This window comes from Pseudarthrobacter sp. LMD1-1-1.1 (assembly GCF_040676255.1).
GTDB lineage: Bacteria > Actinomycetota > Actinomycetes > Actinomycetales > Micrococcaceae > Arthrobacter.
In genome coordinates this window covers 1-57,671 of sequence record NZ_JBEGHP010000026.1, presented here as the reverse complement: position 1 = coordinate 57,671, position 57,671 = coordinate 1, and the positions used below count along the sequence as shown (strand labels likewise).

Sequence of the window (57,671 nt, the reverse complement as noted above, 5' to 3'; positions counted from 1 at the left end):
CCCGGCATCTCACAGCGCATGTTGACCCACACCCTTCGCCAACTGCAACGCGATGGTCTCATCACCAGAACTGCCTACGCCGAGGTGCCTCCGCGAGTCGAGTATGCGTTGACCGAGCTCGGTGCCACCCTGCTCACCGCCATCACAACATTGATCGACTGGGCCGGCAGCCACCACGATGAGATTCAAGAAAACCGCACCCGATTCGACAATTCAGGCACACCCAGTGAGGCCGCGGTACAAACGCGATAAAGAACGCCTACCGAGGGCTTACGGCGCCGACCGTCACGAGGCGCCAGTCTCGACGTACCTCTTCGGCAGTCAGAATAGCGCCGAACCCGACTTGTTGGCAGTCGGCTCGGCTCACGATGTTCTCAGATCTCATCCTGACAGAGGGAGGAACGGGAAACCGGGTCCGAGAGCTCGATAACCACCGCAATAGACCGGCGACCTGGATTTAATTAGGACACATATGGCGCAAGGGGCCGAGATGACCTGTTTGCTACTCTCCATGCCTTTTAGCACAAGCCGAGCTCCGTCGGCGGGTAGAACCCTCCGTGACCAGGCGCCCGGAAGTCAGGTTAGGGTGTAGTTCTCCCGCACATTGGTTGTGTCGCTTCGGGCAGTGGCGCCAGAACGGTTCGACGGCGTTCGTCTATTCGCGCCGCGGTGCGTCCAAGCCACATTGCAGGCGGGCTTTGGCGCTGGACAGGTCCGTCGTCCCGTGCAATCCGCCCGACGGGTTAACTCCGCTGTTGATCAGGGCCTCAAAGCAGGCCACGCGGTTCCGAAAGCACGACAGGTTTGGACGTCTGGCGGCAACGTTCAACGAAGTCGGTGCTATCGCGCAAAGAGCCGGAATCTCCTTCGGCTTGCACACTGAATCTCATTCCATGATGTGGCTTGAACGCGATATCGAGCTGTTCATGCTCGCAACTGATCCGTTCTACGTCGGGCTGTGCCTTGATGCCGCGCACATCACGCTTGGTGGGGGAGACCCGGTAGCCGTCGCCGAGAAGTACATCGGCCGTCTGGTCTCATCCCACTGGAAGGATGCGACCGCAACTATGCCCTGGTCCGTGCCGATTGATAAATCGGTCCACGTGGCGCACCGGGAATTCTGCCGTGTTCCCGGCCAGGGCATTGTCGATTGGAAGGCCTGGGCGTCCGTTATGGACCGGGCTGGGTTGACGTACCCGGCCTTGATCGAAGTGGACGCCATAGCTACTCCCGTAACGCAGATCCAGAAAGCGGTTGCTTTTCTGAGCCCTATCCTCGATCAGCTTGACCTCACGCCCGCTCGCACCCCGCACGACTGATTCAAAGGAAAGACAATGTCAACACTCAAACCTCGAAGGACACTCTCCGCCGCCGCCGTCATCCTTTCCGTGGCGATGCTTGCCACCGGATGCGCTGACGACCAAGGAGGCAGTTCCGCATCCCCTTCGCTGGGGCTTAGCCTCACCACCGCGGCATTCAACAAGGCCAAGGAGATCGCTGGCGACCAGAAGTTGACCGGCTCCATCACGTTCATTTCGACTCTGGGCGGCGATGAGCGAAACAGGTATCTTGCAACCCTCAAACCCTTTGAAGAGGCGACAGGCGTCAAGATTGAATACACGGGTTCTGAGGACTATCAGGCTCTGGTCCAGTCCAGCATTGATGCCGGCAAACCCATCGATGTGGTCCAGGCGGGCAATACCTCTATCGTCCGAAAATACGCTGGGTCCGGGAAAATGGTCGACCTCAACAAACTAGTGGGCAAGGATCAGCTGGCCAGCGCGTTCAATCCGTCCATGCTGGCATCCACGACCAAAGACGGCGCCAACTACGGCCTCTGGTCAATGCTGAGTAATTACGAAATCTGGTACAACCCTGCTTCCTATAGTGGCCCTAAGGGCACCGACGTTACCTGGGATCAACTGAGTGCTTGGACAGACGAGCAATCGAAGTCCGGCCATGCCCCCTGGTGCATGGGCTTGAGTGCCGGTGCTTCAACAGGGTGGCCTGGCGCCTACTTCGTCCTCAACATCCTGCTAAAACAAGCCGGTACGGACTTCGTTGCCGCCCTGGGCCGGGGTCAGGCCTCTTGGGATTCACCCGAGGTTCGGGCAGCATTTGCGACGTTTGCCAAGGTAGTCGCCTCCGACAAGACTGTCGCCGGAGGCCCGAGCGGTGTAATTACGACCGATCCTGGTGAGGCGGGTCTCGGTATGTATGCCGATCCCTCTCAATGCTCGCTGATGCACTGGGGCACCTTCACAGCCTCAATTCTTCAGGCAGCGGAACCTAAGGCAGAACCAGTCAAGGGGCTCGATTTCATGCCGATGCCGACCATAAATCCGGCGTACGCGAAAGCTGAAGGCTACGGAGGCAACGTGATGTCCGCTTTCTCGGATCGTCCCGAAGTTGCCGCACTGATGAAGTATTTGGCATCAGTTGAGGAGTCCAACCTAATTGCCGCCACAGGAAACTGGACCGGTACGAATGTAAAGACCAACAATTCGGACTACCCCAACGAGCTGTTGGGCAAGATTTCCAAGGAGATCCTCGAGGGCACTGACCTCGTTCCATTCCCGACAGCAGTAGCGCCAGCCGCCGTCAACAGCGCACTTTACAAAGCTGTCTCCGAATTTGTGCAAAAACCGTCGTCGCTCGATGCCAACCTCGCTGCCGTCCAAACAGCTGCCAAAGCGTCCAGCTGACCCTTCTTAAGAGAGTCGGGTGGCGGCCCTCGGGTCGCCTCCCGGCGCCGTCCCTAAGGTAAGAATCATGACCCCCCACCGCGATATTCACTCTCTTTGTTGGCGTGCTGGCCATACCGATTGGCATCCTCTTATGGCTGTTCCTAGGCGAACGGCTGGTACATCTGTTCCCCATGAAGCGCCAGGTGGGCGCCCGCGCAGTAGTCTGGCTTGTGATTCCGGTGCTGCTGGGGGGCGGCATCCTTCTCTTTCCGCTCATCCAAACCGTCATCATGGCGTTCCAAAATTCCAGTGGCTCCGCTTTCGCTGGCGTGGAGAACTTTGCGTGGGCGTTTAGTCCCGACGTCGTTCCTGTCTTGGTGAACAACGCGATCTGGATCGTTCTGCTGCCCCTGACAACCCTGGCGGGTGGGCTGATCCTGGCTGCTCTTGCTCAGATGACATCTCCCCTTAGTGTGCGTCCCTTGCGCGTGGCCGCCATCGGTTACGCCTTCATGGGAAAGGCCCACTCAAATGCGTGGCGGAACGTGGCCAGTTTCTTCGACGTCCCGGCCTTCGAACAGAAAGTGCTCGTAGGACGGGATGCTACGGAAGTCGCCTTCGCAGCCGGAAAGTACGGCTGGACTGAATGGGCCACCGACTGGCGTGACGTCATCGACGGGGATGACATCGACATCATCGACATCTGCGCGCCCGGGTGGATGCACGCCGAAATCGCCATCGCAGCCCTCGAAGCGGGCAAGCACGTGCTCGTGGAAAAACCCCTCGCCAACACCCTCGCCGAAGCCGAACTCATGACAGCGGCAGCGGCCAAAGCCCGCGCCCGGGGAGTGCAGTCCATGATCGGCTTCAACTACCGCCGCGTCCCCGCCCTGGTCCTGGCCCGCGAGTTGATAGCCGAGGGCCGGCTGGGCACTATCCGCCACATCCGCGCTCCGGGCAAAGCGTCATCGAGGTCACCGGAACGCTCAAGACCTTCGTCGCCGAACGACCCGGACCTCGCGGCCCGGAAGAAGTAACGGTCGACGACGCGGCCTGGGCGACGCTCGGGCTAACAGGCAACCTCAGCGCCTCCGTCGAGGCATCACGCGTTGCCACCGGCCAGAAAAACAGCCTCCGCATCGAAATCTACGGCTCCGCCGGGTCACTGACCTTTGACCTGGAGAACCTGAACGAGCTCGGCTTCCTGGACGCCACCGTCCCGGTCCGGGAGCAGGGCTTCCGCCGGATCCTGGTCAACGAACCCGAACACCCCTACCTCGAAGCCTGGTGGCCGCAAGGGCACATCATCGGCTGGGAACACACCTTCACCCACCAGATCCGCGACTTCCTCACAGCTATCTGTGAAGGAAGCCAGCCGTCGCCGTCGTTCGAAGAAGGCCTGCAAATCCAGCGGGTACTCGCCGCGATCGAAGACTCAGCGAACAACCGAAGCGTCCTCACACCCGTGGCGTCACCCACCCCGGAAGCACTGACAGTAGGAGCCTGACCATGCCCCGCCCGTACACCCTGTTCACCGGCCAGTGGGCCGACCTCCCCCTCGAGGAAGTCGCCAAGCTCGCCTCGGGCTGGGGCTACGACGGCCTGGAAATCGCCGTCTCCGGCGACCACCTAGACGCCTGGCGCTGGGACGAACCCGGCTACGTCGACTCCAAGCTCGCAATCCTGGACAAGTACAACCTGAAGGTCTGGGCCATCTCCAACCACCTCAAAGGCCAGGCCGTCTGCGATGACCCCATCGACTTCCGCCACCAGGCCATCGTCCGCGCCAAAGTTTGGGGCGACGGCGACCCCGAAGGAGTCCGCACCCGCGCCGCCGAGGAAATGAAGCACACCGCCCGGCTCGCCAAGGCACTGGGCGTGGACACCGTGGTCGGGTTCACCGGCTCCTCCATCTGGCAGTACGTGGCCATGTTCCCGCCCGTCCCGGAAAAAGTCATCGACGCCGGCTACCAGGACTTCGCCGACCGCTGGAACCCCATCCTGGACGTCTTCGACGAAAACGGCGTCCGGTTCGCCCACGAAGTCCACCCGTCCGAAATCGCCTACGACTACTGGACCACCGTCCGCACCCTAGAAGCGATCGGCCACCGCGAAGCGTTCGGCCTGAACTGGGACCCCTCCCACATGATGTGGCAGGGCATCGACCCCGTCTCCTTCATCTGGGACTTCAAGGACCGGATCTATCACGTGGACTGCAAAGACACCAAGATCCGCCAAACCGGACGCAACACCGTCCTGGGCTCCCACCTGCCCTGGGGCGACCCCCGCCGCGGCTGGGACTTCGTCTCCGCCGGCCGGGGCGATGTCCCCTGGGAAGCCTCCTTCCGCGCGCTGTCCGCGATCGGCTACACCGGCCCCATCAGCGTCGAATGGGAAGACGCCGGCATGGACCGCCTCCACGGCGCCCCCGAAGCCCTCGCAGCCCTCAAAAAATACGACTTCCCCGCCTCCCAAACCAGCTTCGACGCCGCCTTCAGCAGCAAAGACTAAAACTGGCTCCCTGCGGGCACGAAGAGTATTGATAACTCCGCGGGAATCGCTCAAGAAATGACTTCCCAATAGGTGCGGTTATACAGCCATTGACGGTCGGCTGGCCATTTTCGCTGCCTATTGGAGTGCCCCACCTTCGAGCGCAAATCTGCGATCGTCTTTCCCGGGAGATCGAAGGCCGTGCCATGGTCCACTGATACGCCGATGTCGGACAGGACCACAGTGATGTTCACGCCGGCCTCCATGCGGCACCCTTCGCTGGACCGTGTCAGGCCTTGGCCGTGGCACATCACGTTCACCCCGCCCGACCTCAAGCCGCCGTCTTACCCGTACTGGATCACCGTACGTCCGCGTCAACGCCGAGGGTGTGTGAGGCCTGGCGAGCCGCACCACGATCACCGCCAGGTTATCTCGGCCGCTCCGAGCTATATGCAGCCGTACGGAAAGCTCCTTGGGTTATGGTCGCGTTCTGTGCTCCATGAAAGCCCAGGGAAGCCGCGGCAGACGCAGCGTCATGAAGGTCCCTCCCGCCCCGGGGGCCTCAAAGAGCCACTGCCCATGCTTAGAAGCGGATCACAGCCCGTCCACGAATTCCCCTGGCCTGGAGCAGGTGGAGTGCCTCTGCTGTCTGTTCTAGCGGAAACTCGGTGTATTCGACACGGATAGTTCCTTCGGCGATCTTGGGTAGCAATCCCGCGATCACTTCCTTGGCCCGCATTTGCATGCTTATGAGGCTCAGCGGCAAGATGGCTACGCCCGTGGCCAACCAGGTCGGTAGATCGATCGTAAATTTCGCGCCAGCTGTGTATCCGACGCAGATTGCCTTTCCTCCAGGCCTAACGCATTTGATTCGTTGTCCTAGGCTGGGCCCGCCGATGGTGTCCACGAGCAGGTCGGCGGGTCGTTCCGCTGCAAGAAAGGCCAGTGCTGACGCATCCTCGACCGCGATGCCACGAACGCCGTCAGGCAGGTTACCCAGGCGTGAGCGCCGCGAGACGAGTGCGATCACGTGTGCTCCCGCTTGGAGCGCGAGCTGGACTGCCATTGAACCCACTGCTCCGGTAGCGCCCGAAACAGCGACGGTCTGTCCACTTCTAAGCTCCCCAAGATCGTGCAGAGCGATGTAAGCAGTTGCAGTCGGGACAAAGAAGGTCGCCGCGACGCTCGGATCTACACGAATCCTCAGTGGAGTCAGCGCAGCATCGGGAATTGAGGCGCGTTCGCGCCAGGTGCCGTCGCGATCCACGCCTATCGCTCCGTCGCGGACAATCACCTGGGTGCCCGGTTCGAAGGTGTCCGATTGAAGCACAGTCCCAGATCCCTCCACGCCCGGGATGTAGGGCAGGGGCGGGTGCAGGGCGAACTCGCCGGTCGCTACAGTGATGTCCAGATGGCCTACTGCGGCCGCATCAATTCGCACCAGAGTCTCGCCCTGAAGTCGGTGCGGTTCGGCAAGGTCGCCGATAAGGGGAGGAGTGTTCCACTCGTGAATCAGGGCCGCGCGCATGATGAAGCCTCTCAATCTAAGAGTCGGGATTGTCATAGCCTGCACCCCTGGATTGAAGGATTGGAGGCTTGGGTTCACTGATTGGACCAACGCGTCCCTGTGACTGCCACGATTCACGCCGGCGCGGTTATCCACGTCACAAAAGGACCCGGACCGGCTGTCTGGTCTGTTCAGCGAACCTCCGGGTTGAACACATCCGGGGTCGAGGAGGACCTTGAGTCCTACGCCCCGCTGAGGTCAGTGCCGGGCTGGCCTAAACAAAGGAAATCAATTCATGCATGGATCTCATCGCAGGACGCTAAAGATGCTTTTTTGTGCTCTTGCCGTAGTGATGGTTGCTGGCTGCGCCAGTAGCGCGGATGGGGCTAACAACGGCACGTCCGGATCAAACAATCAAGTTGTCATCGGTGTAGCAGCAGATGCAACCTACGGGGAATTTTTTGTAGCCGATGCGCAGGGGCTCTTTAAGGAGGCAGGCCTGAACGTCAAGATCAGGAAATTCGCCGCTGGCGGTGATGCCGTCCAAGCAATTGCCGGAAAAGAGGTACAACTCGCGGGCGCGAGCCCGACGACACTCCTTACTGTTGCTGCGGAAAACCCGGCTTTGCGTGCCCCCTTTGTATACATGGAATCGCAGTCATTCATCAAGGTAGTAGCGCGTCCGAACATCAAGACGGCCGCTGATATCAAAACAATAGGCGTAGTCCCAGGCTTAAGTACTTTCCTCGGCCACGCATACCTGAAATCTGAGGGCATCGATTCCACGAACGTGAAATTCGTTTCGAGTGACCCGGCCACCCTTCCCAGTCTCGCTCAGAAGGGCGACGTGGACGCCTTCGTACTTTGGGAGCCGTGGCCTAGTCGAGGAGCAGCATTGGGACTGACGGTCCTGAAAGACAGCGGATCCTTCGATCAGCCCATCATGCAGGCCTTGGCAGGTAACCAGGACTGGATTGATCAGAATGCAGCCGAAGTGGCCAAGATTGGAAAAGTTCTGCAGCAAGCGTCGGACTTCATCAAGAGTGACCCTGAGAAGGCGTCTACGGCTATCGCTAAAGCCACCGGAGGGGACCACGACCAGAGCCTGAAGGACATGGCCCTTGTGAACTACGGCGTGCGGGCTTACAAAGAGTCAGATTACAGTGCGTTGGCACAGCAGTCAGACTTCTTCGTCAAGGCTGGGACCTTGAAGAAGGCGCCCGAATTGAAGGCGATTTTTCTCCAGTCCTGGTATTCCGAGAATGTCAAGTGATTGGAGATCAGTATGATGCTTGAAACAGAAACCGTGCAAACAAAGGCCGGAGCAAGCCTTTCCTCCGAAGGAGTTCGAATAGGCTTCGGAGACTTCACGGTGGTCGATGGAGCTGATTTTGCCGCAGGCCCTGGTGAGTTTGTCTGCCTCCTCGGACCCAGTGGATGTGGGAAGTCCACCCTCATTACTGCTATTGCAGGCTTTGAAAAGATCAAGGGCGGTTCTCTTCTCATCGACGGCCACCCAGTTGATGGCCCGAGCTCAGAAACCGGCATGGTCTTTCAGGGGACCGAGGCGCTATTCGACTGGCTGACTATACGACAGAATGTTGAGTACGGTTCCAAAATGCGAGGAATGGGTTCCTCGGAACGACGTCAAATATCTGATCGTCATCTCGAATTAGTCGGTTTGACAGGGGCTGCAGATAAGTTTCCCTCGCAACTTTCCGGAGGGATGCGGCAAAGAGCGCAGATCGCCCGGGTACTCGCCAATGAACCACGAGTGGTTCTTATGGACGAACCTTTCGGTGCCTTGGATGCGCAGACGCGTCACATCATGCAGACGGAGTTGGACAGAATATGGCAAAAAAGCGGCTGTACCATAGTTTTTGTTACCCACGATATTGATGAGGCGATTTTACTCGCCGACCGGATCTTGGTCATGACTGCTGGACCTAAGGCGCGAATTAAGTCGAGTTATGAGGTAGATCTTCCCCGCCCCAGGGATGAAACTTCCGCTGGCGCCATCGAGTTGCACAGGAAGCTGCGCTCTGATATCGGCGAAGAAGTACGAGCAGCGCTCCGTAACCAAGGGCTCGCTAAGGAGAATTCATGACACAGGTACATTTGGCCCAGCGAGTTAAGCCGGTCGCACGCCCGAGAAGGCGTTACGGTTCTCAAATCCGCAAGGTTGCCATCCTAATAATATCTGTCTTGGCTGGGTTGGTCATTTGGCAGGTGTTGTCTTGGCAGTTCGGGCCGGCTCTGGTTGCTTCGCCTGCGGAGACGGCTGAAGCGGCTTTCGCACTCCTGATTGATGGGACGCTCTGGGAGGCAATCACGGCTTCAAGTTATAGGATTCTGCTCGGATGGTTGCTGGGTGTCGCTGTGGGCGCACCGCTGGGACTGCTTATGGGGCGAATAGCGGTAATTCGCGAGCTTGCGGAGCCCTACATCGAGTTCTTTCGCTTCATTCCTCCGATCGCATTCGTGACACTTGCTGTCGTCTGGTTCGGCCTCGGCGACATGTCCCAAATTGTTCTCATCTTTTATACTTCGGTATTTGTTGTGGTTATAAACACAATGGCCGGGGCGGTGGCAACGGATGAGACGAAGCTTCGGGCGGCAGCAAGTCTGGGTGCCAGCCGTTTTCAGACGCTTTATTCGATTGTCCTCCCATCCGCTGTTCCCCATATCGTCACGGGTGCACGTCTGGCCCTAGGAAACAGCTTTCTGACCATCGTCTCCGCTGAGATGGTCGCTGCTGATCAAGGGCTCGGTGTCCTGATATGGACCTCCCGCAACTATGGGCGCATTGATTGGACATTTGTCGGTATCATCACCCTGGGAGTCATTGGATTCTTTTTTGACCGTGCCCTGCGGTTGCTGGTAAGTCCTTTGGCTAAGTACAAAGCGAAGATCTAACTGCGGTACAGGTAGCAGTGATTGCTTAATGGCGGCCACTGTAAGAAGTACGGGCGCGGAGTCGTAGCGACAAAGGAGTCAATACGACGGAAGAAAACCCCGAGACCGAAGCCGCTCTTGGGGCTGGAGCAACAGTGCGCTGCTGAGAGGATGAGAAGTTCACGGTCGACGCAGGGGCAGCCCATTGCTAATCTCCCAAAACGGCCATCAAAAAGGGGCCAAAGAGCAGGACGCGTCATCAAAGGGGTGAAAGAAGCGGTGTTTGAGGAGAAGGCCTGCTAGCAGCCAATGACCGCTATTAGTAGTCTCAGGTTGCCCGGCCTGCCCGAATGGAATTTTCGGGGCTCTATAGCGGCGGACGAACAGGCTACTCACCGATCACCCGCGACGGGCAGCGCTCATCTAAGCAATGAGTTGGGCCCGCGTGGAGCGCTGCCCATCTCCGGGTACAGGTTTCGGAGCACGGCCTACCTCGGCTTGCAGTTCCTCGCCGCTACCCGGAGACGTCCGACGACCTTCTGTCCGAGCCCGTGGCTACCAACGACGAACTTCGTCCCGCCTTCCCGAGGTACCTAGCCGTCAAATGCCCGACGACGTGCCGGGGAAAAGCAGTGCAACCCGGGGCCAGGGAAAGGGCCTTTTCCAATCGAGTACGTCGGCCAGTGGTCGCAGATCTCTTGCGTAGTGGGGAATACGCCGATTCTGTCCGTGATGTCGTTACAACGCTGAACTCCAGGGGTCATCCTGCAAAATCTGCCGCTGTTTGCCTGTACGGACATCCCGGTGGCGTCGCCCCCGAAGCACCCCTCCTACGCTGAAATAAACAGACCAGAGTCAGTCAGACAACGTTGGGACCTGCCGCATTTCGGGACATGCCTGGCATGAGGTGCCGGAGCCAGCTGCTGGCCGGCAGACACCCTTTCGACAATACGTGCGGCTGGAGCTGGGCTGCCGAGCAGGAGCGCTTCTTACGGGCGCTTTGGCATCATGAAAGCAGCGAATCTGTGTGCCGCTCAGGGCACTGCAGAGCCCAGCTCCAGCACTCTTGCCTCTAAGTACATTCCCGGCACGTGGTCTCAGGTGCCGCAAGCCTTCGAGCAACCGTCTGATCGCGTTACTTTGAACGCCCTGCTGAGTTGGAGAACCTTCTGAAGGCGTGGTTGCTCTTACTGGTGATGTCTTGACCGCTTCGTCGTCTTCTCCGCACAAGGACGGGAGCTGCCAGGACGGGGCGGGCATACGTGCGGAACCCGACCGTGAGCCTCACCTCGATCGATCGCCCGAAGGTGGTAAGACAACGGGTACAGCAGGCGTAGCCAATAATGGTGATCCGGGCCCAGCTGGAAAGTTATTGGGCCCGGACCTGATGGCAGGCTGCGTTGGCCGTTTCAGCGATGCTGCTGGGCCATCCATCGCCACAGTTTGATTCCGTTGTGGGAAGGGTCGTTGTGGGACGCGTATATCCATGAAAAGTGCCCGAGGAATTTGTACCCGTTCCATGTGACGTTTTCATAGAGGCTCATGATCGAGCCGGGGATCAGTTCGTGGGCATGCACGGTGTTAGCTTGCGGGTCGATGATGGGGTCATCGGCGGCAGTGATCAACCAGGTGGGGGTATTGATCGCGGCAAGCTGTTCATCCGTCACCATCGGACCGGGAGAGTTGAATGGCGCGACGACGCCACAGATTGGCACAGCCGAGGCGAACACGTCCGGGTATTCGACGACCATTTTCAGGCTCATGTAACCGCCGTTGCTGCAACCCACCACATGGATTCGGTCGCGGTCCACGTTGTGAGCCTCGCATACCTCCTCAATCACTTCCCGGATGCGAGGTGCATATGCAGGTCCGTCGGCCAGCCACATTGATGGGGATTGCGGGGCAACCACGTAGGCTCCGCCGAAGAGATCCTGGGCCTCGTCTGTTGTGAATCCGAGGGCACCGCGGTTGCCGCGGAGCGGCGTTTCGTTGTCGTAGTAGCTGTATCCGTCCGTCAGGAGGCCGCCTTCGCCGCCTCCGTGCAGCCACACAATGAGTGGCCTGCCTTGAGAGCGGCCCCGGTTTTTAGGGGCGAAAAGACGATAGTTGAGGCCCGAGCGCGCTACGTGGCGGGTGAAAGCGTCTACTTCAGGGCTCACGAGTGCGCCCTGGGTGAAGGCCCCGATTTGGGGTGCACCGTTTCCGTGCCGGGGGAGCGGCTGGACCTGCGAGATAGTGTAGGTAAGGTCAAGCAAGACGTTGCGCTGAGCGTTCCAGATGTAATCCAGGGAGGCGCCGCCGGGGATACCCTCACCATGCTTGAGGTCCAGGGTAATCCGGCCTTCGTTGTCAGCGCGCGCCGCAGTGACGGTACGGTTCAGGTCATAAGCCACCGTGCCAGTGAGCGGGTTGACGCCGAGAGCGTGGACGGTGAATGCGGAGGCGGGTATCGGGCCCTCTGCTAGGCCGCCCTGACGTGAGGCGTCGATGACCACCGAGGTAATTTGCTCTCCGCCGTCGAGCACGGTCGCGTTGACGGTAAACGGTGCCGAACCGGCGCGGCGGTCGGTATCTTTGCCGTCTGCGGCGAGGGCAACGGTTGGAGTAAGGCCTGCGGCGGCGACGGCTGTGCCAGCGGCGGTGATGAACGTGCGGCGGGACAGGGGGTTGTTCAATGGGAACTCCTTTGTTTCGTGTTGGCACGGATGGTTACCCCCGGCCCAGCTGTACGCTTCACGGTCTTTGTTGGCTCACCTCGGACGGGGCGGCACGGGGGCCATCCGCTTCGTGTGGGCCATTGCGGCTAGTCAGTCAACAATCTCGCCGCGCTAGGCGGAAGGGGTCTCCATTCAGGATGTTGTCGCCGCAAGGCGGGGCTCAGCAGCTGCAGGACGGGCTTGCCGTGCTGCCCCAGCTATGAGGGCTGATCTGCCTGAATTGCCTTACGGCAAAGAGATACGTCGTCAAGATATTCAAAATTGCGTTGGGCGGCTCCAGTAGTGAGCAGCGGCGTCGGCTCGGGCCGGGTTCCATTCTCGGCGACCCAACTCGACTTAAGGCAACTGGACAAAATAGTCAGTTGGAACGCGCCCGCCGATCTTTTCTGTAAGGCGGGCTGCGCAATCAACTGTGCGGGAAATGATTTCCCGGAAACGTTCCTTGGCTGCACCGGGTCCGAATCCACTCACCACCACCTCGAAGGCCACGCATTGGTCCTGTCCAAAGATGGGGACCTGGATCAGAGTTGCATGTGCTGCAGGTTCGGGATGGCGGCAATATTCCGCGTAGGCGGAGACCAGGGAATCCCACACGGGCGAAAGCATGCCCCTGTCGCCTTTAGCCGACGAAAAAGCTGCACTGAATTGTTCGCTTCTCGTATGGCCAAAGGAAATGGCATAACCGTTTTGGCGGACAAGTGTCAGGATTTCCTCGATCAGGGCAGAGTCGATCTGCCCTCTCATATGACGGGAGCCTTCGATCCACGTGCGGTGCAGTGCTGGCGTGGACCAAGCAGCGAAGCCGGGATCGATTGGAGCGGCGAAGGGGAAGTAGGTACCGACGTACGGTGATTGATCATCGGATGCAGTCAGCACGACCACGGTGTCCTGAACAACCGTTGAAATGGAACACTCCAGTTCCAGATTGAGAGACAACTTCTCAATTTCAGCACCGAGGCTTGTGGCGAGGCGCAGCTGACCGCCCAGGTTGTCGAGGTTGAAATCATTCCGGGGGATCGTGAATGAACCATACCCACCATTGAGAAAGACCAATGGCAATCCACCCGTTCGAGGACCCAACCCAAAGTCCGTAACCTCGCCGAGAACCATTACGTGATCGCCGGCAGGGTGAATGTCGTGGACGGTGGCATCAAACCATGCAATAGCATCCTTGAGCCTGGGGATGCCGCCCTCGTCGAATTCCCACTCCTGGCCTTCGAAACGTTCGTCGGGTGGCGCGCTGAAAAATGTACGACACAGGTCTTCATGACCGGCCCCGAGGACTGAGGCCCGGAAGCGGCCAGCGTGTTCAACCTTGGCGTAGGTACCGGAGGTCTTCTGGGGCAGGAAGCCGACCAGAGGCGGATCTTCGGAGACAGACGTAAACGTTCCGACGATCATCCCCACGGGCTGTCCGGCGTCATCGACGGTTGTGATGATCGTTACACCGGTGGGGTACCTTCCGAGAACCTGACGCCACTGTGACTTCCGCTCCGGGGGATTCCTTGGTGGACGATCTGTCCGGTCTATTTGACTGCGCATTTTGGTCTTCCTTCCTTACTCCAGGCTTAGTGGAATTCGATAACAAGCTTGCTTGAAAGTGCACGCGGGAGAGGGGCCGCTAGGTCCTTTCCTGCCGCTTTGGCGACTTTCTGATGTCACACGAACCCCGGAGTGGTCGATTGCAAACCCAGTAGTACGGCGCCAGCGTCGTCGTACATATGTTGGCTTAGTGAGGCATGCAACTGCGGAACTTGAGCATCCATCCGTATCGGGTGCAGGGGGTGGGCGTTGTTGATCACTGCAGCGCCCGATACTTTCGCTATGTCGTGCACCACCTGGCTCGCGGTATCTGACACGTTGACGGCGCTTAGCCGGATACGCGCGTTCTGATCGTCGGTCACTTCATCACCGTTGCTCACCGCCTCCCAGACTTCCTCTGCCACGTCAAGAAGGTAAGCACGTGCTGACTGGAGGGCGACGAATGCCTTAGCGAACTCGACCCGGTAGTAGGCCCGTTCTCCCACCGGCGGTGCCCCTGTGATTCCTCGATATGTGCCTGCAGACTGGGCGTAATCGAGAGCGCCTTGGGCAACTCCGAGTCCAATCGCCGCATGGCATTGAGCCTGATATCCGATTAGAGGGTAATGGAAGAGCGGTTCGTCAATGAGTGGCTTGCCCCCGCGGATGAAGGTCCAATCCAAGGGGATTTCAAGGTCTTCGACGACGGTGTCAAACGAGCCGGAGGCGCGCATACCGCTGACGTCCCAGTCCTGGATGATTTTGACCCGATCGGCGGGAAGCACTGCTGCTCGAGGTTTGCCGCCGGCGGAATCGTCAAGCAGACCTACGCTGATGTAGTCCGCAGCCATGCAACCACTGGCAAATTTCCAGCGGCCACTGGCCCGGAAACCTGCAGGAGTGCGTTCAGCCTTCTGCATTGGGAACAGGCCGCCAGTAAAGACGACGTCGGGGCCGTTCCTGTAAATTTCGGCCTGCGTTTCGAGCGGAAGAGCCCCACAGTAGGTGTTGCCCGATGCAAATGCCACTACCCAGGCAGTCGAACCATCAATTCGGCCTATGCGTTCGATGTTCCTCAAGAAGTCAGCAGGTGGCATAACGACCCCACCGAACTTTATCGGAGTTGCGGCACGGTAGAGCCCCAGCGGAAAAAACTTCTCGATGAAATCACGCGGTACATAGCCAAGAACGCGGAACTCCTCACGACGCTCAGCGAGCTCCGCAAGAACCGCAACCCACAGCTCCTCCATCGGCGATGTACGTATGATGCCCATAGTGGTCCTCCTTGTTCGCAATCTGATAACCCCATGGTTAGGCATCAGGGCCGGGCAGCGCAGAGGCGGGACCGCTCAGCGGACCCCCGTTGAGCCAGCCGGTTTGATATGACATGGACCAGGGCTGATCCGCGACCTCAAATGGCGCTCACTGCCTACAACGAGCCGCGATCGTTGAAGTCGGGCATTGTTTGTGGTATCCCACTGGGCAAGCCGTAGACCGAGTGTGCCCAGCTGAAGCCCCGCCCGCGCAGAACCGGGCCGACAACGATCACCACCAAGGGATCCTCCAGTGGCTCTGCGGTCGCAGCGATGATCGCATATGGCGAGTTGAACGCCCTGGCGGCCTTGGTGCATTCTCGCGGGGTTCATGGGAACAGACTCTTCGAGATAGCTCGTGGCACAGAACTGGGCGCAGCTTCGCCGTTCCAACGCATCGGCAGTTTAGGTCTGACAGCTAGAGGAAGCTTTTCATTGCCTGATGCCGCATACCGTCGTCGAATGTCCGGAGGAGACCTCCCCTGATATCGCCCGACGTTGCCCAAAGGGCACGTAAAACATCCTGCTCGTCACGACGCTCAAGCGGCATAATTACTGAGATTGCTGCAACCACATGCTCGGAATCCGGGTAGAGGACAGGAACTGCCAGAGCCTTGGTCCCCCGGTAGCACGTCGATCGCTCTTCCGCATATCGGCGGGCCCGGATACCCGCTAATACAGCGGCAGCCTCGGGGTGGTTGCCGGCGCCCAGAGCCGCCAGAGCGGCAGAGTCAAGCTGAGCTGTCCTGTCCGGATTCGAATGTGCGAGGAAGATGCGGCCAGACGCTGTCATAGGGAATGGCACACGGTCCCTTACAGCCCTAATGATCGCCACTTCGTTCCGTCCGGCAATCCGGTCGAGGTAAACGCACTCCCCACCCTCAGGAACCGCGAGGTGCACGATTCCGCGAGTCGCTACCCGGAGATCCTGCATTGCCGGCCGCGCGACATCGCGGAGGATCGCCGGGCCGGGAACCAGTTGGCCCAACTCGAACATCTGCAGGCCCAACTGGTAGCCGCCTATGGTCCGGGTGAGATAGCCAAGCTCTACAAGTTCTGTCGCAAGGCGGTGCGCGCTGGCTTTGGAGACGCCGGAACGGCGGCTGAGGTCTGTGAGCCCCAGGGTGGAGATTCCCTGCCTGAACGCGCTCAACAAGAGATGCGCCTTGGAGAGTACGGAGTCGGGCTGACTGCTGTCCGGTTTTCCCGGTCCTTGCACGTTTCGCTGCGCTGTACTCACTTGACATCCTCCTTGTCTACGCTCGTCCAGCGGTTCTGAGCCGCTACCCGATTGTCCATCATGGAATTGCTGATCCCTCGGGGGCGGTTCGGTGAGCGGATCAGTCGCTGGGCAGAGCTGGAACAGTAGGGCGATGCTTGACAGCAACGTCGCCGAAAGGAAACACAATGTCGAAAGTTACGCTCCGTTATGGGTACGCCGAGACGCCACTGGGCCAGTTGCATTATGCCGAGGCGGGTGGAGGTGAAGCCGTGATCCTACTCCACCAGACACCGCGCTCCCTTGATGAGTTCCGTGAGGTTCACCCACTGCTGGCGGCGAAACGCAGGGTGATAGCGATGGACATGTACGGATTTGGTATGTCCGCCAAGCCCGCCCCAGGCTCCCCTCAGACCATTGAACAATATGCCGCTGGTGTCATCGCCCTCGCGGACGCTCTACAACTGAAGCGCTTCGCCCTGGTCGGTCATCACACGGGAATGTTTGTGGCCTCCGAGGTCGCTGCCGCCATGCCTGACCGTGTCTCCGCGTCAGTCCTATCTGCCGGCACCTTTGCCGATTCGTCTTTCCGCGCAGCCCGCCAGTCGAGCGAAAGGGCGTCCGCCAGCGAAGGCGTAGACGTTGTCACCCGGCAGGAGGACGGTGAGCATCTTGTAGAACTCTGGGAGAAGCGTTACCCGACCTATCCAGAGGGCCGACCCGACCTTCTCGAACGCTTTGTTCGGGATGCGCTGGCTCCTGGCGTTGACCCAGCCGAGGGGCACCGAGCTTGTGGACGCTATGTGATGGAAGACCGCGTCGGCCTGGTTACCGCACCAATCCTATTGCTCGCCCCCACGGAAGACCCGTTCTCATACCCTCAGACATCCAAGATCGCGGCCGCCTATTCAAATTCCAAGTCTGTTCAGATCGTGGAAGTTGAGGGTGGCCGAATCCCTCTCATGGAGCAAAAAAGTGCGGAAGTAGTTGCCGCAATCGAGCAATTCCTTGATTCTTTAGCCCTTTGACCCAAACGCGAGCCTGAACGCCGAGGGGAATTCGCCGGTGCCCTTCAGGGCTATTAGGTCTGGGTCCTCAACGTGGATCGACGGCTTGACGTTCTCAGCAAGCTGCTGCACGTGGGCACGCTCATCGAGCGGGACTTGGATTGGCGGACATGACTTCGGCCTCGTGAATCTTCACCGAGAGTGATCAGACCGAAGCGGAGTTGCGTTTCGCCGCCGCGGTCAACACCTTGCCGGGAAGCCAGCTCCCTTACACGTTGCAGAGCGCCGTAGAGCCTTACATCGCCGCGCGGGTTCGCGGGTACGAGGACCTTATAACGTGTGTTGGTCCCGCGCAGTCAGGGGGACACGTTAAGGATCAGATGCGGTCCGGCCCGGTCGAGCCCACATCCGTCACGGACTCCTACTGATCGTTGGCGGCCAATCCGTACCAACGGGACCTTCAGCCGGCGAAAGGGCGTGGGCTGATTCCGGTTTCGGGCGCGGGATAATTCAACGCCTTCGAGATCTCATGGGCCGCGGCCCAGAGTGCGCGGACGATCTGCTGTTCATCCCGGCGGGTAGAAGGCATCGTTACCGATATTGACGCCACAACCTGCTTGCTTCCGGTATCGAAGACAGGGACAGCCGTCGTCTTGAACCCCGGGACACACTGCTGGTTCTCATAGGAATACCGACGGTCCCGGATCGCACCGAAAAGGCCGTCCAGTTGTCTGTAGTGCTGGACACCCAGAGCCCGCAGGGCTTTCTCGCCCAAACATGACAGGTACTGCTCGTCGGCATAAGCAAGGAAGAGAAGTCCGGATGCTGTCGAATAATTTGGAACCCGTGCCCCGACAGCCGCGAGCAAGTCAGTTTCCCGCCGCCCGGCCAGGCGCTCAAGATACACACAGTCGTCACCCTGGGGCATAGCTAGGTGCACCACGCCGTGTACTTGAGTGCGGAGGTCCATCAGCGCCGGCCGGGCTATTGCGCGGAGATTGGCAGGCATAGGCACCAACTGGCCCAGCTCGAAGATTCGCCAGCCCAGCTGGTAACCGGCAGGCGTTCGTGAGAGCATGCCAAGGCCGGCGAGCTCCACGGCCAGACGATGAGCGCTGGCCTTAGGAACCCCTGAGCGGCGGCTGAGCTCAGCCAGGCCCATGGTACTGGGTCCGGAAGTGAACGCAGCAAGGAGCATGTGAGCCTTGCCCAGCACCGATCCCGGCGCGTCGGGGGAAACCGCGTGCACATACGACGGGTTCCCGCTTGCCTCCGAGGTCATATCATCCACTCTTTGTACTCCTTAAGCTATCGGTCGCTGTCATCGTTATTTAGTGGGTCTTTCGCGTGCTTATGTCTTTGCTACCGAAGGGGGAAGTCGAACTTCTTTAGCGCAGCGAGGGCTTCGGGGGCGCCGTGGAGGCGGTCCATGCGGCGTCTTCCATGCGGTGGAGGAGACCACGATTGGAACGACCCATGGCAGGAGCAGGAGGGCCTTGAAGGTGTTGCCGGCGGGGATCTTGGTGCGGAGCAGCAGGGCCGGGCCCAATCCCACCAGCCATGATTCGAAGACGCCCACAATGGTGAACCACAGGGTGACTGCGCGGCTTTCCAGAACGCGGGAAGCAGATTCGTAGATCGTGGGATGAAGCAGCTTGCCTTTGCGGCTAGTGACTTTTTGGGCTGCCAGCCACGCAGTAAGCGGATCCGGCAGCGTAACGCGATGCCGCCGTCATCGGCCAGCAAGGTTATGGTGGCGCCTGCCTGCGGGAGCAATATTTGTGCGGCCCCGAGCCTGGAGGGCATCTACGTCGGCCCGTTCGATCTAGCAATAGCTGTGGGTGGTGCGTTCTTGGGGGATCCTGCCATCGAAACGTAACTCAGCGCCGCTCTGGATACCATCGCCGAGGCCGCCACCTCCGCAGGCATCACCGCCCGCCGCAGCAGGACTATACCTTCGCCACCGTCGCCTCGGAACCAAAGACTTGGCGCACGTCAAGCGATATCAGCGCTTCGGCTACTTTCTCAAAAACACGCATCTGATTCGTACCTCGGGTTCTGGTCGCTGGAAGCTCTACACGAAGATGCTCCCGCTGGCAGGCTCATCTGACCAATGCCTTTTTCTCCCATCAATCCTGAATAAGGCATAGCTGTGGATCGCGGCTTGGGATTCTATGTACTTTTACTCGTGCCACTCATGCGCCGATAATGGAGATTCGGTAAGGCTGAGGGAACGGGACGGCATCTCCCTGACGGCGTGGTTAGCAGCAGGGGATAACCTCTATCGAGGCGTGAAGGGCCTCGCGCTACCAACGCCGGTTCGACATGGGGTAAGGCAAAGAAGAGAAGCCTCAACGTTTGTCGCCAAAGACACCACTAAGCCTGGGCCGTTTCTATGAGGCCGAGGACGGCGGGTGACCGGCGTCGGCTGGGGGCGGGGCCCCGGATAACTCGACAGAACCCTCCCGACGCCGGCCAAGCGAGATCCGGCGCCCGTGGGTCCGGAAAATTACGAGTAAATGGCTGCTCTCATTTTACTGCTCTACGGGGGCAAGTCGCTGAACACCAGGGTGGGTCGTGCCAACAGTTGGGGACCGGCCACAACCCAATGGGGGTATGACGGGCGTCTGTTTCAATGGTTGCCTTGCTAGTCGGTGTCGGGGAAGCCCAGTGCTTGCCGCAGCTGGTTTGCTGGCTTCGGCTGACCGGACCGCAGTGGCACAGCAGGATTTCACAGGGGTCAAACCGCACTGCTACTTCGAGTGTTCCGAGGGCAGCCCGGTGAACCACCTAGTGCACTAAGAGCTGTCGCCGCGACAGTCGGCAGCAGGACCGGCAACGGCTCCATTGATTCCCTTCGTCGCAACGTATGCAGCCCCACATTGGTAGCACCCAAGCTTCCCGGAAGCCGCATTTCATCGGGTGCTGAACAATTCCCGCCGAACTTAGATGCGAGCTAGTCCTGTTTGCTGCGCAGTGGAAAAGTTCTCCGGTTCAAGCGGGCAAGCTCGGCGGCGGTGGGCCCACGCCGTGCGCCTGACGCGGGCGGTATCAGAAGGGCTGCGTGGGGGCGTTCTTGCCTTGCCGTGACGCCCGCGCGTCCGCCAGGCGCCGCAGGACCTGATGGAGGTGGCCGTTGTCGGCTGCGGCAACGAGATGAGCGGCGAGGGCGGATACCTTGGTGTTCGTGTTTTGGCTGTGCTCGGCCAACAGGTCGAACGCTTCCACCGTCCCGACGTTAAAGTATCCCATGATCATGCCTTTGGCCTGCTCGATAACACGGCGGGTGGCGTGAGCGTTCCCTCCGTGGGCTCAGTGGACTTCGGTCATTTTCTCACATTGCGGGGAGGGGGAAGGCAGCCAAGTGATTCTCGCGTAGCGCCTGGACGAGAGTGTCGTTCTGAGCTGAGCGGGACATGTAAGCGGCCCCCAGCAGGGGCGCGCTCTCGCCCAGGCTGGATGGACGTATTTGAATGGGTGGCAGTCCGGCCACTTGGAGGCGATGCTGGAGTTGGGCGGTAAGAAGCCGGGATTCTTCGAGGCCGCCACCCAGGAAGATGGCTTCGGGGGCAATAGTCCAGGCAAATGTAGAAACTACCGGTTCCAGGAGGTCAACCAATTGCTCGACTGCTTTCAAAGCTTTTTCATCGCCGGCCTCGGCCGCATGGATGATAGAGCGAGCTTGGGTCCGCTGGGCAGGAACGGGGGAGGAGATGAGACCCAGCGGTTGCGCCCGCATGGCGGCCAGACCCATTGATTCGACTTGGATGACTTCGCCCGCTGCGCCGTGCAGGCCTTTGTGGATCTCTTTCCTTATCACGAGGCCTGCGCCGAGCCGGTAGCCGGCGATAAGCCAGATGAAATTCGAGTAGCCGCCTGCGCCGCCGACCCATTGTTCGGCGAGAGCTGCCAGATTAGTATCATTGTCCACCGAGGCAGGCAGCCCAAAAACAGACGAAAAGTGCTCCCCAGGCCGCACGCCGGTCCACGCCGGAGTGTCCGGCAGATGCATAACTGTTCCGTCATCATCGATGCGACCGGTGACCGAGATGCCAATGCCCCTTACGGACGGCCACCGGAATCCTGAGTCTGCGATAACGGCTTTCAACAAGTCCGACGCCGATTGCAGGCATTCAGGGGGATTATTGATGTCATCGAGCACAGTTGAGGCTTGATGCAAGATGTGTCCGTAGGCATTGACAATGGCCGCGGTGGCGGCATGAAAGTCGAAAGCGACAGTCGCGAACAACGCGGAATCGGTCCTGAATGCGTAACGACGGGGAGGCCGGCCTAGGGTGTCGACTACCGGTTCGCTGGTCTCAGCAGCCCATCCCTCGTCGATCAGCGTCGACAAGATGAGTTCCACGGTGCGCCGGGATAATTGGGTCTGCCTCACCAGCGTGGCCATACGCACTGGTTCTCTGGCTTGGAATAAAGAGGCCAGCACCAGACCTGAGTTGTGCTGCCGCATCGCAGCGAGATCGATCGCGGTCATGGTCGTCCCGTTCCCTCCCTCGCACCTGCACTGAGTTTTCACGGCTTCTCAAGTTTCTATCATCCATTCTATTGCTACACTCCCGCATATTCCGATACTCTGTATCAGAAAGGAGTGCGGGCGGAAAGTTTCCCGTACCCCCAACGGTGTGGAAGCCCTTGGATCGACGTCGTCGCAGTGCCGGACTTATCAAGGACTTGCTGCCGAGCCGTCCCAAGCACCGCATCACACGACCGGAGCTCAGCACGGTTGCAAAGGAGCAAAGAAATGAGCAGTAAAGAAACATACCGACCCCATGTCACGGCTGGGTCCAGCCACGTCTCACCTCAGCCCGCCAGACTGAACGCGGGGCTGCAAATCAGACTCTCTGTCCTGTGGTTCCTTCAGCAATTCGCTGTCGGGATCTGGATTGTCACTGCTGGCACGTACCTACGGGGTGGGATTCCTGATCGGCTCAACGCTGGCGGGCTCGATAATTGACATTTTTCGCGTCAGTGGGGGCACAACTGGACACTGATCTGGTTCATACCATGCGCGATTGCGGCTGTGACAGCTCTCTACTTCGGAATCTCATTCCGCGAAAGCAGGCAGACAGCTGAGGAGCCGGCTCTAACCACTTCGACCAAGTAACCCCGAGAACTCCATAGGAAGCATCAATGAAAGAAATACAACCGGCAGACGTCCTCATCATCGGCGGAGGGATCATGGGTGCCGCCATCGCCCAGCAAGTGCGATCATCCCGACCACGGGCAAGAATCGTCATGGTCGATGGTGGACGGAGAATAGGGGCTACGCCTGGACAGCACCTGCATGACGTGACTGATCCGGCACTTCGGTCCCGCTACGTCAAACAGGCCTCCCCGGGGATCCAGTCAGCGTATGTGGGAGCGGACGTCTCGCACCGCATCGACAATGGCACAGAAGGCATGGAGCCGGGCCTGTACAACGTGGCGGCCCTGTCCGGAAACTCGACGGCTTTTCCCGGCGCTGCTGTCGGAATGAACCAGGGCGGAATGGGCGTGCACTGGACCGCGGCATGCCCTTGGCCCTGGGGCGATGAGAGCTTCGCCGCAGAGGACTCGGATGCTTGGGCGGAAGACCTCCACACCGCCCAGCGCCTGCTTGGAGTGCATCCAAACCCTTACGGAACGTCGCTGCCCGGCCAAAAACTCCTTGAAAAAATCACCGGTGTCGTAGGGAAATCCTGCGCAGCCAGCCGGCAACCCCAACCAATGCCGATGGCCATTACCCCGGACGGGGACCGGCTGCTGCGAACCGGGCCGAACCGGATCTTGCCTCGTATGACGGAACCGGCCGGTGAAGACTTTGAGCTGCTGACCGAAACACTGGCACTGGAACTGGTCCATGACAGCGACACCGTCAGCGGCGTCCGCGTCAAGGACATCTCCACCGGTAGCGAAAGGATCATCAAGGCAACGACAGTGGCCGTAGCGGCAGACCCCCTACGGACGCCCCAACTGCTCTTCGCCTCAGGTATCCGGCCGCCGGCGCTGGGCCGATACCTGAACGAGCACGCCTTCCTGACCGGCCAAGTTGTCGCCGATCTGGGCAGACTCGGACTCACACTGTCCGATATCCCAAGCCTCCGTGCCGACGAATGGGTTCTTGGTTGCTATTGGCTCCCGCACGACGGATCCAAGCAGCCATTTCATGGCCAGGTTATGGACCGGACCTTCTTCGCCCCGGATGGGAGCCCCCTGGCCTACGGCGTCGTGCTGGGCTTCTTCATCCCCACCGACATCAACGCCAGCAACCGCATCGACTTCTCCGAGTCGTTCCTCGATTCCACCGGCATGCCGGAAATGGCCTTTACCTTCGGATACAGCGACGCCGACAAGGCGCGCATCGAGCATGCGAAACGGGTACAACGCGCCCTGGCCGAAGCAATCGGTGTTGCTGATCTTGAATCCTGGGAATCGGAACTGCTGCCCGCGGGTTCGTCCCTGCATTTCACCGGAACGACACGTGCCGGAGCCACGAACGATGGCACATCGGTCTGCAACCTCGAAGGCAAAGTGTGGGGCTATTCCAACTTATATCTGGCCGGAGGATCTGTGGTTCCAACGGCGCTGGTAGGCAATTCGACCCTCACCGCCACCATCACCGCCGTCAGAGCCGCACGTGCCATTACTGCCAGGCTCTCCGACCTAGAGCACAACCAGGGCAAAGCGCTGGCCCTGCAAGGAGAAGCACAATGAAAAAAGCACCCCTTGGTGTGGCCGCCATTGGTTACGCCTTCATGGGCAAGGCCCATTCGAATGCGTGGCGGAACGTGGCCAGCTTCTTCGAGGTCCCGGCCTTCGAACAGAAGGTCCTCGTTGGCCGGGACGCCACCCAGGTTGCCGAAGCCGCCGCCAAATACGGCTGGGCTGAGTCCGCCACTGACTGGCGTGACGTCATGGGCAGGGATGACATCGACATCGTGGACATCTGCGCGCCCGGGTGGATGCACGCCGAAATCGCCATCGCGGCGCTTGAAGCGGGCAAGCACGTCCTGGTGGAGAAACCCCTGGCCAACACCCTCGCCGAAGCGGAACTGATGACGGCCGCAGCAGCCAAGGCCCGCACCAGCGGCGTCCAGTCGATGATCGGCTTCAACTACCGCCGCGTCCCTGCCCTGGCCCTGGCCCGGGAACTCATCGCAGAGGGACGCCTGGGCACCGTCCGGCACGTCCGCGCCGCCTACCTTCAGGACTGGCTCTCCGACGCCGAAGCTCCCATGACCTGGCGCCTCCGGAAGGAAACCGCCGGCTCGGGCGCCCTCGGGGACATCGCCTCTCACGCCATCGACCAGATCCAGTTCCTAACCGGTCAAACCGTCAAGGAAGCATCCGGTGTCCTGAAAACTTTCGTGGCGCAACGTCCCGGGCCGGAAGGCCCGGAAGACGTCACAGTCGATGACGCAGCGTGGGGCACATTTTGGCTCACCGGCGACATGGGCGCCTCCGTCGAGGCATCAAGGGTCGCCACAGGCCAGAAGAACTCATTGCAGATCGAGGTATACGGAACGGCCGGATCCTTAACCTTCAGCTTGGAGAATCTCAACGAACTCATGTTCCTAGATGCAACAGCACCGGCCCGCGAGCAAGGTTTCCGCCGCATCCTGGTCAACGAACCCGACCACCCGTACCTCGAGGCCTGGTGGCCGCAGGGCCACATCATCGGCTGGGAACACACCTTCACACACCAGGTCCGCGATTTCCTGCTGGCCATCAGGGACGGAAGCCAGCCCTCGCCGTCGTTCGAAGAAGGACTCCAGGTCCAACGCGTGCTAGCCGCAGTGGAAGCATCAGCAAACAACAAGAGCTCTATTACTGTCGTCGAAGACACGTCTCTGGCTACTAAAGGAACCTGACTATGCCCCGCCCGTTTACCCTGTTCACCGGCCAGTGGGCCGACCTGCCCTTCGAAGAAGTCGCCCGCCTTGCCTCCGGCTGGGGCTACGACGGACTGGAAATCGCCGTCTCCGGCGACCACCTGGACGCCTGGCGCTGGGACGAACCCGGCTACGTCGACTCCAAACTGGAAATCCTGGACAAGTACAACCTGGAGGTCTGGGCCATCTCCAACCACCTCAAAGGCCAGGCCGTCTGCGATGACCCCATCGACTTCCGCCACCAGGGAATCGTCGGGTCCAAGGTCTGGGGCGACGGCGACCCCGAAGGCGTCCGCACCCGCGCCGCCGAGGAAATGAAGCACACCGCCCGGCTCGCCAAAGCCCTCGGCGTGGACACCGTCGTCGGGTTCACCGGCTCCTCCATCTGGCAATACGTCGCCATGTTCCCGCCCGTCCCCGACAAGGTCATCGACGCCGGCTACCAGGACTTCGCCGACCGCTGGAACCCCGTCCTGGACGTCTTCGACGAACAGGGCGTCCGCTTCGCCCACGAAGTCCACCCCTCCGAAATCGCCTACGACTACTGGACCACCCACCGCACCCTAGAAGCGATCGGCCACCGCGAAGCGTTCGGCCTGAACTGGGACCCCTCCCACATGATGTGGCAGGGCATCGACCCCGTCTCCTTCATCTGGGACTTCAAAGACCGGATCTACCACGTGGACTGCAAAGACACCAAGATCCGCCAAACCGGACGCAACACCGTCCTGGGCTCCCACCTGCCCTGGGGCGACCCCCGCCGCGGCTGGGACTTCGTCTCCGCCGGCCGCGGCGACGTCCCCTGGGAAGCGTCCTTCCGCGCCCTGTCCGCGATCGGCTACAACGGCCCCATCAGCATCGAATGGGAAGACGCGGGCATGGACCGCCTCCACGGCGCCCCCGAGGCCCTCGCCAACCTCAAAAAGTTCGACTTCCCCGCCTCCCAAACCAGCTTCGACGCTGCCTTCAGTTCGAAGGACTAAAGAAGGGCGGGAATCTGGTAAACAACGATTAACAATAAAAAATTGGAAATGATCTAAAAATGTCAGGTTTGACGTATATGGCTGGCGGTGGTTGTATTCCCTCATGATGCGTACGCGGCCAACTTCTGACCAGCTCCAGATTCTCAACCTTCTCTTAGATGGAGAGCCCAAGACGAGGATACAGTTGGCTGCCGCGACCGGCTGGGCCCGCAACACCGTAGTGGCTCGCCTCAATGAGTTGATTGAAGTCGGCTGGGTGACTACGGATGATGTAGGGGGAATGCGGGGCCGACCCGCCGCCTTTTATGTGTTGAATGCACAGGCGTCCCTCTTATTCGTTGCCAATTTTGGGCTTACCCGCCTGAGGTCGGCTTTGACGGACCTCCTGGGTCGAGCCTTAGCCACTGAGGATCTTGAATTCAGTATCGAAGCCGGTCCACAGGAAGCAATGCGTGCGGCCGCTGCTGCCAAACAGCGCCTGAGCGCCCAGAGCGGAACGCAGCCGGACGCGATTGTCGCGGCCGCGGTGACACTCCCCAGCCCCCTCGACCATCCAAGTGGCCTGCCGCTAAACCCCGCGTCGATGCCCGGGTGGACGCAATTCACCGTGGCCGAGGGCTTCGCAGCAGCCCTGGGGGTACCCACCAGCGCGGACAATGATGCCAACGCCATGGCGCTGGGGGTTCAGAGACTGGCCGTTCCCCGTGCCAGGAACTTGGTGTGCATCAACATTGAGGACGGCGTCGGCGCAGGAATCATCTCGTCCGGCGTACTCCAGCGAGGCGAGCGGGGGCTGGCGGGTGAAATTGGCCATGTTCCTAGCCCTAAAGCCGCCGGCCGGCCTTGCGACTGCGGCAACGAGGGTTGCTTAACGCAACTCACGTCGAATGCGGCTATCATCCGGGATCTCCGGACGGCCGGATTGGACGTGGCCAGCGTTGAGGATGTCACCGGGCTCTCCGGCCGGGGTAATCCCGAAGTCCTGCAGACATTGCGGGAAGCCGGCCGCTGCCTCGGGGAAGTGCTTGTTGCCGTATCAGCCGTACTGAGCCCCTCAGTCATCGTCCTGACGGGAGCACTGACTGTTGGTGACCATATTGCCTCAGGGGTACGCGAGGTAATTTTTAGCCGCTCCGTTCCCGCATTTGTGTCCCATTTGGTGATCACAACAGCGCCTGACCACAGGGAGTGCGCCATCAATGGTGGGGCCGCCTTGGCCCTGGAGGCATTGATTTCGCGCGACGGCGACACGAGAACCAAAGCCGAGTGGACGGCACTGGCGTCGGCCGGCGAAGGCCTTCTGCAGGCGGTCCCCGCCTGATTTGCGGGGAGTCCCTCCCGGTCGACGACCCGAGTTGCGATGGCGCTCCCGAGCCAGCCACGGGAGGCCGTACCGCCACCCCTCGTTCGCACTGATTATTTTTTAGTCAAAACTAACCTTTTAAAAAAGTAGGATGATTTTTTAATTTTAATCTAGACAAATATTTGTCGATGTCGTTCTATTGTGATTGACACCATGTTGGGTGGAGCCCTGCGCTACGCTTTCGGCCCGTGCGGGCCGAACGGCAATCCGATAACAAAGACCAACGAACGGAACACGACAATGAAGTCCGCTATCAAGCGCCCACGCCGGCTCGCTGCAGTCGTCTTAACCATCTCCACGGCGGCGGCCCTTTCGCTGACGGCCTGTGCCAGCGACGAGGAAGCCGGGAAGACGGCCAGCGGAGCCACTGGGAAAACCCTGGGCCGTTTCGACACCGCCCTGTACGAAAAGGCAGTCCAGGCCGCCAAGACCATCTCCGGCGGAGAGAAGCTGGACAAATCCATCGAATATCTGGGCGTCAATGGCGGAGCAGAAGGCGACGTACTCAAGGGTGTCTACAAAGCCTTCACCGACGCAACTGGAACCGCGGTCAACTACACCGGTTCCCAGGACCTGAACAACATCGTTCAGTCCCGGGTCTCCGCTGGTAACGCCCCGGACGTCGTGGATCAGAGCCTCGGGCCCGCAAGACAGTATGCCAAGCAAGGCAAACTGATGAACCTCAGCGACGCCATCGGCAATGACACGCTTAAGACCTCCTACAGCGACAGCCTCCTCACGGGAGCGTCCGAGGACGGAAAAGTCTTCGGCGTCTACCAGGGCTTCAACAACTTCATGGTCTGGTACAATCCGCAACAGTACAAGGGGCCCAAGAACCCTTCCACGTGGGAAGAACTGGCCAAGTACACCGATGAGCAGGCCGCTCAAGGCAAGCAGACCTGGTGCATCGCAGAGGAAGCCGGGGGCGCCAGCGGATTCCCCGGTGCCCAGTTCATTGAGAACATTTTTGCCAAAAAGTACGGGCCGGAGAAGCTCCGCCAGTGGGGCTTGGGAGAGCTGAAGTGGACCAGCCCCGAAGTTAAGGACGCGTTCCAGGAGTTCGGCAAGATTGCCACGGACGACAAGAAGGTCGCGGGCGGTGTGGCCGGTTCCTTGGCTGCCCCCATTGCCACCGGCTACAACGGACTCGTGGCTGAACCCGCTACCTGCCAGCTGGCCCTCTGGGGAGCCTGGGTCCCGGGCCTGATCGGTGACGACGTGAAGCCCGGTGAAAACATCGACTTCTTCCAGGTCCCTGGTAGCACTAAAGGCTTCGAAAAGACCGAGATTTTCCAGACCACGGTGGCGACCGCATTCAAGGACAGCCCCACGACAAGGGCCTTCATGAAGTACATCGCTTCGCCCGAAGCGCAGGCTCTGCTGGCTTCCGCAGACCAGTGGCCGGTGGCCAACACCCAAGTCAAAGCCGACGTGCACAGCAACGAACTGCTGAAGAAGGCCACCACCACATTCTTCGCAGATGACGTCAAGCTCTCTACCGGGCCCAACGTACTGGCAAACAGCGCCGTATCAGGCGCCTTCTGGAAGGCAGTGGTCACGTACCTGCAGAACCCGTCCGAGCTCGACAGCGTCCTGCAGACAGTCCAAGCCGCCCAAGACGGATCCTAAGAATCCCAAACGCCAGAAAGACCCAGGGGTGTATCTCGTGGACGTTTTATCAAATGTGCCGGCACTAATCATCATTGGTGCCGTCGCGATACCTTCCGCCGCCTACTTGCTGCTGGGGCTCGGCGAAGGAATTCTGACCCGGTTCGGTTTACGGAATCCCCAAAGTATCCGCCCCTGGGTCTGGCTCCTTGTTCCTCTCGTGCTGGTTGGGATTATCCTGGTTTACCCGTTGGTCGCCACGATCGGTTACTCCTTTCTGGACGCCCAAGGCAAAAACTCCGTAGGGTCTCAGAACTTCGTCTGGGCCTTTCAAAGCGAAATGCTGACTGTTCTCGGCAATAACCTGATCTGGCTGATCGCGTTCCCGGTTGTAACGCTCGTCCTGGCGTTGATGGTCGCGGTACTGTTCGACCGGGTGAAATATGAGCGTCTGGCAATGACCCTCGTCCTCTTGCCTACTGCCATCTCATTTACGGCCGGATCGATTATCTGGCGCCAGATCTATACCTACGGCGCCCCCGGAACGCCTCAGCGGGGCGTCTTGAACGCGCTGGCCACTCTCGCTGGGGGGCAACCCGTTCCTTGGCTGCAGACACCGGTAGTCAACACCCTCGCCCTGGTCTTCGTTGCGGTGTGGTCTTCCCTGGGAGTGGCGGCTTTGATCCTGTCTGCTGCCGTGAAAAACGTACCCACCGAACTGATGGAAGCATCCCGTCTGGACGGGGCCGGTGAATGGCGCGTCTTTCGCTCCGTGATCCTGCCCAGCATCCTGCCGGCTGTGATGGTCGTCGTCACAACAGAAGTGATCTTCGCACTAAAGGTATTCGACATCGTGTACGTGATGACCAACGGCAACTTCAACACGAACACGGTCGCCAACCGCATGTACTACGAACTCTTCGCAGCAAACAACCTCGGCCATGCCAGCGCAATCGCGGTCATCCTGCTCATCGTCGCCCTGCCCATCGTCATTATCAACATCCGCCAGTTTCGCGCAGAAGAGGCAAAGTCATGACTTCCCTGGCACCTGCAATGAAGGAAACGAACGGCGATACCCCAGGTTCGTTGCCAACAGGACGTCGCACCCAGAGGAGGAACAAACGTTCGCCGCTGCGGATTCTTGTCCACGTGACGGTCATCGTCCTGACGGTCATATGGTTCACGCCCGTTCTCGCGCTCTTCACCACATCCCTGCGGACACAAAAGGATGTCGCCGCGAACGGTTGGTGGATGGCGTTCATCCAACCCCGCCTCACGGGGTTCAACTATCAGCAGGCGCTGGACCTGGTGGGCATCGGGCCAAGCATCGCCACGTCCTTGGCCATCTCAATCCCTACGACGATCATGACGACCGTATTCTCTGCCCTTGGCGCTTATGCCCTGACCAGAATGTCGTTCAAGGGCCGCACCTCCTTGTCTTTGCTCCTCGTTGCGCTGCTCGTCATTCCGCCACAGGTGACTCTGGTACCACTGCTTCGCCTTTTCCAGGACATGGGGCTCAACGGTTCAGTCCCTGCCGTGTGGCTCTACCAAGTGGGCTTCACCGTGCCGTTCGGCATTTTCCTCCTGCGGGGCTTCATGGCCAGCATTCCCCAGGAACTTTTCGAATCGGCGGCCATAGACGGGGCGACACCTTTGAGGATCTTCCGGACCATGGTCCTACCGCTTTCAGTCCCTGTCATGGTCTCCTTGGCCATTATGGCCTTCCTCTGGTCCTGGAACGATCTGCTTGTCCCCCTGCTATTTCTTGGTGGATCCGACCTCGCAAACCCATTAACCGTCCAAGTGGCAGGCCTCGCGCAGACAACCGGGCAAGGTGAAGCCGCCATGATGGCGGCTACGTTCATCTCCATCATCGTCCCCCTCACCGTCATCGTGTCTCTTCAACGATTCTTCGTCCGCGGCATCCTCGGCGGAGCCGTCAAGGGCTGACAACACGCAGCATGAGGCAGCATAAAAAAGGAAGAGAAGAGTAATGACCATTCGCCGATCACAAGTCGCGCTGAACGCAATCCAATGGATCAACTTCAAACCCGGACCGGGCGAAGCCAGGCGCTGGCTCTATGCCGACCCCTCGTGGCGAAATGAACAACTGCACGTGCACGAACAAATCCGCGCCGCCGGTTTTGACGCCGTAATGATGGAAGTCCTCGACACACAGACGCTGCAGTCCTACAAGCAGATGCTCGACCACGCCGGTCTTCGCGCTGCACCCGGATACATACAGATCGCACCCGCCGAACTCAAAGGTCAGACGCCAAAACGCGGGAGCGCAGAATGGATCCGCTGGTTCGACTCCGTTCGCAGACGGGCCGAGGAAAGCAACTTCTTGGGACTTGACACGGTGTTCCTCGCACCAGAGATGGACTTTCAAGGCCCTCGAGTCACCGAGGCCGCTGCAACCGGGGCCTTCTTTTCGCAAGACGCACTCGATCTCCAGGTCGAGTACCTCGCTGAAGCGGCGAAAGTACTCAAACAGGAAGGCATCCGTGCGGGCCTACACAACCATGTTGGCACCCTCATCGAGACCGCGTACGAAATCGAGTATGCCCTCTCTCAAATCGACGAAAGCCTCCTTGGAGCCTCCCTCGACGTGGGCCACCTTGCCTGGGCAGGCATTGACTACCTTGCATTCATTGAAAAGCACAGCAGCCGGCTCATCGACCTGCACCTTAAAGACCTCGACTTGGATATCGCTACTGCGAGCCGTAGTAGCGCAACGCCCTACTACGAGGTATCGGACCAGCGCTTCTTCCTTGAACCAGGCCTGGGCAACCTGGACCTGGGGGGAATCCTCAAGGCAGTCGGGGAGGACTTCGGAGGCTGGGTCATCGTCGAAGTCGACCGAGCCAGCATGGACCCATTCGAGAGCGCCCAGTTCAGCTGGAAGTGGATCGAAGCAAAGTTCCCTGCATGACAAAAGTGGCGGCTTTAATACCGGAAACCGCCACTTTTCGGCAGTAGTTCGTTACCAAATGACCACCTGGTATTAGCCCTCGGCCTTCGTCACGGTGATGCCGCCAGGCGAATTGCTCCACTGCGGCAGTGATGGCCTTGTTTTCGTCGTGCAGTTTCAAGCGCAACCGGGTAGCGCCCAGCCTGGCACTTGCGACATTCTCCTCGCCGCCCACATTCTCCAAGACGTCCGCGGCCAGTGACTTGTAATTGAGAAGCCCCCATAGTCCATTCAGTCCCATGCCGTGTTTAGAGCATAAAAAAGACCCGAGTCACACGTGGCCGTGTTCCTCAGGTCTTGCCTCTTTCGGAGTAACAATCCTTTCAGGCCTTCCCAGTTCGTGATTAGCGCGCACATGTTCGACTACTTTGCCCACCATCGCCGCCCCAGCGACCTCTGCGCCTGTCATGTTTCAGATCCTAGCCGTGGGGTCTGACAGTGTGCCTTGTGTCGTCGGTGCCCACTAGGTTTGCCTCGGCTTCGAATTGTCAGTAGCCGGGGTAGGAAAGCCCGGTGATGAAGTACTTTCGGCCACACCACAAGGGGTGGGCCGCCGGTGATTGCGGGCATCCATGCCTCCTTGATGCCTCTGGCCGCCGGCCCTTCCCCTATATATGGTCCTGCCCCAACAGCGGGATCTTGTCTTCAACGGTAGGGCCGGTTCATAATGGACGGCACATGTTCGACACAGGCTTCGCTCAAGACTGGCCCTCTACGACTACTCCTGCATCTGACGACCGAAATCGGGTTTCTTCAGGCGGGCTCGTGAGTTTCCCGTTGTCGCCGTTCCGCCACGGCGATTCTTACCTCGACGCTGCCGTACTGATCCAGCCACTCGAGCAAGGCGGGGTAGGCCGATGGGTGCTGGGCTACTTCGAGCCATCGAGATTGGTCGCGGGCTGCGAGTTCCATTAGATCCGCTGGGGGCAGGCTGGATGGAATGTGCTGGCTTGGTCCGTGGTCGAGTGTTCTGGGCGCGGCGTCGGCGCGGTCGACCGGCTGCGGGTGGACGCTATGGCCTTGTTGCCCTGTTTGGAGGGAACTGTGGCCACGGACCGCCTTGCCGATCACGGCGACGACGCTTAGCAGTGCTATCACGGGAGCGGCCATGACTATGGCCGGATACCGGAAGAACGGGATGCTTGCCAGCACCAGGGAGGCGATCACCAGTGTGCCGCCGATGCCACCGGCTGCGAGGCGGGTACGGGATGTAATGCCTTGGACCGGGGCGATGACGATGATCAAGGTGATGAGCCCGGAAATCAGCATCAGGACGTCGTAGATACTCCAGTACATCGTTAGTTCCCCTTGAGCTTTACCGCGAAATCCCCGAAGGCAACCTGCCATCCTTCCCCGGCAGGGGTTGGGTTCCCGGCGTGGGTCGCGAGGGATTCCCCGGCCGGGTTTGTCAGCACTGTGCCGTTGGTGGAGTGCAGATCCGTGATCCATACCAGAGCGTCGCGGACTTGGACCATGGCGTGGGTTTTGGATACGGACTTGGTGTCGTCAGCAAGGCTCACCGTTACAGCCCCGGGTGCGTCTGCGGGAGGTGATGGATTCCGTCCGACAACTGTGGTTTTTCGAATCTCGATGGTGCGCCCGTCAGGCAGTTCCATCGCCCAACGCACAGCATTCCCGGTTCCGGCGCGCCTTGTGGCTTCGACGTCATCGTCGTCGGGATGCACTGGTGGGCCAACTGGCTCCTGCCTGGCCGTTCCCGAAGGAGCGGGGCTGCTGGTGGTGGGAGGTTCAGGGGAGCGGGTGTAGCCCGGCACCCCGGTCACCATGCCCAGCAGCGCGGCGGGCGCGGGAGGGACCGTTTCGGGCGGCATGGACGGCAAGGCGACTGCAGCCTGGATCGACGGGGAATAGGCCGGGGGACGGGGCGGCTCTGGTACCCGCTGGTCGCCGGGGGCCGGTGGTGGAGGTGGTGGTGGCGGGACCGCGGCGTACATAGGGCCGGGCGAGGATGTTTCGTTGCCGGCCGCCGGGGTTCCGGGGTCTGCAGGTTCGGTTCCTTCGCGCAGGTGGACCCTGGCGGAAGGGTCGGCGGCACGGACCTGGTCGCCGAGGTTACGCACGAACTGGAGGTAGGTGTGGTGTGCAACCATCCGTTTCGTTGATACCGGGATGAATCCGCCGACGGTCTGCTGGTTGGTCAGGTACCACTCGATGCGCGTGGAGGCGAAGGTGGCACCGGGCCGTTCTTCGAAGTCCAGGAAAAAGACCATGAGCTTGCTGAAGGAAATCAGGTAGTCGTTGATCCTGAATTCGATCTGCCGGTCACCGGAGCGTGTGGTGACGACGCGCTGTTTGCCTTTGAGCAGATCACCGGTGCTTTCCTGCGCGGCACGTTGAGCCATGTTGGCCACCTGTTCGATCGACAGGGTCGTCTCGATGTCGACACCGTTCCACGCGTATTTGTGTGGCTTGCCCATGGGCTTTCCCTCCTTTTCAGGCTTGGGGGATGAGGGTAGGTGGCAGGGTGTCGGTGGGTTGGCCGGAGGTAAAGTCCGGCGAGGCGGTGCTGAGGGTCCCTGTCCGGGTCCCCCGGGCGGTGACAACGGCGAACGTGGCAGCATCGGCGCCGATGGGTGCCAGCAGCACTGCGGCGTTCTCCTCTGCGCCCTCTTGCAGCGGTGCTCCGGCAAAGGCAGCCACGAACTCCCGTGCTCGTCCTCGGGGTACTTCGCTTATCTCGTTGATGCCGTTGGCCAGCGTGATGATCAGGACCTTGTTGCCGTTGGTGGATTCAAAGATCGCGAACCGCAGCCCGGCTGCGACGTGGGGTTCTGCTGACGTGGCGGCGTAGCCGAGATGTTCAGGCAGTGTTCCCGCGGCTGTGGAAAGCAGCGCGGATATTTCTGGTGCCAAATCCGTGTTCCCGGGACCCGTGAGCATCCCGCGCATATACAAACTGCGGGTTCCTCTGGCAGCTGCCCGCAACAGGTCGTCCGGATCCTGGGCACTGACGGTGGGCAGGGATGTCTTCCAGTCCTTCCCCATGCGGATGGCGGCAGCGACGACCTCGTCGTCGCTGAGTAGTACTTGTTTGCTCACGTTGTCTCCTCCGGCAGACATTGTTCGGGGTTTTAGTTCCACCACGTCAGGGCGTTCTTGCCGACGGTCAGCACAGAGTCGCCGATGGTTTGCAGGGTCTCGACCGGATGCTGCACCACGTAGTCGCTTGCCAGTGTTCGGCCCTCTTCGGTGAAGTCTGACTTCATGGCTTCCTGGACGTCGAACGAGACGGCGTTGGCCCCAAACGCAAGAAGCTTGAAATCGGATTTCTGCAGTTCTGGAAGGACGAAGTCCTGGCCGACCGTGAGGACCGCCTGGCCCGCTGCGCCCAGGGCATCGAGGGGGTGGTCCATGATGTAGTTGCCGACCGTTGCCCTGCCGGCGGCGGAAAAGTCGGCCTGTAACGCTTGCTGGCCCGCGTACGAGGCCGCATCCACCGCCGCGGCCCCCAGCTCACCTACACCCCCGAGATGCCGCAGGCCCATGGAAGCGGCATCTGCGCCATCAAAAACGCTGAACGTGCCATGCCGGATCTTGTCGGCAAGGGAGTACACATCCATTGCTTCATCAAGGTGTCCCACTACGGGCAGGTCAGTTCCGAGGAACTTGGCCCCGTCGGCCACCGTCTTGAGGAGGTCCCATGGCTTGACGCCCCCGGGCAGAGCGCCGTCACGAACGACGTCGATTGCCTCCTTAAGGCTGTCGAGGGCTCCACCGACCATAGCGCTGTTGAACGCCGGCACGCCGCCGCGGCTGCCTGCGCTTCCCGAGGCGTGGACTTGAGCGCCGCCGCCGTCCACCGCGCTGACGCGTTCCTGATCGTCGGCGTTCCGGCGCACCGTCGCGGCTGTGTCGCGAAGGAGACGGGCAGAAGTTGCCACCCGCGCGTTGTGCTCGCCTTCCCATTGCCCGCGGAACCGCTCAGCGTCTGGGCCGAGCCAGGTGCTGTGCTGGACGGCGTTGCCCAAAAAGGTCCTGTGTTCCTCCAGCTGGTCGGCTGCGCGGTCCAGTTGCGCGGCGAGTGAGCGTAAAGCTGCGACGTCTGCGCCGTACATCGTCATTCCAACCTCCAAGATTGTGTGTGAGGGGCGGTGGGACCGCCCCTCACGGTGGTCATGATTGTGCCGCGTTCTCCTGCTGCGTGGCGTTCATGGATGCTTTCTGGGAGGCATCGTGGAGTGCCTGGACAACCTGCCGCAGGGAGCTCGAATGTGCACCCGCCCATTCGTTCCTGAATGCGGTCGCGTCCGGTCCCTGCCATTGCGTACCTTCAAGGGACGACGTCAGGCTGGCGAGGATCGATTGAATCTCCTCGGCCTTCTGGTTGAGCTGCGAGCTCAGCTGTCGAACCTGCTGGACATCAAGTCCCCACATGGCCATATGCGTTCTCCATTCTCTTTGGTGTGCGAAACCGGTTATCGGTTCCGATTCGCTTGCTGCCGGTGCGATGCAGCAAAACTATCCGCGGCGTGGCCGCGGGTCGATGGGGATGATTCACCATTCCTCTGCTGCTCCCGTCTCGGCCACCTGGAGCCGCGAAGCACGGCCCTTGGCGATGAGGAATCCACGTCCGGGCGGGAAATCGCTGCGCCGGATCCGGCCCAGCGGGGCCCCGAGCAGATCGCCGTCCAAATCGCCGGGGACCAGCAGCAGGCCCCGTCGGCCGGATTTGAAGTGCGGGGTGATTGAGTACGCCTGGGACCAGGTGGACACTTCGGCCTCGCCCACGACAAATTGACCGCTGGTGATGGCCAGTTTGAGCAGACGACTGAGGTCAGCCTCCGCCACAGTTCCATGGAATTCGGTGACGCTTTCGATGAAGAGCGCGATCGGCGCTCCACCGGAGGGGGCTTCTTCCAGCTGGCTGATGAGCCGCGAACACAGGGCCGCGACGTCGGCGGGCCCCTCCGCCGAGGCTGCCCACCCGCCCCGTCGAGAGAGCGCCGAGGTGCGGGGGCTCAGCAGGACGCTGGACATGCCCGTCCCGCTCCGGCGAACCGCGGCGGCGAGGGTGGCAAGCGCTGTGGTCCGCCCGCTGCCTGGCGGCCCGGACACCATGAACGGGCCCCTAAGCTCGATGGCCGCGGGGCCGAGAGCAACATCATCGACCCCGATGACGGCCCGCTGTTCGAAGACCGCCGGCAACGCCGACAGTTCGACCTGGTCAGGGAGCTTGCCGACCGGCTCCGGGCGCCGGCTGCCGCCCCTGCCGATGCTCGCCGCCAGATGCTGCACCTCCCGGGCCTGGAGTGCGAGGTTGGCGTGGCCGCCGATGACGGCGAACTGCAATTCGTTGCCGTCAAGGATCCCGCGCCCGGGCGGCGACGCTGGGCTGAGCACGTCTTTAGCGACGCCCAGGAGCGTGTATTCGTCCTCTGCCGCGAGCCGAAGGACGATCCGGCGCTGCACCGTCGCCGCGATTGACGTCGGCACGGCGGCGGGCCGGTCGGCCGTCATCACGATATGGACGCCGAGCTGGCGTCCATCAGCGGCGATCTGGGTGAACGCGGCAAACCAGGCGGCGTTCTGGGCGCTCCCGAACTCGTACTGCTCGCGGAACACGCCGACGCCGTCGATGAGCAGGTAGATCCTGGGTTCGTCGGGTGCGTTGGCCAGCTGCCGGTATTCGCCGATCGTGCCCGCGCCCACTGCCGCGTACCGGAGGGCACGGTCATCGACGATGTCGCGCAGCCGGCGAAGGACCCGGATGACCCGCTCCTCGTCGTCGCCGGAAACTACCGCCGCAACGTGAGGAAGGGGCTCGAGCATCCTCAGGCCGCCTGCCCCAAAGTCGAGGCAGTAGACGTGGGCCGCTCCGCCGCGCGTCGTGATGGCCGCAGCCGCAGCGATGGTGCGCAACGCCGTGCTCTTCCCGGAACCGCCGGTTCCGAAAATCGCCATGTTCCCTTCCCTGTCGGGTTCGTAGAAGACAGGACGCTGGGACTGGATATCAGGCTCGTCCAGAACTCCGATGGGAACGCGTTCGTCGGTCCGGGGATTCGGTAACCGGCTTAAGTTGTAGGTGGGGGCAAGGGTGTCAAGCCACGGGCGCCGGGGTTGCGGCACACCAGCCGTCTCAGCGGCCGACGAGATCGTGCCCACGAGGCGTCCGATGTCGGTGGGAGCGTCCTCCGGATCCTCCGGGGCACCCACTATTTCCGGCGATTCCCACACGGTGGGAGCGCCGAAGGTCAGCTCTTCGACGTCGATTTGGGGTGGGGGCGCGATGGAGGTTGTGTGGCCGCCAAGGTATCCCGTCTGGAAGGTCCGAAGGCGCCCCGGACCGGTCTTGGCCGCGCCGCGCCCGGGAATGGCGGGGTCGAAATGCGCTGCCATGGGGCTGTCCAGAATGTCCATGGAGTCTTCCGTGTCCGCCATTCTCAGTGCGATGCGCAGGTTGGTGTTGGCCCTAAGGTTGTCCTTGATCACGCCGGCGGGGCGTTGGGTCGCAAGGATCAGGTGAAGCCCGAGCGAGCGCCCGCGCTGCGCCACGTCCACCACTCCGTCGACGAACTCGGGCACTTCCTGGACGAGGGCCGCAAACTCATCCACGACGATGACCAGACTCGGCGGGCACTCCGGATCACCGGTGCGCTCCAGTGACGCGAGATCCTTTTTCTTCTTGCGTTCCAGCAGCCGCTCCCGGTACCGCAGTTCTGCCCGCAGTGAGGTCAGCGCGCGGCGGACCAGGTGTGGTGAGAGGTCGGTGACGAGGCCCACGACATGGGGCAGCTTCACGCAGTCGGCGAAGGCTGCACCGCCCTTGTAGTCCACAAACAGGAACGTGAGCCGGTCGGGGCTGTTTGCCGCGGCCATGCCGAGGACCCACGACTGGAGGAATTCCGACTTCCCGGAACCTGTCGTCCCGCCTACGAGGGCGTGGGGCCCGTCGCGGCGAAGGTCAAGGTAAAAGGGCTCGGACCCTGCGTGCCCGACCAAGGCGCGAAGATGGCCGTCCTTCCGGCGTCGGGCAGGAGAGCCGTCCCGGACGGTGAGGGATGCGTTCTCCTGCCACCGTTCGATGATCCGGTCGGGACGTTCGAGCAGTTCCAGCCCGGCAAGGGCCGGATACGAGACCTGCCTGGGCAGGTCGGAGTCGTCGTCCTCAGGAGAGCCGATGTCCACTACCGGGGCCAGCCCCCGGGCGACGTGTTCCAGCCGGGCCGGGTCGATATGTTCGGCCGTAACGGGCATGGTCCGCTCGCCCAGGCGGACCTGGCCGACGATGGCACCGGAATCGGTTCCGTCAAGGGCGACGTACATGCGGCAAACGGCTGGCAGGCGGTCTACGCTCGGCGCGCACCAGATCACGTGGACGCTGGCGTCCGCGCCGCGTTCGGCCAGGCGGGTCAGGCGGCCACGATCGACGGGGGCGTCATGGTCGACAACCAGGACCACGGCCGGGAGTGTCGGGGCGGGCACCTGTTCGGCCTGGTCGGGATCGAGCGGTCCCCGGTCGGGAGTGGCCGCGCCGGACAAGGCTTCCCGGCGCGTTTCGACCAGTCCTTCGAGCTGTGCGAGCAGCGCGGACGCCGCCGCGGGATTGTCGGCCAGCAGGGGTCCGTCGACGGGGCTGTGCGCGGAGGTCGCGTGCGGCATCCATTTGAGCCACTCCCATGACGGGCGGGAGGCCGGGGACATCATGCTGGCCACGACAGCTTCCGCGGGGGAGTGGCGGGCCAGTAACTGGAAGACCGCACCGCAGGCTACCGTTTCCCGCTCGGTGGCGCGGCCCGCGAAGCCGAGCGCGCCCGAGCTTCGGAGCTGGGCGACGATCGGCACCCGGTCAACGGTGGAGAACTCGGCCTTTAGCTGCAGGAGCTGTTCCCAATACTCCGGCTTTGTGTCGTTGCTGTGAGGCAACGCGAGCACATTCCGTGACTCTGCCCGTCCGAGACCGAGATGCACGGCGAGGAAGGTGGGGTGCTCGGGACGTTCGCTCCACAGGAGCGGTCCGAGCTGCCGGGCGGCGTCGATGAGCTCTCCGGTGCCGGGAAGCTCGGCGGTGCGGGTGCGCCGTTCGGTGTCCCGGGCCTGCTCCATGCGTTCCTGCAGCTGCAGCATGGCCCCGTCGAAGCGGGCGCGTTCCGTTTTTGCGGTGTGTCGGGCAGCCATTGCGTTATCGATGTAGCTTCCGATGAGCAGCAGCGGACTCATGGCCATCATGACGACGCCGAGCAGCTGCCCGGTGAAGAGGAAGAGGACGGTACCAACGATCAGGGGCGCGACGATGGCGAGGTAGGGGAACCGTTGCCTCGGCGCGGAACGCGGGGGCGCCGGGGCGGAGAATTCTTCGCCGCGATAACGGGCGACGATGCGGGGGGAGCGGATGAAGTCCACTATTGCCCCGCCCCCGGGAGCGGTGGGTGAATTCTGCAGGGCAACGACGCTTAGCGAGGTGTCGCCCAGCATGAGGACGTCGGCAGAGGTCAACGTGGCGCGGGCGACGGGTTCGCCGCCGATGATCACCCCGTTGGAGGAGTTCAGGTCGATGATTTCAATTGCTTCGCCGACGTTGATCCGGGCGTGGCGTTTGGAGACCTGACCGTCTGAGAGGCGGATGTCGACGTCCCGGTCACGGCCCACGACACTGGCACCGTACGGCAGCGTGTGTTCCTGCCCGCTGTCGGGCCCGGAGAGTATCCGCAGCACGGCAGCTGCAGGGCCGCGGTCGGCCCCCGGTGCCTGGAACTGGCTGGTCAGGGCGGCAAGCTCGATGGTTGCCCCGGACCGCAGCCCTGCCTCGCCGATGAGGGCGTCGGCATTGAGTTCGCGTATCGCGTTGGCGTTTCCGGGTTCGGCGATGCGGAGCGAATATCGCGTGTCCGGTGCCGCTGCCCGGTTCCCTGCGGGGTCGGCGGCGGCGAGCTTCGAAGCGACGTCGCCGATAGTGGCGGTTGCGTCGGCCGTGATGACGACATCGGATATTCCGCTGCTGCGGCGCAGCGAGACTTTGAGTCTCATAGAACCCCCTTTTCCAAGAGTGCAAGATCAGCCCGGGTGACCAGCCGTGAAGTGATGGCGTATTCGACGAGCCGGATACGCCGGTTTGTGGCGTAGGAGCTCAGCCCGCCGCGCATGCCTTGAACTCCGATGCGGTCGAACTTGTCGCAGACGTTATCGAGTTTGCGGTTGAAGCGGGTGAGGGCCCAGCCCAGCCGCTCGGCCGCTTTGGCGTTCGTCGGGATCTCACCCCGGCCGCTGCCGTCGAAACGGAGCATCTGTTCGGCCAGCGCTACGATCAGTGCCCGCTGTGATTCAGTCAGGGTCACCGATCCGATGGTTGTCGCTCCCTCGTGGGACGAGACGTCCGTGTAGGAGAACGCCGGTTCGGTTGCGTGCAGCGCCAGCTCATAGGTGGTGGGACCGGCAGTGAAGACAACGGTCGTGCGGGCGAAGACGAGCGGGAGCCGCCCGCCCGGGGCGAGCCAGGACTGCAAACGGCCGGCGCCGTCGGTCACGGTCACAGGGAGGCGTGAACCGACGTTTGAAAGCACCCAAAAACCGTCAAACCACGACACCTGGAGCAGGCGGCGGTGGAGAAACGGGTTGTCGTCCACGACCAGGTCTGCGTCCCGCCCAATCGTGAAGAAGGCTTCTCTCGTCACCGGAAACCACTCACCGCAGAATTCGATCTGCATGTCGGGGCTGCTCACGGGACGCACCCCAGGGACGGTTCGTCCGACGTTCGCCCCGACGAGCGACGCAGGAGCACCTCGACACACGTGCGCCCGCTGCTGGCGGCCGGAACGGTGACGGTAGGACCGCTGATTTCCGCCAGCGGGCTGGATGAGCCTTGCTCAACGGTGCGCCACAGATAGCTGTCCCCTTCCTTGGGGTCGGGGTCGCTCCACGAAAAAACCACCTTCTGGCCCTCGACCTTGCCCGTGAGAGCCGTTACGGCCGGAACGGAGCCTCCCGCCGGCGCGATCGCCACCGGCGCCGCCGTGCTGGGCCGGTTCCCGGGGCTAGGGCCGTTCAGTGCGCCGGACGCCGCGATGACCGCTGCCAGCACACCTGCCGCGCCGAGGGTCGCGGCCGCGATTCCGATCACGGCCAGACGGCGCCGGGGCCTGCGCACCGCCGGTGCCTCCGCCTGCGGGTCCACGGATACGGGCCGGAGCATGGTGTCCGGCACCGGGGGCGCCGCCAAACCAGCGGGGGCGGGACGGGCAGAGAACTGGACCCTGTCGATCGTGACATCGAGGAGAGGGTCCTCATCCTGATTTCCGGGCAGCGGCCGGGTTGCCGGCGGCAAATTCTTCGCCGTCGGTACCGGCGAGGCCTGGGCCTGAATGCTGACGATGTTGCGGATGCGGGTCCCGTCGTCGTCATCAGCGGCCTGCTCAAGGATGAACTCTTCCTCCACGACGTCGATGCCCGTGGCCTGCATACCGAGCCCGATTTGGGTGCGCTGCAATTCCAGCGCGAAGGCCATGGCAGTCGGGAACCGGTCGCCGGGCGTCTTGGACATCGCCCTGCGCAGGACCTGTTCCAAGGCGTTGGACACATCAGAGCGGCCGATGGGAGGCACCGCGGCTGTGGTGATCCGGCCGATCAAGTCCACGTGGGTGTTCGAAGCCCCCGGGACTTCGAAGGGTGAGCGCCCGGCCAGCAGCGTGTAGAGGGTTGCGGCGAGGGCGTACACGTCCGATGTTGCGTCGCTTCGCGCCGGCGCCGCGAACGATTCCGGCGGCGACCAGGGAACGGACATGCCGCTGGCCTCCGCGCCCGACCCTGTGGTGGCGGCGATACCGAAGTCGGTCAGTGCGGGCCGGCCATAATCGGTGACCAGAACATTCGCGGGCTTGATGTCCCGGTGCAAGATGCCGGCACGATGCGCCGTTTCCACCGCGGCGGCAATCTGCACGCCGATCCGCAGGGTCTCGGCTTCCGAAAGCCGCTCGCGCCGATACCGCGCCTGCAGGTTGGGTTTGGAGCAGTACTCCATCACAAGGTACGGCCTGCGGTCCTCGGAAATTCCCGCCTCATGGATCGAAACGATCGACGGGTGCGTGGCCAGCTGCGCCATGAGGTTCGCCTCGTCGGTGAACTCCGCGACAGTGTCGGTGCCGAGCTTGTCGAAAAGCATCACCTTGACGGCTACTTGCCGGCGGGGGAGGAGCTGCTGGTAGAGGAACACGTCAGCGAAGCCGCCCGAGCCGAGCAGTTGAAGGTACTCGAAGCCCGGCAACGACGGAGGAGCCGACGGCGGCCTGCGGGCGCTCATCGGAGGCCCTCGAAGCCGAGTTCCACGCCGTCACCCATCTCCAGCCGGTCGCCGGCCACCAGGATCGTTGATTCCCCGGGCTGCAGGCGGACCGGATCACAGCCCGGGCGCAGCAGCCTCGTGCCGTTCATCGTGTCGAGGTCCACCGCCAGCACGTCCTCGCCGATCAGCCGCAACTCAAGGTGGCTGCGGGAGATGTCCTGGTTAGGGCTGGGAACGGTGACCAGACGCGGGACGTTTCCGCCCTGGACCCGGACGAGCTGGGGCCGGCGTCCTACCACGGCGCCGCGGTCAAGTGTGACCCGCTCACCTGTAGAGACGACAAGGGTCGCGGGAGCTCCGCGTCCCGGGGCTGTAAGGCCGCCGGGGATGACTGCGCCCGCCTGAGCCATCAACGATTGGATCTTCGCGGTCGAGACCGTCTCGTCGTCGTGGTCTCCCAGCCTGTCCGGGCCCACTGGTTCGGGCAGGGTTGTCCCTGCGAACTGAGGCAACCCTGAAATCATGCCCGCCGGGACGGGGCCGGGTTCGGCGGGGGATTCCACAGCGCGCACGGCTGCGCCCTCGACCGATGTCTTGGTGGTGTCGCCGTAGAGCAGCCTGTCGTAGTCCTCCGGCGCGGGAAATCCGTCGACAGTTCCAACCTCCCATGACCGGTCGGCGACGAGCGGCTCGATGGTCGTATCGCCACCAGGCGCTGGCCCCGCGGTCACCGCGGAGGACTCACCGGGCCCTGATTCCGGGCCGGGATCTTCCGGGGCAGGATCCCCTGATGCGGAATCTTCCGGGCCGGTCTCCTGACGTTCGGGGTCGGCTGCCCCGCCCACGGCATCTTCTGATAGCGGCACCGGATGCTCAACGGGAGGGGCAGCCATGACAGGAGGTGCGACGGCGGACGGTCCCGGGATCGGGGTTTCAAGGACGGGCGCTTCGATGCTTGACACGTCCGGGACGGATGGGTCGGTGTCCGGTCCGGCAGGCGGTTTCGGGGTTGCGGGCACCTGGAGCAGGACGGGGAGGGAGGGATCCGGGGGCACTGTCTGTGGCGCACCGAACGTGAACGCGATCTGACCGGCAAGCACGATCCCGTCGTTGATGGGCAGCCGCGGAGCGCCGGCGCCGGGTGCGGTCACCGTGAAGGATTCGACTCCCTCGACGCCGCGTTCGTTCCAGGTGGCCACGCCCATGCCGCCGACGATCACCTCGCCTGAGCTCGATGCGGCCCGGACCTCGAGGGGTCCGCGCACGGCGACGCGGACTTCGTCACCGGACGGGGTGCGGGACACGACAGCGAAGGGCGGCAAAGCCGAGAGGCTTGCGCCGAAACCGCTGACGATGCCCTCGAGTACGGCGGTAAGGCCGCCGCCCTCACCCAGCGCCAGCCACACACTCTCCGCCAATTCCGGCGGGACATCATGGGAAAGCATCGCCACGCCGTCGTCCGTCACGAGCGCGAACCAATCACCCGAGCTGTAGCGGCCCATGGCCAGTCCTTTCTTTGGTGCTCACAACACGTGGGAGGGTGTCCTCGTCGGGAAGCTGCGCCAGGGCGTCGACCTCTGCCACACGGTCGTTGGCGCGGAGGGCGTCAACGACGACGACGGTGACGTTGTCACGGCCGCCGTGCAGCAGTGCTTCGTGAACGAGGCGGGTAGCTGCCGTCTGGGGGGACCTTTCTTCCGAGAGCACCTGCGTCAATCTGGCTGCATCGAGTTCCTTGCTGAGGCCATCGGAACAGACCATGATCCGGTCCCCCTGGGCTATTGGAAGGAGCCAATAGTCGGGTTCGTCGTAGGAGCCGGCGCCGACAGCCTTCGTGATCACATTGCGGCGGGGATGGCGCTCGGCTTCGGTGGCGGAGATTTCTCCTTTGTCCACTAGGTCCTGGACTTCCGAATGGTCGACACTGATCTGTTCAAGTACTCCGGCGGCCAGGCGGTAAGTGCGCGAATCACCGATGTTGACGACCAGCCAATAGGCTTCGCCGCCCTGCTCGGTGACCGCCACCCCCGAGATCGTCGTGCCGGCGGCGTCGGCACCGGTGCTGATACCCGAAACGTCCTGGACGGCCCGGGCGAAGGCTCGTTCCACGTCATCGAGTGCCACGATTGGACGGCCGCGAAGTTCCCCAAAGGCGTCGATGGCGGCGGCACTGGCACGGTCGCCGCCGGTGTGGCCGCCCATGCCGTCCGCGACGAAGAACAGCGGCGGCTCGGCGAGAAAGGAATCTTCGTTCAGGGGCCTGCGCCGGCCGCGGTCGGAGTGGGCTCCCCAGGCAAGGTCGATCATTGGTTCTTCGCCTTCTTCAACGAAAGGTTGGTGATGCGGGGGAGGGGGATCCGTGAAGCCCGAAGCCGGACGTCGCGCATGGCAGAGCGCGCAAAGTACCTGGCTGCCAGGCGGCGCCGCCAGCCTACGGCGCGGCGGATCCTCTGGCCGGCTGTTTCGACATCTGCCCAGTACGCTGCGATCTCAGCATCGCTGGGCTGACCGGTCCCGAAGGCTGCGTGATCGGCACGGGAGGCCAGCGGGGCTATGGCCTCCCGGGGGAAGTGTTCGGCAAGCAGCGTCGCTTCCTCACGACGGGTGGCCCCGGCGGGAACATCGGCGCCGTGGTCCACGACGAGGTCGACCAGCTCGGACCAGCCGCCGCTGATCCGGTCTGGAGCACGTGAGGCGGCTTTTCGTGCGCGCCGCCGCCGCCACCGCAGCCAGGCAGCCAGCGCAGCGGGGGCCAGCAGCAGAGACAGGAGACCGATACCGGCGCCGGTCCAGCGTAGGGCAGCCCACAGGCCGGCAAGGTCGGTCGGGGCAGACCCGTCAGAGGCTTCTTTGACAGGTGGTGCGGGCGGAAGCTCGACCGGAGGGACCACGGGCGGGGGAGGCTGCTGAACCTGCGGCTGGGGCTTTTGCTGATGCTGAGGCACCTCCTGCTTGGGCACCTGATCCGTCGGTGGTGTTGGGTTAAAGGAAACCCAGCCAACGTGGTCAAACGGCACTTCCACCCAGGCGTGTACGTCGGCTCCAGTGATGGTGGTGGCGCCGGCGGAAGCGGGATGGTCCTGCCGGAACCCCATTACGACGCGCGCCGGGATACCGAGCTGGCGGGCCATCAGCGCCATCGCCACGGCATACTGTTCGTCATCGCCGACCATTTGGGTTCCCTCGAGCAGCGTGGATATCCGCTCGGAGGTGTGGCCGGCGCGCGACCTCGCTTGGCCGTCGAGCCCATGGCTGAAGAATCCGGCCGTGTGGAGCTTGGATTCGATGGCTTTCAGCTGTTCCCATGGCGTGGATGCGCCCGCCGTGAACTGCGTGGCCAGGGTTGCGACAATTTCGGGAACGTTTTGTGGCGTGGGAAGCGTCATCGCGGACACCCGGGCCGCGGCGAGCGTCGCGTCGTCGGGCGTCTTAGGGATGATGGCTTCGGCCGTGTATTGGTCCCCCTGGAGGACGCCGCCGACCATGACAGCCGTTCCGGTGCCGGGGTTGTAGTTCAGGCTGGCACGGCGGTCGGCCAGGGTTCCGTCGCCCAACTCCAGGGCGTCAAGGTAGCCGGCGTCCGGCATCCAGACGCCGGTCAGCTGGTCAATGGTCACCGAGTACGTGGCCTGGTCGCCTTCGGCCGTGGTGGTGATTTTGCGGCCCACGCGGGAGAACTGTCCGGCCCCGGCTGAGCCGTTGTTAGCGACCCGGTAGACGATCCCGTCGTATTGGTCCAGCGTGGCGAGGCGGATAGCCGCCCCTGGCGGGAGCCCCTCGACAGAGAAGAGTTTCAGGGACTCTCCGCCGGTGGTGAACTGGCGGAACGAGGTCAGCGGGCTGGCCAGATCGTGGGCATCCAGCGGTGGGACGACGGCGTCGCGCAGAACGGTGCGGTCGGTGGGCAGCGGGACGAGCGCGCCCGCGGCCATCCCCCCACCGAGTGCCAGGGCCAGTGTGGCTGCTGCCATCACGTGGCGGTTGCCGCGGGGCACCTCCCCCAGTGCGAGGTTCCCTGCGCCGCCGGAGCGGACGGCATAAAGGGCCCAGGCAGTGAGCAGGGCCGCCAGGACGGCTCCCAGGACAGCGGGCATGAACGCGGTGTAGGTGCCCAGCGTGATGGCCACGAGCAGGAGCACGCCGGCGGGCAGGGCCCCCCACTGGGGCCGCCGGCTGCGCAGGGTGATGCTTCCCGCCGCGGCGCCGCCGAGGATGCCGAGGGCGTACGGGGCGATCAGGAGCGCCTCCATGCCGGAGACGGGAGTAGCTGCTGTGAGCATGTCCTTCCAAACCTGGATCAGGCCCAGCGCGAGGGCCTTGAGTACATCCAGCGTTGGAACCGCCCCGAAAAGGCTCCCCTCACGCAGGACCAATGCCCCGCCGGCGGCGAAATAGGCCCCCACGGCCACAGTCGTGACACGCAGAGGTCCCAACCGCCACCGGGCCCCCACAGCCGCGGCGAGGCTTCCCAACAGCACTCCGCCCCCGAGCGCGGACCAGAACTCGGGCACGGCATAAACGGGGTACAGCGGAACCAGCGCGAGGGTAACCCCAATGGCGGCGATGACCGCCGCCAGGGTCCGTCGCCCGTCTCGTGGCATGGCCATCAGATCCCTTTCCGAAGGGCCGTGCCGAGGTCCTCCAGGGTCGGTACCGTCAGGAGGGTGAGGTCACCTGATGTGCGGCGGCGCAGCCCGGAGCTGGGGTCCACGGTTACGGCGACGCGGTGCGCTGCCAGGGGCAGCCGGGAGGAGGCACGGGTCAGCTGTTCCGGACCGACCCGGGATCCTGCCACCAGCACCACAACGGAAGCGCCGGGGGCATGGGCGGAGACCGTTCCGGCCTGGTCCTGCAGCGGCCGGGCCCGCTCGTTCAGTTCCACGCCCGACAGGCCGTCGAGCAACTGTCCCTTGGTATGGCGGGCCATGGCGCGGTGGGGTCCCAGCAGGGTGATCGCCTTGCCGTCGGCAAGCGCGTGCACGCCGACCGAGCCGGCAATGCTGACGGCCAGTTCGAATTCGTCCGATTCGGCATACTCCGTGGGCCGGGAGGCTAGAAGAATGGCCACCTGTGAGCGGCGGGTTTCTTCGAACTGTCGCACCATGAGGTTTTGGGCTCGTGCGCTGGACTTCCAATGGATGTGGCGCCGGTCATCACCGGGTGCGTATTGGCGCAGGGCGTGGAAGGCGATGTCGTCATTCGAGATGTTCTGCCTGGCGAGCCCGTCGAGGTCGCGCAGGAGGCCGGTGGAGGAGTTGGCCAGTTGCACGATGCGCGGATGGACGTATAGCTCGGTGGGTTCGTTGAGTCCCGCGGCCCGGCGCAGCAACTGCAGGGGATCGGACTTCACGGACCGGACCGGGCCGAGCTGCAGGACGGCGCGGCGCTGGGTGGGGACGGTGAAGAGCTCCTCGAGTTCCTCACCGGCTGCCAGGCGCGGCAGCTGGAACGTGGCCAGGCCCCGGCCCACGGGGAGCTCAACCTGTGCCGGGGCGATGGGGCGGGTCCCCGCGTTGCGGACCAGCAGGCGTCCCACGGCCTGTTCCCCGACGACGACCCGCCTGCTGGCGAGGTCAATGGCGACGTCGTAGCGGGCCTTGCCGAGGACGAAACCGATGGCTGCGAGAAACAGGACCGCCAGAACCCAGGCGGCGGCCCAGAGTTCCCGCCAGCCCAGGACGAGCCCGAGGGCGATGGCGGCGGTCATCACGGCCAGGCCGACCCATCCGGGCCTGCTGATAATTCCCGCCCGGGATGCCGCCGCGGCCCACACCGGGCTGAGCCGTTGTGTCGCCGCCGTGACGGCGTCGATGCCCGGCCCCATCCGGTGCCGGAGCCGGGCAGCAGTGGCAGGGAGCAGCGCAGGCGACAGCAGTCGTCCGATGGGCCGCCTCTGCGCTGCCTGGCTCACGCTGCCGCGCCCCGTGTCTGCGGTGCGGCGACGTCTGCAAGGACCCTGGCAAGGACAGACTCGGCGGTCACGCCCGCGAATTCTGCCTCCGGGTCCAGGACAATCCGGTGCTGCCACACGGGCAGCACCAGGGCTTTGATGTCGTCGGGCAGGACGAAGTAGCGCCCTTCGGTGGCGGCCCATACCTTGGCGGCGCGGATGATGGCCAGCGATCCGCGCACGGAGACGCCGAGCCGGACGTTGGGGTCGGTTCGGGTGGCTTCGGCGAGTTGGGCCGTGAAGCGGAGCACCGCTGAATCCACGTGCACGTCGTCCACCAGGCCCGCCATGTCGGAGACCGCTTGTGTGGTGATGACCGGGGGGACCGTCGATGATCGGTCGCGTGTCGAGGCAGCCCCGAGGATCGCCTCGGCTGCCTGGAGGTCCGGGTAGCCGATGCTTGTCTTGATGAGGAAGCGGTCCAGCTGCGCCTCCGGGAGCCGGTAGGTGCCGGCCTGCTCGATGGGGTTCTGGGTGGCGATGACCATGAACGGCCGGCCCACCTCGTGCCCCACGCCGTCCACTGTGACCCGTCCCTCTTCCATGACCTCAAGGAGCGCCGACTGGGTTTTCGGTGAGGCGCGGTTGATTTCATCGGCCAGGACGATGGATGCGAAGACGGGGCCGCGGTGGAATTCGAAGCGGTGGCTCTGCTGGTCGTAGACGGTGATGCCGGTGACGTCGGAGGGCAGCAGGTCCGGGGTGAACTGGATCCGGTGATGCGTTCCATGCACCGTTGCCGCGAGCGATTTTGCCAGCTGTGTCTTGCCGGTTCCCGGCGCGTCCTCGAGCAGCACGTGGCCTTCGGCCAGCAGGGCTGTGAGGACGAGCCGGATGATCTCCTGTTTGCCGAGGACGGCCTGGCCGATGTTGTTACTGAGTTGCTGGAAGGTTCCGGCGAACCACGTGGCCTGTTCCTGGGTGATTGTCATGCTTCGCTCCTTTAGACGTTCTGGTGGACTGTCGCGGAATACGGCCCGCTCAGCCGGATTTCGTACCAACCTGATTGCCAGTCGGCCTTGCCGCACACCTGCTGGTTCCCCGTCCCGCTCAAGTAGCCGCTCCAGGAGTCGTACGGAGTGGTGCCTCCGAGGGTCTGGTTGGCGTAGCACTGGAGGGTGTAGTTGCCCGCAGGCAAGTTGGCGTAATTGAACTGCAGGAAGTACGTACCGGCCTTCCGCGAGTCGGGATTGCCCCGCGTAATGCTGAGCCGGACCGGGTTGCTGGTTGCCGATGCCGACGCAGTGGCGGTCTTCCGCGCGGGATCGGTCGCGTCGGTGGTGACCGTGACGGTGGCGTTGACCTGCTGGCTCGGACCGAGGCCGGAGGCCTGGTAGCTTGTCAGCCCCGCTCCGCCCGAGGTGTTGCCCGCCGACGTGTTCACCTGCACGCCGGTCACGTTCCTGCCGTTGCCATCTACCGACCAGGTGAAGGACACTGTGCCGTCACCGCCCACGCCTACAAGGTTGCGGACCAGGGGCGCACCGTAGGGGCTGACGGGGTTCGATGCGGTGGCCGCGCCCGGGGAGACACCCTGCACGGTTGACTCGCCCCATACCTGGATGGTGTAAGAGGTGCCGTTGACCAGCCCGGGAATGGTCCCGGACGTCGCGCTGCCAAAGGACCCCGTCAAACCGCCCGGGGTCGCCTTCCAGCGCCAGTTGATCTCGTTCGGGCGGTTGCCGTTCAACGACCCAGGCGTGAAGCTGACCTGCGAGCTGCGGTCACCTTCGGTTGCCGTGACGCTGGCCGGCGCAGAGGGTGCGTTAGCGGCCCGACGTGGGGCTGAATCGGCGCTGGGCGCACTGACGCCGGCCTTGTTGCGGGCCGTCACGGAGAACGAGTAGTCGGACTCGCTGGTATCCACCGTGACGTTTTGGCTGGTCCCGGCGAGCGTAAGCGTGTTCACGACGGCGCCGCCCCGCTTCACGCTGAGCGTGTAGTCAGCGATGGGGTCGCCGTTGGCGTTGGGTGCTCCCCAGCTCACGGCGATTTGCGCCTGGCTGCCCACCGCCGTCGAGGGCGTGGTGACGGGCGAAGGCGGTGCGTCCGGCACGCCGGCGGGTATCACCGACGCTGAATACGGGCTCCAGGCCGAGGGTTCGGGGGCGCGGTTGTTCGCCTGGACGCGTATTTGGTAGGCCACCCCGTTCTCGAGCCCGTCCCAGACCATCGAATTGCCGGTGACCCCGGTCTTTTGGACTGACCCGTAGGCCGGTGCCGGGGAGATCTCCAGCGTGTAGCTTGTGACTGGCGACCCGTGGCTCGTGGGTGTCGTCCAGGACACGGAGACCTTCTTGTCCCCGAACACGAGCGCGGGCGCGGCGGGAGCCTCGGGCCGCGCATCAGGCCGGGCAGGTGCCGAAACCGGCGAGGGGTCGGAGGTTCCGACATCGTTAGTGGCCGTGACGGTGAAGGTGTACTCGACGTCGTTGGTGAGTCCGTCCAGGGTGCAGGTGGTGGACGGACAGGACTTGGAATAGCCCTTCGAGGACGAGACCGTGTAGCCCGTGATGGGTGAGCCGTTGTTGGAGGGCGGAGCCCAGGAGAGCACGACGGTGCTGTCCTGGATAGAGCTGACCGAGGGGATGCCCGGGGCGCCGGGCTTTCCGCGCACGGTCAGTTTCACGTGTCCTTCGACCTGGCGCTCGGGTGCGTTTGTCGCATCCTGCACTTCGTAGCTGACGATCATGACGCCGACGAAGTCCGCGCTGGGCGTGATGGCGACCTTGCCGCCTTCCAGTTCCGCGGTACCTGACCCGGAGTCCACGTGGGCGCCGAGGAGCTTCAGCGGTGTCTCCGGGAACGGGTTCACGTCGTTTGCGAGGACATCGACAACGGACTTCTGGCCGGCCTTCGCGTCGGGCACGACGTCGTCATTCGCGGCGGCAGGCGGCCTGGAGGAAACCACCGTGGTCAGCGTGAACGTGGCAGTGGTCGGGGCAGAGGTGCCATCGCTGACCTGGACCACAACCTTTTCGCTCGACCCGTGCGGAGCGGATGCGTCCGCTTTGAGCCAAAGCCGCTGGCCCTCGATGCGGGCGGAGAAGCCACCCGCCACGCTGCCCTGGATGCTGTAGACCAGGCGCTCGAGGTCCCCGGGGTTGGGGTCCCGGGACAGGCGTGCGAGGTTGACCGGCGTCTCGGCTTCCCCGGGCGCCAGCTCGATAGTCGTGCCCAGCAGGGTGGGCGAGACATTCTGCGCGGGAATGACCTGGAGGGGGATGGAGATCGTGGCGGTGAGCCCGCTGGCGTCATCCGGGCCGGTGCCGTCAGTGACCAGCACCGTGAGGGTGTCCGGTCCGTAGTAGTCCGGAGCCGAGGTGTAGGTGAAGGTGTGTTCGTCTTTGAGCAGCGGGGCGCCGTTGGAGTGGGACGTCCGTACACTGTCGGCCGTGGCGATCCGGGCCGTGCGGCCCTCACGCACTTTGACGACGTCGGCGAGGTTGATGGTGAGTGGGTCCCCGCTTTTTACCTCAAGAGCTTTGAGGACCGACAGTTCGGGCCTCAGGTCTTTAAGGCCCGGCACATGGATGAACGCCGAAGCGGTCAGGCCGTCTTCGTTCGTGACCGTGTACAGAATGACCTGGGACAGGTCAGTCAGTTTGACGGTGACCGAGCCGTTGCCGGCCGACGCGTTGGGGTCATCGGAGGAGATGCGCAGGTCCGAGGCGACGCCGTCGGGGTTTTCGTCGTTGGCGAGAACCGGGACATCGACCGACGTTTTGCCGTACATCTCGATCTTTGTCACGTAGTCGTCCCGGGCGATGGGCCGCTGGGCGGGTGCATCCTCCCGGACGTCCAGGACGAGGGACCCTATGGAGCTTGAGCCATAGGTGTCGGCGACCGTGTACTGCACGGTGTACTCGCCGGCGCGTGGGGGAGCGGTAACCAGGATGCGGCCGTCGGTGACCTTGGCGGAGATCCCGTCAGGGACTTTCAGTCCGTCGGTGACCAGGAGGATCGGGTCTCCGTCGGGATCGCTGTCGTTGGCGAGCACCGGGACGGAGACGGTGCGGCCCGGCTTCACCGTCACGTGATCGGTGGCGGCATACGGGGCCTGGTTCTGGGAGCTTGGCGGTGCGATGCCGACCTCCACCGTGCCTGTGGCCTCCGCACCTTGGCGGTCGCGGACGACGTAAGTGAAGGAGTCGCGGCCGGATGAGTCCGGATAGGCCTCGTAGTTAAGCCAGGTGTCCCCTATGGTGACGCGGCCCAGTTTCGGGGCGTCCCTCTGGCCGAGGAGTTCGACTGAGTCGCCGTCCGGGTCAATTCCGTCGAGCGGCACGGGAATGCGGATGGTGGTGCCGGCGATGACGCGGGCCGTGAGGGGCTGTGGGCGGGGGGCTGAGTTGTGGGCGTCGTCCTCGGGCAGCACCTGGATGCTCACGTATCCGGCGGTCCTGTTGCCCTGTGAGTCGGCGACCTCATAGGTTGCGTGCACCGTCCCCGGATTCTGCCCGGCCCGGAACCGCAGTTTGTCCCCGCTGATGAAGGCTACGCCCTCGCTTGGCGTGGGTTTGGGTTCGACGAGGTCAGGCAGGAGCGTCAGGGTGTCGCCGTCGGGGTGGTAATCGTTGTGCAGCACGTCGATGGTCACGACGTCGCCGGCCCTAACGGTGGCGGAGTCATCTACCGTCACCGGGGGGCGCAACGTGGCAGGGAGGGGGACGGGCAGGACAAGTACTTCGCCCGTTGCGGCCTGGTTGCCGTTGGAGACGGTGTAGTGGAAGGTGACGGGGTGGCTGAGGCCGACGGTGTCGGTGACCCGGACGACGCGGTTCTCCAGGACTTCTGCCGTGATCCCCAGCCCGGGTGGCACGTCCACTGATTGGACGATGAGGATCCCTCCGGCGGCATCGCTGTCGTTGGCGAGGACGTTCACCAGGGCGGATCTGCCGACCGGGACCATCGCGACATCGAGGACGGCGACGGGACGGCTGGATCCGGTGCCCGGGATCACGTCGATGCGGATCAGGCCCACCGCTGAGTTGGGTCCGTCGGTCACCAGGTACTGCATGTAGTACGTGCCCGGTGTGGCCGTCATGAATGTGATCGTGCCCGCGGTGAAGTCGGCGGTGATGCTGGCCCCTGGAACCGAGTCATACTTTGCCAGCCGCAGCGGTGCGCCCGAGGGGCTGACGTCATTGAGCAGCGGGGACATGGTCAGGGGTGTCGAAGCGACGGCTGTCATCCGGTCCGCGTTGGCAATGGGCCGCAGCGAGCCTTTGGGCAGCACTTCGACCCGGAGCACGCCCTCCGAGTCTGCCGTCCCGTCCGAGACGACGAGCTTGACCTCCTTGACCCCTGTTTGGCCCGATACCGCCGCGAAATCGATGATGCCGTTGCTTCGGAATGTCACGCGGTCCCCCGAGGTGGTGGTCGCGGACTTGAGGTACATCGCGTCGCCGTCGGGGTCGCGCCAGCCTTGGAGCGCGTCCTGCTGGAGCGTCGCACCGGCCTCGACCTTGATGGACTGGGGGTGCTTCAGCTCGGGCGGGGAATTCTGCCCCGCAGGTCGGACAGCAAGGGTGATGGTGGCTTCCGCGGTGCCGCCCCTGCCGTCATCGACGCGGTACCGGAATGAAAGGGAACCGGTGGCGCTGGCAGGGACGCTGACTTGAAGGGCCGCTCCGCCCAAAGCCGGCTGGACCTCGACGCCGGGCGGGGCCGATCCCGCCAGTGAGGCCGAGAGCACGTCGCCGTCGAGGTCGGAGCAGTCCTCGGTGACACGAAGGACTGCTGTGCGGCCGGCGCGGGCGCCGAATTGCTGGTCGACGGCGACGGGCGGGTGGTTTTGTTCGGTCCGTTTCGGAAGGGTGACCTGCTGGTCCGGGCTCTTCTCTTCCTTGTCGTCCTGGATGTCCGGGGGTGGAACCACGTCGTTCCAGTTCTGCACTAGGAGCATTTTCTGGGTGACGAGCCAGACGCCGCCGCCCTGAACGTCGTTCAGGACGACGACGTCCCGGTTGACCCGGAAGACCAGTTGGGCGTTGGCGGGCATGTTGGGGACGATCCCGGATTCAGACTTTCCGGCACCGCAATCCCGGACATAGGTGGAGGTCCCGGACCATGCGGCGTAGGCACAGCCATTCAGCCAGACAGGGGCTGTGGGGGCGGAATTCGCACTCGTCTTGGGAGCGCGCGTGCTGGTGGCAGTGCCGCCGTCAAGAGGCTGGGACACAACTGCGCTCAATGTGCCCACCAGGACGCGGTCGTTGGCTTGCCCGTTCTGTTGGAGAGCGCCGCCTTTTCCGTCCGGAACGGCGACCTTCTGGCCGCCCGGCAGGTACAGTTCCCCGTTCCCTGAATCGAAGACCACGGCGTCCGGGCCGACGGCAGCCACGCTTAGCTTTGCGTCCTTGGGGACGTCAGCAAGCTTGCGAGTTGATTTCTGGACGTAGTCCTGATCTTTGGGCGTGTAGTCACGCACTTCACCGAGCGTCGGCGAGAATGCGTGGATAACACCGTCCAGGCCAATAGTGGCCACGGCACCGGGACCCAGCTTGGCCAGCGGCTCAGCACCGCCCAATCGGAGGCCATCGATGCTGCCGATCGGGACCGCATAGAGGTCGCCGTCGGCGAGGATCGCCACAGTGTCAGATCCGGCAGAGACGCTGGCCCCGGCGGGAAGGGTGCCGCTTCCCAGCAGTGTCACCCGAGCAGGGTCGATTTGGGTGAGAGTGGAATTCGCGCTGTCTTGAACCAGGACCGTGTCGCCCTGCTGCAGGACGTCGTACTGGGGTGCTTTAGTCCGAAGACCGGAATCCAGCACCCTCGAGGGGAAATTCAGGTGGCCCACCAAGAGGTCCGACTGTTTGGTAACCCAAACACCGCCGTCATTAAGCTTAAGGTCAGCAGCAGGAAGTCCGTCGCACTGGAAGGCCAGGGCTGCTGCTGCCAACGAGATGCTGGCCAACGCCGAAACAGATGCAGTCCTGCGGCGTTTACCTTGCAGCAGCGAAGAGATCCCCATACTTGATTGCCCCCACATTCACACTTGAACGCGCATGCCATGTATTTGTTGCGCGTCAAGTCAAGTAGACAATGTGTAGCAGGTGGCTGCGCAATGGGACAAAATCCCCATGGTGACGGACTTCGCAAAACTATTAGCGTTCGTAATAAAAAAGTAGTGGGCAGTGCTTAGTTATTGAGAGTGCATTGTCACTTTGCTTTGGGGTTCGTGCTGGCAGAGGCCACGCCGCTGTTGTCAACGCGATATAGTCCTCATGGAAATGCGACCGTACGATTCTTGATGAATTCTTGCGCGATTCCTGTGCCATTCTTGAGGAAGATTTGCAGTCCGGCTGATCCGCGCGGGATGAGCACCGTTGGTATGGGCGGTGACGGGGACATAAAGCTGAAAACGTTCGGCGTGAAGTCTGTTCGAGCACGTTGTTGGCGGGGTATGTTCTAGCCCGGGGGACGATCGGCGACCGGCAGGTGCTGGCAGCGGGGGAGCCCCGCATAGCTAGCATCAAGAAAGGTTCATCATGTCGTATCCGCAGAGCTCAGGCCAGCAGCCTTACCAATACCCGAACTACCCGAACGTGCAGCAGAACAACTCCTTGGAACATTTTCAAGGCTCGAAGTTCAAGGAAAAAGCGACCATCTTCGGTGTGCTCGGGTTTTTCATTCTTGGCATAGTCTTCGGACCACTCGCGATCTCGAATGCAAGGAAAGCCGAAGCGCTGCACCACTCGGCCACCCTTGGAAAGATCCTTGGCTGGATTGATACGATCGCCGGTATCGTCTGGCTACTTATCTTCGTTCTCATCATGGCGAACGCCGGTAATCGCTAGGCCTGGGAAAATCGCTACGGTCGTTAGTGCGGCGGTGTTCCGCAGGATGTGGCCAAATGCAGTAAATAGCAGTTGTCGCGGTCCACGCTGGGCTGTCCGTTCTCAATGTAGTTGTCAGTAGCGACGTGGGAACTGACAGGTTGGATGAGAGAAATCCGGCAAACTCTTTCTCGTTCATATTGTCAGTTCCGTAAATCAGCAAAGTGCCTGCGGCGGGCACGGCCAAGGACTTTTGCCAGTCACAGCAAGGGCGGGCGTTGGCTGACAACTTGGCTGAGAACCGTCCAAAATCCGTCGACTGACACCTTTGATGCGAAAACTGACATCCGGAATGAGAACGGACATGGGCGGCCCTGGAAAGAACTTTCCTGCCCATTCTCAACTGGCATACACGGTTATTCATGGGCCGGGAGTAGCTCTATCGGAGGGCAGTAGTTCCGTTGGCCTGGGTCTGCCGAGGGTCGGTCCTTCGGAAGCTGCTGGCCGCCTTATCGTTACATCGTGAGA

Annotated in this window: 41 protein-coding genes and 2 pseudogenes (1 of these 43 running past the window's edge); 18 read left to right on the top strand and 25 right to left on the bottom strand. The window is 62.5% G+C overall.

Going from position 1 to position 57,671, the window contains the following annotated elements; translation table 11 throughout:
* The 5 genes and pseudogenes from MRBLMD1_RS20445 to MRBLMD1_RS20425 form a co-directional block, all read left to right on the top strand.
* A protein-coding gene (locus MRBLMD1_RS20445) for a winged helix-turn-helix transcriptional regulator (protein WP_364403084.1) crosses the window boundary here: on the top strand, window positions 1-252 show its 3' portion. The gene continues 183 nt to the left of window position 1, outside the view; only the last 252 of its 435 coding nucleotides appear in the window; the start codon falls outside the window, past its left edge; its stop codon occupies window positions 250-252.
* A 305-nt stretch (window positions 253-557) separates the two neighbouring features.
* Entirely contained in the window at window positions 558-1,319 is a 762-nt protein-coding gene (locus tag MRBLMD1_RS20440) for a sugar phosphate isomerase/epimerase family protein (protein ID WP_364403082.1), read from the top strand.
* Window positions 1,320-1,334: 15 nt separating this feature from the next.
* A complete protein-coding gene (locus MRBLMD1_RS20435; protein WP_364403079.1) occupies window positions 1,335-2,705 on the top strand; it encodes an ABC transporter substrate-binding protein in 1,371 nt (456 codons plus the stop codon).
* Between the two features lie 437 nt (window positions 2,706-3,142).
* Window positions 3,143-4,194: pseudogene (locus MRBLMD1_RS20430) on the top strand (Gfo/Idh/MocA family protein).
* Between the two features lie 2 nt (window positions 4,195-4,196).
* Window positions 4,197-5,198 (top strand): sugar phosphate isomerase/epimerase family protein, encoded by a 1,002-nt coding sequence (locus MRBLMD1_RS20425; RefSeq protein WP_364403076.1) that lies wholly within the window; start codon window positions 4,197-4,199, stop codon window positions 5,196-5,198.
* A 50-nt stretch (window positions 5,199-5,248) separates the two neighbouring features.
* Here MRBLMD1_RS20425 and MRBLMD1_RS20420 read toward each other — a convergent pair whose 3' ends face one another.
* A complete protein-coding gene (locus MRBLMD1_RS20420) occupies window positions 5,249-5,431 on the bottom strand; it encodes a hypothetical protein (protein WP_414703719.1) in 183 nt (60 codons plus the stop codon).
* 329 nt (window positions 5,432-5,760) lie between these two features.
* Window positions 5,761-6,705, bottom strand: a complete 945-nt coding sequence (locus MRBLMD1_RS20415) for a quinone oxidoreductase family protein (RefSeq protein ID WP_364403074.1) — start codon at window positions 6,703-6,705, stop codon at window positions 5,761-5,763.
* A gap of 274 nt (window positions 6,706-6,979) precedes the next feature.
* Between MRBLMD1_RS20415 and MRBLMD1_RS20410 the strand changes: the two genes are divergently transcribed.
* From MRBLMD1_RS20410 to MRBLMD1_RS20400, 3 genes are read left to right on the top strand one after another with little or no spacing between them, the layout of a single operon-like run.
* Window positions 6,980-7,957 (top strand): ABC transporter substrate-binding protein, encoded by a 978-nt coding sequence (locus MRBLMD1_RS20410; protein ID WP_364403071.1) that lies wholly within the window; start codon window positions 6,980-6,982, stop codon window positions 7,955-7,957.
* Between the two features lie 12 nt (window positions 7,958-7,969).
* Entirely contained in the window at window positions 7,970-8,791 is an 822-nt protein-coding gene (locus tag MRBLMD1_RS20405) for an ABC transporter ATP-binding protein (protein ID WP_364403068.1), read from the top strand.
* Window positions 8,788-9,600 carry an ABC transporter permease gene (locus tag MRBLMD1_RS20400; RefSeq protein WP_364403065.1) on the top strand — a complete coding sequence of 271 codons (813 nt, stop codon included), beginning with the start codon at window positions 8,788-8,790 and terminating at the stop codon, window positions 9,598-9,600. Before MRBLMD1_RS20405 ends, MRBLMD1_RS20400 begins: the two co-directional genes overlap by 4 nt.
* Window positions 9,601-10,988: 1,388 nt before the next feature.
* Here MRBLMD1_RS20400 and MRBLMD1_RS20395 read toward each other — a convergent pair.
* The 4 genes from MRBLMD1_RS20395 to MRBLMD1_RS20380 all read right to left on the bottom strand — a co-directional run bounded on the left by MRBLMD1_RS20395 (window position 10,989) and on the right by MRBLMD1_RS20380 (window position 16,370).
* A complete protein-coding gene (locus tag MRBLMD1_RS20395) occupies window positions 10,989-12,254 on the bottom strand; it encodes a prolyl oligopeptidase family serine peptidase (protein ID WP_364403062.1) in 1,266 nt (421 codons plus the stop codon).
* 378 nt (window positions 12,255-12,632) lie between these two features.
* On the bottom strand, window positions 12,633-13,838 hold the full coding sequence (locus tag MRBLMD1_RS20390; protein ID WP_364403060.1) for a flavin reductase family protein: 1,206 nt from the start codon (window positions 13,836-13,838) through the stop codon (window positions 12,633-12,635).
* A gap of 116 nt (window positions 13,839-13,954) precedes the next feature.
* Entirely contained in the window at window positions 13,955-15,091 is a 1,137-nt protein-coding gene (locus MRBLMD1_RS20385) for a flavin-dependent monooxygenase (RefSeq protein WP_364403057.1), read from the bottom strand.
* Window positions 15,092-15,548: 457 nt separating this feature from the next.
* On the bottom strand, window positions 15,549-16,370 hold the full coding sequence (locus tag MRBLMD1_RS20380) for an IclR family transcriptional regulator (protein ID WP_364403054.1): 822 nt from the start codon (window positions 16,368-16,370) through the stop codon (window positions 15,549-15,551).
* A 167-nt stretch (window positions 16,371-16,537) separates the two neighbouring features.
* Between MRBLMD1_RS20380 and MRBLMD1_RS20375 the strand changes: the two genes are divergently transcribed.
* Window positions 16,538-17,377, top strand: a complete 840-nt coding sequence (locus tag MRBLMD1_RS20375; protein ID WP_364403052.1) for an alpha/beta fold hydrolase — start codon at window positions 16,538-16,540, stop codon at window positions 17,375-17,377.
* Here the strand turns inward: MRBLMD1_RS20375 and MRBLMD1_RS20370 are convergent.
* The 4 genes and pseudogenes from MRBLMD1_RS20370 to MRBLMD1_RS20355 all read right to left on the bottom strand — a co-directional run bounded on the left by MRBLMD1_RS20370 (window position 17,366) and on the right by MRBLMD1_RS20355 (window position 21,851).
* Window positions 17,366-17,488: a hypothetical protein gene (locus tag MRBLMD1_RS20370; RefSeq protein WP_364403049.1), complete on the bottom strand. Its 123-nt coding sequence runs from the start codon at window positions 17,486-17,488 to the stop codon at window positions 17,366-17,368. The genes MRBLMD1_RS20375 and MRBLMD1_RS20370 overlap by 12 nt on opposite strands.
* Window positions 17,489-17,816: 328 nt before the next feature.
* A complete protein-coding gene (locus MRBLMD1_RS20365; RefSeq protein ID WP_364403405.1) occupies window positions 17,817-18,638 on the bottom strand; it encodes an IclR family transcriptional regulator in 822 nt (273 codons plus the stop codon).
* Between the two features lie 1,769 nt (window positions 18,639-20,407).
* Window positions 20,408-20,641, bottom strand: a pseudogene (locus tag MRBLMD1_RS20360) (ANTAR domain-containing protein); the annotation flags it as partial.
* A gap of 49 nt (window positions 20,642-20,690) precedes the next feature.
* Window positions 20,691-21,851 (bottom strand): ROK family protein, encoded by a 1,161-nt coding sequence (locus MRBLMD1_RS20355; protein WP_364403046.1) that lies wholly within the window; start codon window positions 21,849-21,851, stop codon window positions 20,691-20,693.
* Between the two features lie 704 nt (window positions 21,852-22,555).
* Here MRBLMD1_RS20355 and MRBLMD1_RS20350 point away from each other — a divergent pair.
* The 8 genes from MRBLMD1_RS20350 to MRBLMD1_RS20315 all read left to right on the top strand — a co-directional run bounded on the left by MRBLMD1_RS20350 (window position 22,556) and on the right by MRBLMD1_RS20315 (window position 32,140).
* Complete coding sequence (locus MRBLMD1_RS20350; protein ID WP_364403043.1) at window positions 22,556-24,070, top strand: GMC oxidoreductase; 1,515 nt, start codon at window positions 22,556-22,558, stop codon at window positions 24,068-24,070.
* Window positions 24,067-25,227, top strand: coding sequence for a Gfo/Idh/MocA family protein (locus MRBLMD1_RS20345; protein WP_364403041.1), 1,161 nt, complete (start codon window positions 24,067-24,069; stop codon window positions 25,225-25,227). The genes MRBLMD1_RS20350 and MRBLMD1_RS20345 overlap by 4 nt, the downstream gene beginning before the upstream one ends.
* Window positions 25,228-25,229: 2 nt before the next feature.
* Window positions 25,230-26,231 carry a sugar phosphate isomerase/epimerase family protein gene (locus MRBLMD1_RS20340; protein ID WP_364403038.1) on the top strand — a complete coding sequence of 334 codons (1,002 nt, stop codon included), beginning with the start codon at window positions 25,230-25,232 and terminating at the stop codon, window positions 26,229-26,231.
* A gap of 103 nt (window positions 26,232-26,334) precedes the next feature.
* Complete coding sequence (locus MRBLMD1_RS20335; RefSeq protein WP_364403402.1) at window positions 26,335-27,552, top strand: ROK family transcriptional regulator; 1,218 nt, start codon at window positions 26,335-26,337, stop codon at window positions 27,550-27,552.
* A 282-nt stretch (window positions 27,553-27,834) separates the two neighbouring features.
* A complete protein-coding gene (locus MRBLMD1_RS20330; RefSeq protein WP_364403035.1) occupies window positions 27,835-29,223 on the top strand; it encodes an ABC transporter substrate-binding protein in 1,389 nt (462 codons plus the stop codon).
* Between the two features lie 28 nt (window positions 29,224-29,251).
* Window positions 29,252-30,238, top strand: a complete 987-nt coding sequence (locus tag MRBLMD1_RS20325; protein ID WP_364403032.1) for a carbohydrate ABC transporter permease — start codon at window positions 29,252-29,254, stop codon at window positions 30,236-30,238.
* Complete coding sequence (locus MRBLMD1_RS20320) at window positions 30,235-31,155, top strand: carbohydrate ABC transporter permease (RefSeq protein WP_364403029.1); 921 nt, start codon at window positions 30,235-30,237, stop codon at window positions 31,153-31,155. Before MRBLMD1_RS20325 ends, MRBLMD1_RS20320 begins: the two co-directional genes overlap by 4 nt.
* 43 nt (window positions 31,156-31,198) lie before the next feature.
* The gene (locus MRBLMD1_RS20315; RefSeq protein ID WP_364403026.1) at window positions 31,199-32,140 is read left to right on the top strand and encodes a sugar phosphate isomerase/epimerase family protein; all 942 of its coding nucleotides are present in this window, start codon (window positions 31,199-31,201) and stop codon (window positions 32,138-32,140) included.
* Here the strand turns inward: MRBLMD1_RS20315 and MRBLMD1_RS20310 are convergent.
* The 15 genes from MRBLMD1_RS20310 to MRBLMD1_RS20240 form a co-directional block, all read right to left on the bottom strand.
* Complete coding sequence (locus MRBLMD1_RS20310; protein WP_364403023.1) at window positions 32,103-32,420, bottom strand: PTS transporter subunit EIIB; 318 nt, start codon at window positions 32,418-32,420, stop codon at window positions 32,103-32,105. The two genes, MRBLMD1_RS20315 and MRBLMD1_RS20310, sit on opposite strands and share 38 nt — an antisense overlap.
* Before the next feature lie 512 nt (window positions 32,421-32,932).
* A complete protein-coding gene (locus MRBLMD1_RS20305; protein WP_364403020.1) occupies window positions 32,933-33,475 on the bottom strand; it encodes a hypothetical protein in 543 nt (180 codons plus the stop codon).
* A 2-nt stretch (window positions 33,476-33,477) separates the two neighbouring features.
* Window positions 33,478-34,617, bottom strand: coding sequence for an FHA domain-containing protein (locus tag MRBLMD1_RS20300; RefSeq protein WP_364403018.1), 1,140 nt, complete (start codon window positions 34,615-34,617; stop codon window positions 33,478-33,480).
* Between the two features lie 16 nt (window positions 34,618-34,633).
* Window positions 34,634-35,239 (bottom strand): hypothetical protein, encoded by a 606-nt coding sequence (locus MRBLMD1_RS20295; RefSeq protein WP_364403016.1) that lies wholly within the window; start codon window positions 35,237-35,239, stop codon window positions 34,634-34,636.
* Window positions 35,240-35,271: 32 nt separating this feature from the next.
* Complete coding sequence (locus tag MRBLMD1_RS20290) at window positions 35,272-36,261, bottom strand: WXG100 family type VII secretion target (RefSeq protein ID WP_364403014.1); 990 nt, start codon at window positions 36,259-36,261, stop codon at window positions 35,272-35,274.
* Window positions 36,262-36,313: 52 nt separating this feature from the next.
* A complete protein-coding gene (locus tag MRBLMD1_RS20285) occupies window positions 36,314-36,580 on the bottom strand; it encodes a WXG100 family type VII secretion target (protein ID WP_285320840.1) in 267 nt (88 codons plus the stop codon).
* A gap of 114 nt (window positions 36,581-36,694) precedes the next feature.
* Window positions 36,695-41,164, bottom strand: a complete 4,470-nt coding sequence (locus tag MRBLMD1_RS20280; protein WP_364403010.1) for an FtsK/SpoIIIE domain-containing protein — start codon at window positions 41,162-41,164, stop codon at window positions 36,695-36,697.
* Window positions 41,161-41,841: a hypothetical protein gene (locus MRBLMD1_RS20275; protein ID WP_364403008.1), complete on the bottom strand. Its 681-nt coding sequence runs from the start codon at window positions 41,839-41,841 to the stop codon at window positions 41,161-41,163. Before MRBLMD1_RS20275 ends, MRBLMD1_RS20280 begins: the two co-directional genes overlap by 4 nt.
* An 11-nt stretch (window positions 41,842-41,852) precedes the next feature.
* Window positions 41,853-43,430, bottom strand: a complete 1,578-nt coding sequence (locus MRBLMD1_RS20270) for a serine/threonine-protein kinase (RefSeq protein ID WP_364403005.1) — start codon at window positions 43,428-43,430, stop codon at window positions 41,853-41,855.
* Entirely contained in the window at window positions 43,427-44,914 is a 1,488-nt protein-coding gene (locus MRBLMD1_RS20265; RefSeq protein WP_364403002.1) for an FHA domain-containing protein, read from the bottom strand. The genes MRBLMD1_RS20270 and MRBLMD1_RS20265 overlap by 4 nt, the downstream gene beginning before the upstream one ends.
* Window positions 44,892-45,719, bottom strand: a complete 828-nt coding sequence (locus MRBLMD1_RS20260; protein WP_364402999.1) for a PP2C family protein-serine/threonine phosphatase — start codon at window positions 45,717-45,719, stop codon at window positions 44,892-44,894. Before MRBLMD1_RS20260 ends, MRBLMD1_RS20265 begins: the two co-directional genes overlap by 23 nt.
* Complete coding sequence (locus MRBLMD1_RS20255) at window positions 45,716-48,019, bottom strand: transglutaminase-like domain-containing protein (RefSeq protein ID WP_364402996.1); 2,304 nt, start codon at window positions 48,017-48,019, stop codon at window positions 45,716-45,718. Before MRBLMD1_RS20255 ends, MRBLMD1_RS20260 begins: the two co-directional genes overlap by 4 nt.
* Window positions 48,019-49,323 (bottom strand): DUF58 domain-containing protein, encoded by a 1,305-nt coding sequence (locus MRBLMD1_RS20250; protein ID WP_364402993.1) that lies wholly within the window; start codon window positions 49,321-49,323, stop codon window positions 48,019-48,021. Before MRBLMD1_RS20250 ends, MRBLMD1_RS20255 begins: the two co-directional genes overlap by 1 nt.
* The gene (locus tag MRBLMD1_RS20245; RefSeq protein ID WP_364402990.1) at window positions 49,320-50,294 is read right to left on the bottom strand and encodes an AAA family ATPase; all 975 of its coding nucleotides are present in this window, start codon (window positions 50,292-50,294) and stop codon (window positions 49,320-49,322) included. Before MRBLMD1_RS20245 ends, MRBLMD1_RS20250 begins: the two co-directional genes overlap by 4 nt.
* Window positions 50,295-50,305: 11 nt before the next feature.
* Window positions 50,306-56,266 carry an Ig-like domain-containing protein gene (locus MRBLMD1_RS20240; protein ID WP_364402987.1) on the bottom strand — a complete coding sequence of 1,987 codons (5,961 nt, stop codon included), beginning with the start codon at window positions 56,264-56,266 and terminating at the stop codon, window positions 50,306-50,308.
* A gap of 589 nt (window positions 56,267-56,855) precedes the next feature.
* Here MRBLMD1_RS20240 and MRBLMD1_RS20235 point away from each other — a divergent pair.
* Window positions 56,856-57,164: a hypothetical protein gene (locus tag MRBLMD1_RS20235; protein ID WP_364402984.1), complete on the top strand. Its 309-nt coding sequence runs from the start codon at window positions 56,856-56,858 to the stop codon at window positions 57,162-57,164.
* Window positions 57,165-57,671 lie beyond the last annotated feature (507 nt).

Bases quoted from the DNA above. Each gene is read 5' to 3' on its own strand.
- MRBLMD1_RS20435 (WP_364403079.1), top strand. From the start codon at position 1,335: ATGTCAACACTCAAACCTCGAAGGACACTCTCCGCCGCCGCCGTCATC.
- MRBLMD1_RS20425 (WP_364403076.1), top strand. From the start codon at position 4,197: ATGCCCCGCCCGTACACCCTGTTCACCGGCCAGTGGGCCGACCTCCCC.
- MRBLMD1_RS20415 (WP_364403074.1), bottom strand. From the start codon at position 6,705: ATGCGCGCGGCCCTGATTCACGAGTGGAACACTCCTCCCCTTATCGGC.
- MRBLMD1_RS20410 (WP_364403071.1), top strand. From the start codon at position 6,980: ATGCATGGATCTCATCGCAGGACGCTAAAGATGCTTTTTTGTGCTCTT.
- MRBLMD1_RS20405 (WP_364403068.1), top strand. From the start codon at position 7,970: ATGATGCTTGAAACAGAAACCGTGCAAACAAAGGCCGGAGCAAGCCTT.
- MRBLMD1_RS20400 (WP_364403065.1), top strand. From the start codon at position 8,788: ATGACACAGGTACATTTGGCCCAGCGAGTTAAGCCGGTCGCACGCCCG.
- MRBLMD1_RS20390 (WP_364403060.1), bottom strand. From the start codon at position 13,838: ATGCGCAGTCAAATAGACCGGACAGATCGTCCACCAAGGAATCCCCCG.
- MRBLMD1_RS20385 (WP_364403057.1), bottom strand. From the start codon at position 15,091: ATGGGCATCATACGTACATCGCCGATGGAGGAGCTGTGGGTTGCGGTT.
- MRBLMD1_RS20375 (WP_364403052.1), top strand. From the start codon at position 16,538: ATGTCGAAAGTTACGCTCCGTTATGGGTACGCCGAGACGCCACTGGGC.
- MRBLMD1_RS20365 (WP_364403405.1), bottom strand. From the start codon at position 18,638: ATGACCTCGGAGGCAAGCGGGAACCCGTCGTATGTGCACGCGGTTTCC.
- MRBLMD1_RS20355 (WP_364403046.1), bottom strand. From the start codon at position 21,851: ATGACCGCGATCGATCTCGCTGCGATGCGGCAGCACAACTCAGGTCTG.
- MRBLMD1_RS20350 (WP_364403043.1), top strand. From the start codon at position 22,556: ATGGGTGCCGCCATCGCCCAGCAAGTGCGATCATCCCGACCACGGGCA.
- MRBLMD1_RS20345 (WP_364403041.1), top strand. From the start codon at position 24,067: ATGAAAAAAGCACCCCTTGGTGTGGCCGCCATTGGTTACGCCTTCATG.
- MRBLMD1_RS20340 (WP_364403038.1), top strand. From the start codon at position 25,230: ATGCCCCGCCCGTTTACCCTGTTCACCGGCCAGTGGGCCGACCTGCCC.
- MRBLMD1_RS20335 (WP_364403402.1), top strand. From the start codon at position 26,335: ATGATGCGTACGCGGCCAACTTCTGACCAGCTCCAGATTCTCAACCTT.
- MRBLMD1_RS20330 (WP_364403035.1), top strand. From the start codon at position 27,835: ATGAAGTCCGCTATCAAGCGCCCACGCCGGCTCGCTGCAGTCGTCTTA.
- MRBLMD1_RS20320 (WP_364403029.1), top strand. From the start codon at position 30,235: ATGACTTCCCTGGCACCTGCAATGAAGGAAACGAACGGCGATACCCCA.
- MRBLMD1_RS20315 (WP_364403026.1), top strand. From the start codon at position 31,199: ATGACCATTCGCCGATCACAAGTCGCGCTGAACGCAATCCAATGGATC.
- MRBLMD1_RS20310 (WP_364403023.1), bottom strand. From the start codon at position 32,420: ATGGGACTGAATGGACTATGGGGGCTTCTCAATTACAAGTCACTGGCC.
- MRBLMD1_RS20305 (WP_364403020.1), bottom strand. From the start codon at position 33,475: ATGTACTGGAGTATCTACGACGTCCTGATGCTGATTTCCGGGCTCATC.
- MRBLMD1_RS20300 (WP_364403018.1), bottom strand. From the start codon at position 34,617: ATGGGCAAGCCACACAAATACGCGTGGAACGGTGTCGACATCGAGACG.
- MRBLMD1_RS20290 (WP_364403014.1), bottom strand. From the start codon at position 36,261: ATGACGATGTACGGCGCAGACGTCGCAGCTTTACGCTCACTCGCCGCG.
- MRBLMD1_RS20285 (WP_285320840.1), bottom strand. From the start codon at position 36,580: ATGGCCATGTGGGGACTTGATGTCCAGCAGGTTCGACAGCTGAGCTCG.
- MRBLMD1_RS20280 (WP_364403010.1), bottom strand. From the start codon at position 41,164: ATGAGACTCAAAGTCTCGCTGCGCCGCAGCAGCGGAATATCCGATGTC.
- MRBLMD1_RS20275 (WP_364403008.1), bottom strand. From the start codon at position 41,841: ATGCAGATCGAATTCTGCGGTGAGTGGTTTCCGGTGACGAGAGAAGCC.
- MRBLMD1_RS20270 (WP_364403005.1), bottom strand. From the start codon at position 43,430: ATGAGCGCCCGCAGGCCGCCGTCGGCTCCTCCGTCGTTGCCGGGCTTC.
- MRBLMD1_RS20265 (WP_364403002.1), bottom strand. From the start codon at position 44,914: ATGGGCCGCTACAGCTCGGGTGATTGGTTCGCGCTCGTGACGGACGAC.
- MRBLMD1_RS20260 (WP_364402999.1), bottom strand. From the start codon at position 45,719: ATGATCGACCTTGCCTGGGGAGCCCACTCCGACCGCGGCCGGCGCAGG.
- MRBLMD1_RS20255 (WP_364402996.1), bottom strand. From the start codon at position 48,019: ATGGCCATGCCACGAGACGGGCGACGGACCCTGGCGGCGGTCATCGCC.
- MRBLMD1_RS20245 (WP_364402990.1), bottom strand. From the start codon at position 50,294: ATGACAATCACCCAGGAACAGGCCACGTGGTTCGCCGGAACCTTCCAG.
- MRBLMD1_RS20235 (WP_364402984.1), top strand. From the start codon at position 56,856: ATGTCGTATCCGCAGAGCTCAGGCCAGCAGCCTTACCAATACCCGAAC.